Source organism: Pseudomonas sp. NPDC087626 (assembly GCF_044743405.1).
Lineage (GTDB): Bacteria > Pseudomonadota > Gammaproteobacteria > Pseudomonadales > Pseudomonadaceae > Aquipseudomonas.
Map to the genome: position 1 here is coordinate 55,962 of NZ_JBIUWJ010000020.1, position 48,176 is coordinate 104,137.

The following is a 48,176-nucleotide window of genomic DNA, read 5'->3' on the forward strand; positions in this document are numbered from 1 at the left end:
CCGCAAGTGGAAGCCGGCACCAGCCAGGTCAGCATGTCGGCCGACGGCTCTATTGAAGTATTGATGCCGTAACGCTTGTGGGAGCTGGTCGGGCGGCGTTGATGCAGTTTACGTGAGACCGCATCAACGCCGCTCGCAGGCAAGCCTTGGTCATACAGATCTACCCTGCGCCAATCCCCCCTCGTCATCGCGAAAAACCCGTCTAGGCTGTACGTATGGCTGGGTAACATCGCGCCTCGGAAAGGTGCGCCAACTGTGCTATCAGCACACATTTGGTGCGCCTATCGCACCGAAATACCCCCGCGCAAACGATCAAATGCGTCAAAGTTTATAGGAATGCGACATTAAGGTACGTTCGTACCACTGTTTAAGACTTGTAGCCGCTCTGGATCTTGCATTGGGTATAGGCCCTGCATAAGTATCCGCAGGTCGACTCACGAGGTCGTCCTCTAATTCCAAAAATGACAACAATCATGAGGCCACCATGCTCAAACACGCGGTCATTCCGTTTTTAGTCGGCGCCAGCTTGCTTGCTAGCGCACCCTTCGCCTCCGCGGCGACTAACCTGGTGTTTTGCTCCGAAGGGAGCCCGGCCGGTTTTGATCCTGGCCAGTACACCACCGGAACCGACTTCGACGCCTCGGCAGAGACCATGTTCAACCGCCTGAGCCAGTTCGAACGTGGCGGCACCGCTGTTGTTCCAGGCCTGGCCACCAGCTGGGACGTGTCCCCGGATGGCCTGACCTACACCTTCCACCTGCGCGAAGGGGTCAAGTTCCACACCACGCCGTACTTCAAGCCGACCCGTGAATTCAACGCCGACGACGTGCTGTTTACCTTCAACCGCATGATCGACAAAGACATGCCGTTCCGCAAAGCCTACCCCACCGAGTTCCCGTACTTCACGGACATGGGGATGGACACCAACATCAAGAACATCGAAAAAATCGACGACAAGACCGTCAAGTTCACCTTGGGCACGGTCGACGCCGCGTTCATCCAGAACCTGGCCATGAGCTTTGCCTCGATCCAGTCTGCCGAGTACGCCGACAAACTGTTGAAGGAAGGCAAGCCGGGCGACATCAACCAGAAGCCGATCGGCACTGGCCCGTTCGTGTTCAAGAGCTACCAGAAAGACTCCAACATCCGTTACACCGGCAACAAGGACTACTGGAAGCCTGAAGACGTCAAGATCGACAACCTGATCTTCGCCATCACCACCGACCCGTCGGTGCGTATCCAGAAGCTGAAGAAAAACGAATGCCAGGTCACCCTGTTCCCACGTCCGGCCGACCTCAAGGCCCTGGGTGAAGACAAGGACCTGAAACTGCCGCATCAGGCGGGTTTCAACCTCGGCTACATTGCCTACAACGTGATGCCGGTCCTCAAGGGCCGTACCGACGCCAACCCACTGGCCAAGCTGGAAGTGCGCCAGGCGCTGGACATGGCGGTGAACAAGCAGCAGATCATCGACTCGGTCTACCAGGGCGCTGGCCAACTGGCCGTCAACGCCATGCCGCCAACCCAGTGGTCCTATGACGACACCATCAAGGACGCCAAGTACGACCCTGAAAAGGCCAAGGAACTGCTGAAAAAGGCTGACATCAAGCCGGGTACCGAAATCACCCTGTGGGCCATGCCAGTCCAGCGTCCGTACAACCCGAACGCCAAGCTGATGGCAGAAATGCTGCAGTCGGACTGGGCGAAAATCGGCCTCAAGGTCAACATCGTCAGCTACGAATGGGGCGAGTACATCAAGCGTTCCAAAGGTGGCGAGAACCAGGCCATGATCATTGGCTGGAGCGGTGACAATGGTGACCCGGACAACTGGCTGAACGTACTGTTTGGCTGCGACTCCCTGAGCGGCAACAACTTCTCGAAATGGTGCGACAAGCCGTACGACACCATCATCAAGGAAGCCAAGGCCACCACCGACGTTGCCAAACGCACCGAGCTGTACAAGCAGGCGCAACACCTCCTCAAAGATGCAGTCCCGATGACACCTATCGCGCACTCGACAGTGTATCAACCCATGCGCAACACCGTGCAGGACTTCAAGATCAGCCCGTTTGGCTTGAACTCCTTCTACGGCGTCAGCGTCAGCAAATAAGGTATTGCCGCGGCGACGTCGCTGACGTCGCCGCGGCGCTATCTGCCAAGACAGCGGAATTGACCTACATCCCAAATCACTGCGGCCTACTGCCACGGGTTTAGGACGTATCGCCTTTTCTTACCTGTATTTAAGGCCTTTCGCATTTACCGCCCGACACTCGACTCACTAACGTCGAGGGTCCGACCGTACTGCGCCTGGAATGGCAATCGCTGAAACCCGTGGTTCTGTGCCCGCACGTCCCCGGACGGGACGAGGGCTCATGGTTTATTTCCAATAAGAGAGGGAGTGTCATGCGCCATACCTTGGTTTTATCCGCCCTACTGGGCAGCGGCCTGTTGGCCGCCACCTCCATCAGCCAGGCCGCCAGCAACAGCCTGGTTTTCTGCTCCGAAGGCAGCCCGGCGGGCTTCGACACTGCGCAATACACCACCGCCACCGACAACGATGCCGCCGAGCCACTGTACAACCGGCTGGCCGAGTTCGAGAAAGGCGCCACCAGCGTCGTTCCGGGCCTGGCGACCAGCTGGGATATTTCCGCAGACGGCCTGACCTACACCTTCCACCTGCGCGAAGGGGTGAAATTCCACACCACCAAGTACTTCACCCCGAGCCGGGATTTCAACGCCGACGACGTGCTGTTCACCTTCAACCGCATGCTTCACACCGACCACCCTTTCCGTAAGGCCTACCCCACCGAGTTCCCGTACTTCAACGGGATGAGCCTGAACAAGAACATCGCCAAGGTCGAAAAAACCGCGCCCCTGACCGTGGTCATGACCCTGAACTCAGTCGACGCTGCGTTCATCCAGAACCTCGCCATGAGTTTCGCCTCGATTCTCTCGGCCGAGTACGCCGACCAGTTGCTGGCCTCGGGCAAACCCAGCGACATCAACCAGAAGCCGGTCGGCACCGGGCCTTTCGTGTTCCAGCGTTACCAGAAGGACTCGCAGATTCGCTATTCGGGCAACAAACAGTACTGGGACCCGAGCCGAGTCAAACTCGACCAACTGATTTTTGCGATCAACACCGATGCCTCGGTACGGGTGCAGAAACTCAAGGCGGGCGAGTGCCAGGTCACGCTGCATCCGCGCCCGGCCGATGTCGAGGCGCTGAAAAAAGACCCGAAGCTGCAACTGATCGAAAAACCCGGGTTCAACCTCGGCTACATCGCCTACAACGTCCAGCACAAACCCTTCGACCAGCTCGAAGTGCGCCAGGCGCTGGACATGGCGGTGAACAAGCAAGGCATCCTCAACGCCGTGTACCAGGGCGCCGGGCAACTGGCGGTGAACGCCATGCCACCGACCCAGTGGTCCTACGACGACAGCATCAAGGATGCCGCCTATAACCCGGAAAAAGCCAGGGCACTGCTCAAGGCTGCCGGCGTCAAGGAAGGCACCGAAATCACCCTGTGGGCCATGCCGGTGCAGCGCCCGTACAACCCGAACGCCAAGCTGATGGCAGAAATGCTGCAGTCGGACTGGGCGAAAATCGGCCTGAAAGTGAAAATCGTCAGCTACGAATGGGGCGAGTACATCAAGCGCACCAAGAACGGCGAACACGACGTCAGCCTGATCGGCTGGACCGGGGACAATGGCGACCCGGACAACTGGCTCGGCACCCTGTACAGCTGCGACGCGATTGGCGGCAACAACTACTCCATGTGGTGCGACCCGCAATACGACAAGCTGATCAAACAGGCCAAGATCGTTACCGACCGCGAACAGCGCACGGTGCTCTACAAACAGGCCCAGCAGTTGCTCAAGCAGCAAGTGCCGATCACTCCTGTCGCCCACTCCACGGTCAACCAGCCATTGAGCGCCAAAGTCGAAGGATTCAAGGTCAGCCCCTTCGGTCGTAACGTGTTCTCGGGTGTCGGTATCGAGCAATAACTGATTAGCAGAACCTTGGGGGCGATTTTCGCCCTCACAGCAGACTGTTGCCTGAATTCGGCGATTTCGCCCCATGCAAACGTTTGCGATGCCTTGTATGAGTTCCACCCTCAATAGCCGGCTCAGTACAGGAGACCGGCAATAACAAGAGAAAAAAAGGAGCTTCACTGATGAAACTGAGCAACTCCGCCCTGTTGGCCCTGGCCATCAGCAGCATCACCGCAACCGCGTATGCCGAACCCCAGAGCCAGGCGTTCAACCCGGTGACGGTCAATACCAGCAATGCTCAATCCGAGGCCACCGGATTCATCGAAGGCCAGACGATTAGCGGCAGTACCCGTAACTGGTACTCCAACGAACAACTCAAGCGTGGCGGCAAGTTCGCCTACAAGAAAAATGGTGTATCGACCCCCACCGATCGCCGGATCAACTGGGTCCAGGGCACCATCCTCAAGTACAACTCCGGCTTCACCCAGGGCACCGTCGGTTTCAGCACCGAGCTGGCGGCCTACAACGCAGTCGCGCTGGAACGTGATCGGGAAAACCTGGCCTCCAACAACGGCGGCGCTCCCGGCACTCGTCCTGGCGCCGGCAACAACCGGACCCTGACCAAAGAAGGCGGCGACGCCCAGGGGCAATGGAGCAAACTGGGCCTGGCCAACGTCAAGGCCCGCATCTCCAACACCACTCTGACTGCCGGGCGCATGAACTTCAGCAGCCCGCAAGTCGACGTCATCAGCAACCGTGCCCTGCCTTCGAGCTTCCAGGGCGTGGCCTTGCACAGTGAAGAGCTGAGCAACCTGGCCTTCGACGTGGCCACCTTCGATCGCAACTCGCCGCGTACCGAAGAAAGCCTGAGCAAATTCCGCTCCGAGTACGGCGCCATCGATGCCGAAGCCGATCACGTCAACACCGCAGGCATCAGCTACTCGCCGTTCGCCAGCCTGACCACCAGCCTCTGGGCCACCCAGGCCGAAGACATCTGGAACCAGTACTACTTCGGCGCCACCCACGTACTGGGCGACAGTTCGGTGCTGAGCCTGACTACCGGCCTGAACTACTACAAGACCCAGGAAGAAGGCAAAGCCAAGCTGGGCGACATCGACAACGACACCTACTCCCTGTCGTTCGGCCTGACCCACCAGGCTCACACCCTGACCTTCTCCTACCAGGAAGTGAACGGTAACGAGTACTTCGACTACCTGCACGAAACCAACGGCATCTACCTGGCCAACTCCCTGCTGTCGGACTTCAACGGCCCGAACGAGAAATCCTTCCAGGTTTCCTATGGCCTGAACATGGCCGAGTACGGCGTACCGGGTCTCAAGTTCAACATCTACCAGGCACGCGGTTGGGGCATCGACGGCACCCACTACACCGGCACCGGCTATGACGGCATCCAGTCGCAAGACGGCGAACACCACTATGAATATGGGATTGGCAGCACTTACGCCATTCAAAGCGGTCCGCTGAAAGCCACCACCGTTCGCGCCACCTACACCGCACACCGGGCGAGCGAAAACCAGGCTGACGGCAGCATCAACGAATTCCGCCTGGTTACCACCATTCCGTTCAACGTCCTCTAAGGCGTGACAACCGCGGGGCCGATTCGACGAATCGGCCCCAACGACTAATCTGGCTCATGGAATACGGAGGGTTTATATGAAGATGCTTCCCTTGCGTGCGGTGGTCGCAGCCACCGTGCTGATGACAGCCATCGGTGCTTCGGCCAAACCCTTGGTGGTCTGCACCGAAGCCAGCCCGGAAGGTTTCGACCCGGTGCTCTACACCACCGCCGTAACGGCCGACGCAGCGGCGGAAACCCTGTTCAATCGGCTGGTGGATTTCAAGCCCGGTACCGCGCAGATCCAGCCGGCCCTGGCCGAAAGCTGGGAGATCAGCCCGGACGGCCTGCAATATACTTTCCACCTGCGCCCCGGCGTCGCGTTCCACACGACCGACTATTTCAAACCGACGCGCACACTCAATGCCGACGACGTGGTCTGGAGCTTCCAGCGTCAACTGGACCCCAACCACCCTTGGCACAAGCAATCTGCCGTCGGCTTTCCATACTTTGAAAGCATGGATTTCCAGAACCTGCTCAAGGCTGTCGAAAGAGTCGACGAGATGACTGTCAGGTTCACCCTGAACCGCCCTGAAGCTCCGTTCCTGCTGGACCTGGGCATGGCGTTCACCTCTATTCACTCGGCCGAGTACGCGGCGTTATTGCAAAAGGCCGACAAAATGGCCGACCTCAACAGCAAGCCGATCGGCACCGGTCCGTTCATCTTCCAGCGCTACGCCAAGGATGCCCAGGTCCGCTACAAGGCCAACCCGCAGTACTTCCGTGGCAAGCCGCCGGCTGATCCGTTGATTTTTGCCATCACCCCGGACAACAACACCCGCCTGCAAAAACTCAAGGCCAATGAGTGCCAGGTAGCGCTCTACCCTAAACCCGACGATGTCCCGAGCATCCAGGCCGACCCGGCCCTGAAAATCGCCACCATCGCGGCGATGTCCACCGGCTATACCGCGATCAACACCAGTCACAAATACCTGAGCGATGTGCGGGTGCGCCGTGCCATCGAGTTGGCCCTGGACAAACAGACCTATGTCGACACCCTGTACGGCAAGGGCAACGCGATTGCCGCGGTCAACCCCTACCCACCCGCGCTGCTGGGCTATAACACCACGCTGAAGAACCCGCCCCTGGACCTCGACCAGGCGCGTGCGCTGCTCAAGGAAGCCGGTGTTCCGCCAGGCACAGTGTTCACCCTGTACACCCGCAACGCCGGTGGCCCGACCAACCCGAACCCGCAACTGGGCGCCCAGTTGATCCAGGCAGACCTGGCCAAGGTCGGTATCACCATCGACATCCGTGTCATGGAGTGGGCGGAGATGCTCAAGCGTGCGAAGAAAGGCGAACACGACATGGTGTCTGCCGGCTGGAGCGGCGACAACGGTGACCCGGATAACTTCCTCGGTCCGCTGCTGAGTTGCGAAGCCGCCAAAAACGGCGAAAACTACAGCCGCTGGTGCAACCCGCAATTCCAGGCGCTGATCACCCAGGCTCGGGCCACGATCGATACTGCCGAACGCGCCGCTCTCTATGAAAAAGCCCTGGTTATCCTGCACGACGAAGTGGTGTGGGTCGATCAGGCTCATCCCAAGATGTTTACCGCCCTGCGCAAGAACGTCGACGGTTACTACATGAACCCGCTGACCACCAATAACTTCGCCACCACCCAGGTGAAGTAGAAAAAACGCCGGCCACAGCCCGATCCTGGGCTGACCGGTACGCCTAACCGGCTGATGAGGTACACCAGAAGATGTTTAGTTTTATTGCCCGCCGACTGGGGTTGTTGATCCCCACCTTTTTCGGCATCACCCTGCTGACTTTCGCGTTGATTCGCATGATTCCTGGCGACCCTGTGGAAGTCATGATGGGCGAACGCCGGGTCGACCCCGAAATGCACGCTCAGGCAATGGAACGCCTTGGCCTGAACAAGCCGCTGTATGCCCAGTACCTGGACTACATCGGCAAACTGGCCCAGGGCGACCTCGGTGAATCGCTGCGCACCCGTGAAAGTGTCTGGAGCGAGTTCACTTCGCTGTTCCCCGCGACCCTCGAACTGTCCATGGCTGCCCTGCTGTTCGCCGGGATCCTCGGTTTGCTGGCCGGGGTGATCGCGGCCCTCAAGCGCGGATCGCTGTTCGACCATGGGGTGATGGGCATCTCCCTGGCCGGGTATTCGATGCCGATCTTCTGGTGGGGCCTGATCCTGATCATGTTCTTCTCGGTGTCCCTGGGCTGGACCCCGGTTTCCGGGCGGATCGACCTGCTCTACGACATCGAGCCGGTCACCGGTTTCATGCTGATCGACACCCTGCTGGCCGATGACACGGGCGCATTCCTCGACGCCCTGCACCACCTGATCCTGCCGGCCATCGTGCTCGGCACCATTCCGCTGGCGGTGATTGCGCGGATGACCCGCTCCTCGATGCTCGAAGTGCTGCGCGAAGACTACATCCGCACCGCACGGGCCAAAGGCCTGTCGCCGTCGCGCGTGGTGTTCGTGCACGGCCTGCGCAACGCGCTGATCCCGGTACTGACCGTGGTCGGCCTGCAGGTCGGCACGCTGCTGGCCGGTGCGGTCCTGACCGAGACCATCTTCTCCTGGCCCGGCATCGGCAAATGGCTGATCGAAGCCATCGGCGCCCGGGACTACCCCGTCGTACAAAACGGCATCCTGCTGATCGCCTGCCTGGTGATCCTGGTCAACTTCGTGGTGGACATCCTCTACGGCTTTGCCAACCCACGCATCCGTCATCAGCGCTGAGATCATTACCCATGAGTACTCCAACACCCTCGGTAGCAGTCGATCAAAGCCTGCTGTATCCGTCCCCGTACAAAGAATTCTGGCAAGCGTTCTCCAAAAACAAAGGCGCCGTTGCCGGCCTGATGTTCATGTTGCTGGTGATCTTCTGCGCGATCTTCGCGCCCTGGGTTGCCCCGCATAACCCCAGCGAGCAGTACCGCGACTTCCTGCTGACCCCGCCGGCCTGGCTCGAAGGCGGGCAACTGCAGTTCCTGCTCGGCACCGATGAACTGGGGCGCGACCTGCTGTCGCGCTTGATCCAGGGTTCGCGCCTGTCGCTGATGATCGGCTTGTCGTCGGTGGTGATGTCGTTGATCCCGGGGATCCTGCTGGGCCTGTTCGCCGGCTTCTTCCCGCGGCTTCTAGGCCCGACCATCATGCGCCTGATGGACATCATGCTGGCCCTGCCCTCCTTGCTGCTGGCCGTGGCGATTGTCGCCATCCTCGGCCCTGGCCTGATCAACACCGTGATCGCCATCGCCATCGTGTCCCTGCCGTCCTACGTGCGCCTGACCCGCGCCGCGGTGATGGGCGAGCTGAACCGTGACTACGTGACGGCCGCACGCCTGGCCGGTGCCGGCCTGCCCCGCCTGATGTTCATCACCGTGCTGCCCAACTGCATGGCTCCGCTGATCGTCCAGGCAACCCTGAGTTTTTCCTCGGCGATTCTCGATGCCGCCGCCCTGGGCTTCCTCGGCCTCGGCGTGCAACCGCCAACCCCTGAGTGGGGCACCATGCTGGCCTCGGCCCGCGACTACATCGAACGCGCCTGGTGGGTGGTAAGCCTGCCTGGCTTGACCATTTTGCTCAGCGTGCTGGCAATCAACTTGATGGGCGACGGCCTGCGCGATGCGCTGGACCCGAAACTCAAGAACGCCGCCTGAGGAGATTCCCATGTCACTGTTAGAAATCAACAATCTCAACGTGCGTTTCGGCGACAAGACCGCCGTTCCGGTGGTCGACGGCCTCGACATTAGCGTGGACAAGGGCGAAGTCCTGGCCATCGTTGGCGAGTCGGGGTCGGGTAAATCGGTGACCATGATGGCGCTGATGGGCCTGATCGAGCACCCCGGTATCGTCACCGCCGACGCCCTGAACTTCGACGGCAAGAACATGCTCAAGCTGAGCAACCGGCAGCGGCGGCAGATCGTCGGCAAAGACCTGGCCATGGTCTTCCAGGACCCGATGACCGCGCTGAACCCGAGCTACACCGTCGGTTTCCAGATTGAAGAAGTGCTGCGCCTGCACCTGAAAATGTCCGGCCGCGCGGCGCGCAAGCGTGCCATCGAACTGCTGGAAAAAGTCGAGATTCCCGGTGCCGCCAGCCGCATGGACGCCTACCCGCACCAGCTCTCCGGCGGCATGAGCCAACGCGTGGCGATCGCCATGGCAATTGCCGGCGAACCCAAGCTGCTGATCGCCGACGAACCGACCACCGCCCTCGACGTGACCATTCAGGCGCAGATCATGGACCTGCTGCTGGCCCTGCAGAAAGAGCAGAACATGGGCCTGGTGCTGATCACCCACGACCTCGCCGTGGTAGCCGAAACCGCCCAGCGCGTGTGCGTGATGTACGCCGGCCAAGCGGTGGAAGTCGGCCAGGTGCCGCAGCTGTTCGACATTCCCGCGCACCCGTACAGCGAAGCCCTGCTCAAGGCGATTCCGGAACACAGCCTGGGTGAATCGCGCCTGGCCACGCTGCCGGGTATCGTTCCCGGCCGTTACGACCGCCCGCAGGGTTGCCTGCTGTCGCCACGCTGCCCCTACGTGCAGGACAACTGCCGCGCCCAACGCCCGGCCCTCGATCCGAAAAGCAACAGCCTCGCTCGCTGCTTCTATCCTTTGAATCAGGAGGTGGCGTAATGGCCGTCGTTCTCACCGCCCGTGACCTGACCCGTCACTACGAAGTCTCCCGCGGCCTGTTCAAGGGCCACGCCACCGTGCGTGCGCTCAACGGCGTATCGTTCGAACTGGAAGCCGGCAAGACCCTGGCCGTGGTCGGCGAATCCGGTTGTGGCAAGTCGACCCTGGCCCGCGCCCTGACGCTGATCGAAGAGCCGTCTTCCGGCTCGTTGAAAATCGCCGGCCAGGAAGTCACCGGGGCCAACAAGGCCGAGCGCAAGCAGTTGCGCAAAGACGTGCAGATGGTGTTCCAGAGCCCGTACGCGTCGCTCAACCCGCGGCAGAAAATCGGTGACCAATTGGCCGAGCCGCTGCTGATCAACACCAACCTCTCGGCCAGCGAGCGGCGCGACAAAGTCCAGGCGATGATGAAGCAGGTCGGCCTGCGTCCCGAGCACTACCAGCGTTATCCGCACATGTTTTCCGGTGGTCAGCGCCAGCGGATCGCCCTCGCCCGGGCAATGATGCTGCAACCGAAAGTGCTGGTGGCGGACGAACCGACCTCGGCGCTGGACGTATCGATCCAGGCCCAGGTGCTGAACCTGTTCATGGACCTGCAGCAGGAATTCAACACCGCCTATGTGTTCATCTCCCACAACCTGGCGGTGGTCCGCCATGTGGCCGACCACGTGATGGTGATGTACCTCGGCCGTCCGGTGGAAATGGGCCCCAAAGAGGACATCTACACCCGCCCGCTGCACCCCTACACCCAGGCCCTGCTGTCGGCCACACCGACCATCCACCCGGACCCGGACAAACCGAAAATCAAGATCGTCGGCGAGTTGCCCAACCCGCTGAACCCACCGTCCGGCTGCGCCTTCCACAAGCGCTGCCCGTACGCCACCGAGCGTTGTAGCAGTGAAGAGCCGGCCTTGCGTTTGCTCGACAGCCGCCAGGTAGCGTGTCATTACGCCGAGCAATTTCTCGAGGGGGCGGCCTGACAAACTACTGCACAGGTACCTGCGGGGGCCTACTCGCGATGGCGCAGTGTCAGTCACAATCAATGTCGACTGATCCACCGCCATCGCGAGCTCGCTCCTACAGAGTAATTTCAACCCAACCAGAAAAAACAGGCCGGCCGGTAGGCCGCCTCGCCCGCCTTTACCACTCAGGCCGACTGTCAGGTCGCCGTGCTCTGGCTTTTGATCTTGATCCACCCGCCCCTTCGGCAGGCTGAGCGAAGGTGTCCATCAGGGGGGAGGCGCGTAGCGCCGTGCGGCGAAGCCGCATGCATCGAGAGGAGGTGCAGCGAAGCAAACCGTAGGCGATGCCCCCTGATGGGCACCGCAGCGAAGGTACCCCGAGCCTTAGCGAGGGGCCGAACGCTGGGGCAAGACTTTTTGGGTACTTTGGGCTGGGCCGGCACTCCGGCGTTTGACAAAAGTGCCTCGCCGTAAGGGCGAAACCCTAAGCCGCCATCACCGCAGCAACGGATATACCCCCAAATCGCAGCCTTCAGCAGCTCCCACAAAAGATTGGAGCAATGACGAGCTACGTCTGGCTATCACCCTCATCCGCATCATCGCTATCCGGCTCGTCGGTGGTCGAGTCATCGTCGCCCGCGCTACCTCCCTGGCCCTTGTCCCCCGGCTCGGATTCGGACTTGGCCAGCATCAATCCGCCGTCTCCGACCTGATCGCTCGACACCTGCTCACCATGGCGAGTGCACTCAGCCCACGCCGAAGACATACCCACCGACAGCAACAGCAACACCTTAAGCAACAGCACACTGCGTTGAAAAATGCTCATAGCCGATTCCATCCTTTCAGGGAGAGCCTGGCGGCGACGAACCCAATCGCCATGGCGTTGGCTGCAATCTAGTTGTGATCGGTCGGGTTCTCCAGATAGGACGCTGACTAAAGCCTGGAAATGCCACATCCTTCCAGATTGGTTGTGAATAACAGTTAGAGCCAATCCAGCTAAGCTCGCGCAGCAACAAAAAACCCCGCGGCTTTCGCAACGGGGTTTTGGGTGTGACGGTTCAGCGCTTAGTGGTGTTCACGGGTCGCGCGGAATTTCACGTCTGGCCAGCGCTCTTCCATCAGCGCCAGATTGACCCGGGTCGGGGCCAGGTAGGTCAGGTGACCACCGCCGTCGACCGCGAGGTTTTCCACGGCCTTGACGCTGAACTCTTCAAGCTTCTTCTTATCGCTGCAATCGATCCAGCGCGCGGACCACACGGTGATCGGCTCGTAGGCGCACTCGACCTTGTATTCCTCTTTCAGGCGGCTGGCGACCACATCGAACTGCAGGACACCCACGGCGCCAAGGATGATGTCGTTGCTGCGCTCCGGGAAGAACACCTGGGTGGCGCCCTCTTCGGCCAGTTGCTGCAGGCCCTGGCGCAGTTGCTTGGATTTCAGCGGGTCCTTCAGGCGTACGCGGCGGAACAGTTCCGGGGCGAAGTGCGGGATACCGGTGAACCCCAGGGCTTCGCCTTCGGTGAAGGTGTCGCCGATCTGGATGGTGCCGTGGTTGTGCAGGCCGATGATGTCGCCGGCAAACGCTTCTTCCAGTTGCTCGCGCTCGGAGGAGAAGAAGGTCAGCGCATCGCCGATCCGCACGTCCTTGCCGGTGCGCACGTGGCGCATCTTCATGCCTTTTTCGTACTTGCCGGAGCAGATGCGCATGAAGGCAATTCGGTCGCGGTGCTTGGGGTCCATGTTCGCCTGGATCTTGAACACGAAGCCGGTGAATTTCTCTTCCACCGGTTCCACGGTCCGCTCGTTGGCAACCCGGGCCAGCGGTTTTGGCGCCCAGTTGACCACGGCGTCGAGCACGTGATCGACACCGAAGTTGCCCAGCGCAGTACCGAAAAACACCGGCGTCAGCTGGCCGTCCAGGAACTCCTGCTGGTTGAACTCGTGGCAGGCGCCCTGCACCAGTTCGAGCTGTTCGACGAAGCGGTCGTACTCGTCACCCAGGTGATCGCGAGCCTCATCGGAGTCGAGCTTCTCGATGATCTTGACTTCGGTCCGCTCGTGGCCGTGGCCCGCGGTGTAGACGATGATGTAGTCGTCGGCGAGGTGATACACGCCTTTGAAGTCGCGGTAGCAACCGATCGGCCAGGTGATCGGCGCAGCCTTGATTTTCAGGACCGCCTCGATTTCGTCGAGCAGTTCGATCGGGTCGCGGATGTCACGGTCGAGTTTGTTGATGAAGCTGACGATCGGCGTGTCACGCAGCCGGCAGACGTCCATCAGGGCGATGGTCCGTGGTTCTACACCCTTACCGCCGTCGAGGACCATCAAGGCCGAGTCGACTGCCGTCAGGGTACGGTAGGTATCTTCGGAGAAGTCTTCGTGGCCCGGGGTGTCGAGCAGGTTGATCATGTGATCGCGATACGGAAACTGCATGACCGACGTGGTAATCGAAATACCCCGCTGCTTTTCCATTTCCATCCAGTCGGAGGTGGCATGGCGGTCGGATTTGCGAGATTTCACCGTGCCGGCAACCGCAATCGCCTTGCCCATCAGCAAGAGCTTCTCGGTGATGGTGGTCTTACCCGCATCGGGGTGGGAAATAATGGCGAAAGTGCGGCGTTTCGCGACTTCGGCGGCCTGTTTGGTCATGGGAAATCGCCTGGCAGGTGATTCAAAAAAGGGCGGCGATTATAGCCCAAGTTGAACCCAGAACCGAACCGTTGAGCACATTAAGGGTGGCCAAATGCTGCCTAAGATGGGAACCTTTTAAAGCGTAGAGACGTCCACTCCCCTGTTACGACCTTTCGTCAGGGGCTGAAATATCTGCAAGTCAGCCTGACGAGGCTGTGCTCATGGCTCGACCTCATGCCGTTTTGCCGGCATTGGCGAGCTGCTTTTCGCGAACACCTTCCCGGCAGCCAGGCATGGCGTTGCCACACGGGAAGTGTGCGCCGACTGAAATAAAGGAGTCCGCCTGTGGCTATTCGCTATGGCAAAGGGCTGATAGGGGGAGCGGTTGTCGTCGCCCTCCTGGCCCTGCTGATCCACTGGATCGGCATCAACACGATCGAACTGTACCGCGACGATTTGTTGTTTTACCTGCAAGCTCACCTGATCCTCGTCCTCGCTTCCATGCTGGCCGCCCTTGTCGTGGGCATCCCTGCCGGCATCCTGCTCAGCCGCCCGACCCTGGTCGGACGCGCCGAACGCTTCATGCAAATCTTCAACATCGGCAACACCGTCCCACCCCTGGCCGTACTGGCCATCGCCCTGGGGATCCTCGGGATCGGCAGCGGCCCTGCCATCTTCGCCCTCTTCCTCGCCTCCCTCCTGCCCATCGTGCGCAATACCTACGAGGGCCTGAAAAACGTCCAGGGTTCACTCAAGGAAGCCGCCGTCGGCATCGGCATGACCCCGCGCCAAGTGCTCTGGCGGGTCGAACTGCCGAACGCCGTGCCGATCATCATCGGTGGCGTGCGAGTAGCACTGGCGATCAACGTCGGTACCGCGCCCCTGGCGTTCCTGATCGGCGCCAACAGTCTGGGCAGCCTGATTTTCCCCGGCATTGCCCTGAACAACCAGCCGCAACTGATCCTCGGCGCGGCGTGTACCGCCCTGCTGGCATTGCTGTTGGACGGTCTGGTGACACTGAGCAGCCGCCTCTGGCTGGAACGCGGGTTACCCCAGTCCTAACCCGGCTGAGCGAAGGAATCACGATGAAATTACCAAGCTTGTTACTGGGCTGCGTCCTGCTGTGCGCAGGATTTGCCCAGGCCGCCGAAAAACCCCTGATCCGCATCGGCGCACGGGTCTTCACCGAGCAGACCCTGCTCGCCGAAATCACCGCCCAATACCTGCGCGCCAAGGGCTACAACGCCCAGGTCACCGGCGGCCTGGGCAGCAACCTGGCCCGCAGCGCCCAGGAAACCGGGCAACTGGACATGGTCTGGGAATACACCGGGGTCTCCCTGGTGTCCTACAACCACGTCACGGAAAAGCTCGACAGCCAGCAGTCCCTGGCCCGGGTCACTGAACTGGATGCGAAGAAGGGCCTGACCTGGCTCTCGCCGTCGAAATTCAGCAACACCTACGCCCTGGCACTGCCCGAGAAAATCGCTGCGCAGTTCCCCGAGGTCAACAGCATCAGCGAGCTGAACACGGCGCTGCGCAATCAGGCCGAGGACAACCCGCTGGTGGCCCTGGACACCGAGTTCGCCAACCGTTCCGACGGCCTGGCAGGCATGGTCGAGCGCTATGACATGGACCTGACCCGGCGCAACATCCGCCAGATGGACGCGGGCCTGGTCTACACCGCACTGCGCAATGGCCAGGTGTTTGCCGGCCTGGTGTACACCACCGACGGGCGCCTGAGTGCGTTCAAACTCAAGTTGCTCAAAGACGACAAGCATTACTTCCCCGACTACACCGCCGCCCCCGTGGTGCGCCAGGTGTACCTCGACGCCCATCCGCAACTGGCTGGCCAACTCAAGCCGCTGGCCGATCTGTTCGATGACGAGACCATGCGCCAGCTCAATGCCCGGGTCGACGTCAATCATGAAAGCCCGTCGGCCGTGGCCGCAGACTTCCTGCGCCAGCACCCACAGCTTTCGAACAACTGAACCGGAGGAAAAGCCATGGATTTCCTGAACGCCTTTTCCCACCTGGACTGGCCACTTGTCCTGCACCTGACCTGGCAACACATCACCCTGGTCGGGATTGCCGTGACCCTGGCGATTGTCGTCGGCGTGCCTCTGGGCATTGTGATGACTCGCTTTCCGGCACTGGCCGGCCCGCTACAGGCCAGCGCCACCGTGCTGCTGACCGTGCCCTCGATTGCCCTGTTCGGCCTGCTGCTGCCGTTCTATTCGAAGTTCGGCCAGGGCCTGGGACCGATGCCGGCGATTACCGCGGTGTTCCTGTACTCCCTGCTGCCGATCATGCGTAACACCTACCTGGCGCTGACCGGCGTCGAACCGGGTATTCGCGAAGCAGCCCGGGGCATCGGCATGACATTCGGCCAGCGCCTGCGCATGGTCGAACTGCCGATCGCGGTGCCGGTGATTCTCGCCGGTGTGCGCACCGCCGTGGTGATGAACATCGGGGTGATGACCATCGCCGCGACCATCGGCGCCGGCGGCCTGGGCGTACTCATTCTCGCCTCCATCAGCCGCAGCGACATGTCGATGCTGATTGTCGGCGCGGTCCTGGTCAGTGTGCTGGCCATCTTCGCCGACCTGCTCTTGCAATGGCTGCAACGCTCGCTGACTCCAAAAGGACTCCTGAAATGATCGAACTTCAAAACCTCAGCAAAACCTTCCGCAGCAACGGCAAAGACGTCAAAGCCGTGGACTCGGTAAGCCTGACCGTCAATGAAGGCGAAATCTGCGTGTTCCTCGGGCCATCGGGCTGCGGCAAAAGCACCACGCTGAAGATGATCAACCGCCTGATCAAACCGACCTCGGGCAAGATCCTGATCAACGGCGAAGACACCACCGACCTCGACGCAGTGACCCTGCGCCGCAACATCGGCTATGTGATCCAGCAGATCGGTCTGTTCCCCAACATGACCATCGAGGAGAACATCACCGTGGTCCCGCGCCTGCTCGGCTGGGACAAACAGAAGTGCCACGACCGCGCCCGCGAGTTGATGAGCATGATCAAGCTCGAACCCAAGCAGTACCTGCACCGCTATCCGCGTGAACTGTCCGGTGGCCAGCAGCAGCGCATCGGCGTGATCCGCGCGCTGGCCGCCGATGCCCCGTTGCTGCTGATGGACGAACCCTTCGGCGCAGTCGACCCGATCAACCGCGAGATGATCCAGAACGAATTCTTCGAGATGCAGCGGGCGCTGAACAAGACGGTGATCATGGTCAGCCATGACATCGACGAAGCGATCAAGCTGGGGGACAAGATCGCCATCTTCCGCGCCGGCAAGCTGTTGCAGATCGACCACCCGGACACCTTGCTCGCCCACCCGGCGGACGACTTTGTCAGCAACTTCGTGGGCCAGGACAGCACCCTCAAGCGCCTGCTGCTGGTCAAGGCCGAAGACGCCGCGGACAACGCCCCGTCCGTGAGCCCGGAGACCCCGGTGGCCGATGCGCTGGAGTTGATGGACGAACACGACCGCCGCTATGTGGTCGTCACCTGTGCCGAAAACAAGGCCCTGGGCTACGTACGTCGCCGCGACCTGCACCGCCAGGGCGGCTCATGTGGCCAGTATCTGCGCGAGTTCAACGCCACAGCAGCCTACGATGAGCACCTGCGCATCCTGCTGTCGCGCATGTACGAGTTCAACCGCTCGTGGCTGCCGGTGCTGGATGCGGAACGGGTGTTCCTCGGCGAAGTGACCCAGGAATCGATTGCCGAGTACCTGAGCTCCGGCAAGTCCCGTGGCGGCAAGACCAGCATTGTGTCGCCGGCCGAGACTGCGTTGGCCTGACAAAAAATAACTGTAGGAGCGAGCTTGCTCGCGATGCACTCGATGGCACCACAGGGTACCAGGCTCCACGCGTTATCGTTGACGTCCATCGCGAGCAAGCTCGCTCCTACAAGTATTCAAATCTCCCTCTTGGAGGAACATCACACTGTCATGCAGGTCGGTTACATCAGTAGCTGTCCGGGACCGCACGACGGAAGCGTGCAAAAACGCGACATTTTTTGTTGATCTCAAGCCCCTCACGCCCTAAAGTTCGCGCCGAACGTCCATGCTGGAAACGATCCATCCGGCTCAAGTACTGACGACGAGACAGCAAGGCCAAGGGACGCAGGTGATCCCATGGCCTTTTTGCTTTCGGCGACATGCCTTGGGAAGTAGGCGAACCAAAGTGGGGATACGGAGGACGTTCATTTGCACCCATTGTTAATTTCAGTTTGCCAGTAGGAGTTCCCAGCATGTCGATCAACGTCGAAGACTATTTCGCGCGCGCCACTTTTGACAAAATGAAGGCGTTCGCCGACAAACAAGAAACCCCGTTCGTGGTGATCGACACCGCGATGATCAGCCAGGCCTACGATGACCTGCGCGCCGGTTTCGAATTCGCCAAAGTCTATTACGCGGTCAAGGCCAACCCGGCCGTCGAGATCATCGACCTGCTCAAGTCCAAAGGTTCGAGCTTTGACATCGCGTCGATCTACGAGCTGGACAAGGTGATGGACCGTGGCGTCAGCGCCGACCGCATCAGCTACGGCAACACCATCAAGAAATCCAAGGACATCCGCTACTTCTACGAGAAGGGCGTGCGCCTGTTCTCCACCGACTCCGAAGCCGACCTGCGCAACATCGCCAAGGCTGCACCGGGTTCAAAAGTCTATGTGCGGATTCTCACCGAAGGCTCGACCACGGCTGACTGGCCTTTGTCGCGCAAGTTCGGCTGCCAGACCGACATGGCCATGGACCTGCTGATCCTGGCTCGTGACCTGGGCCTGGTGCCGTACGGTATTTCGTTCCACGTCGGTTCGCAGCAACGCGACATCAGCGTCTGGGACGCTGCGATCGCCAAGGTCAAAGTGATCTTCGAGCGCCTGAAGGAAGAGGACGGTATCGAGCTCAAGCTGATCAATATGGGCGGTGGCTTCCCGGCCAACTACATCACCCGCACCAACAGCCTGGAAACCTATGCCGAGGAAATCATCCGCTTCCTCAAGGAAGACTTCGGTGATGACTTGCCGGAAATCATCCTGGAGCCGGGCCGTTCGTTGATCGCCAACGCCGGCATCCTGGTCAGTGAAGTTGTACTGGTCGCGCGTAAATCCCGTACCGCAGTAGAGCGCTGGGTGTACACGGACGTGGGCAAGTTCTCCGGTCTGATCGAAACCATGGACGAAGCCATCAAGTTCCCGATCTGGACCGAGAAGAAAGGTGAGATGGAAGAAGTGGTGATCGCTGGCCCAACCTGCGACAGCGCCGACATCATGTACGAAAACTACAAGTACGGCCTGCCGCTGAACCTGGCCATCGGTGACCGCCTGTACTGGTTGTCCACCGGCGCCTACACCACCAGCTACAGCGCCGTCGAGTTCAATGGCTTCCCACCGTTGAAGTCGTTCTACGTGTAAGTATCTGCAGTAATGAAAAAGGTCCATGTCAATGGACCTTTTTTTATTTCCTCAACCACAATTCAATGTGATTCAACATGCTCAGGAGTTCTTCAGCATTCTCCTGAGCAGCAGCCAGCTTCACATTCAGTCTTCCCACGGTCGTCATGTCATCTTTTTGCGTGAGCTCGACTCGTGCACTGTCAAAACGCAGGCTGAGCTCCTCAAAAAAACCTCCCATCCAGACACCCAATAACTCCATCCGCCTGAAGAGAGCCATTACGTCGGCCTCATACTCCCTTGCCTTGATCAGAGGATCAGCGCTGGAATACTCGATATCCCAGAGAGGGGTCGTGTCATCTTCCCTGAACAGCTCTGGGGCCACGCTCGGTTGTGCATGACATTCACAGGTGCGATAACCCATTGCCCTGGTGAATATCGATTTCAGCCCAAAGGAATGCTCGCATACGTCTTGAACGATCTTCTCGACTGGAATCATGTCCCCCTTACCCGCAAAAAACAGGTTACCCAAACCGTAAACCAAGCCCTGGATGGTCCGAGGAACAGAGGCGTTCCAGATCGGCGAGCGAACCAGGCTGAAGTTGCCAAGAACCACCCCGTCGATCGGCTCGCGTCGAGACGTCCGAGCAGTGAACGCTAAAACCTCTTCCCTGAATGTCACCAGTGCCCCTATATAAGCAGCGGCGCAATCCCTCAGGTCTGCAACGCGCTTCCACAGCCCTTGCAGATTTCGCTCATCCCAAGTGACATGATTCAGACGCGAGTCGTAGGGTAAACCTGTCCGCTGATGACCGCTTTTTGCTCGCCGAACAAAGAGCAGATTGACTTTGTCATGTGTCGAAACGACCGTAGAGAGGAAAAAGGTATAACGATCCAGTGTGCGACGCTGACCACTGACAAACGTGTAGACAGCCATATGCATACCCCCTTGAAGCGGAGGATGTCTGACCCACCCTCCGGCTGTGTATTTACAGCGTCAGTGACTTCAAATAGTTGATGTCCTGTTTAATCTCGGCAATCGCAAACTCGACCCGAGCCTCGACAGGTTCCGCCTCATTCTCGGTAAACTTGCGGGACAGGCTCTCAAAGTAAACGAGCAAAGCGGAGAATTCAGCCACATAGCCCGAGCGTTCCTCATCGACTTTATCCAGTGCTTGCAACAACTCGATTTGTCCATCAGCACGCTCAACATCACTGCTACATTTTCTCGCTTGATCCTTCAGCTCGGCCAATCTCGCTTTGAGCCTGTTCAGCTCCGCAACCATATTCAGATAGGAGACGGTCGTCCCGATATTCTCGATTAAGTTTTTCAACGTATCGATGGCAAACATGACAACTTTAACTTGCGGGGGAGTCATTCCCAGCTCCATCACCTTATCCTTCGACAACTCCATTTGCTCGCCAAGTTTTTCGATGCCTGCCTTGGCGATCAAGTCAATACCATCAGACACCGACTTAATCTTTGGCTCCAACTCATCCCGCTGCTTTTCCAGGACAGCCTGACGTTCTTCGGCATACTTGCGCTCAACGTGCACCTCCTTCGCCAACTGCGCCGAATCATCCCGACTGTAGGGCCCCAGCAGCTTTTTATTGAGGCTCTTCAGTTTGTCGAATTGCCCAGTGAGCTGGTCAGATAATTTCTTCAACTCCTTTTGCATATCTGTACGAACTTCGTCGGCATCGGCGGGCGATTCAACTTCCTCCTGCAACCCCCCCAACTTCTTTTGTGATTGTTGCAGATGAATAATCGTCGTATCACTGATCACCCGCAAGTTGGCCGTAGCCTGGCTTGCAGCGAGTGTCAGCCCTTGGATTTTTTCAACGCTGCCCTGTTGATAACTCCAGCGTTCGAACAGCATCTGCGCGGTAATATTGGCATCCTGGATTTGAGCGTTAGCGGCACGCAACTTAACAACATTGAATATTGAAATATCCGACTCAGCAAACGACCTGAACATTCTCATACCCTCTATACCCAGCAACTGGCCGGACTCATACTCTTTATCCGCCTCTGCAAATACACCAAGCAGTTGATCCGCACTGTTTTTTATTTGACTCCAAGGCTCGACGATACTCAGCACTTGATTTTTAAATTGCCTCAGCGACAACGCATTATCGAGTAGATCTGCATCCTCTTTCGAAGCCTCGATATAGAGCGCCAGCGAATTCCACACCAACATAAGATTTTGCGTCGCAACTTCAGCCTCAATGGTCACGTCCCTGAGTTCCTGAAGATCAGTGCGTATTCGGTTCAATGAACTCAGCGTCTTGTTTTTACTGAGCATTTGCAGATTGTCGTACTGCTGAGCTTCTTTCAGGGCATTTCGTTGCTTGCGAATTTCTTCGGCTTTGACGCCAGTGTAAATACCGAGAACCAGCCCCGCGATATTGAGACTCGCCGCCGCCATGATTGCGTCCTTGACCATCGTGTCGTACTGCTTGCTGACCTGCTCAATCTCCTCCGAGCGCTCATCAATTTTCTGTTGAAGTTCCTTGATATCGCTTTGATAAGTATTCTCCGACACGGCTTTCAATCGCAGTTTGATATGCGGCAACACCTCTTCGCGCATCACGGATCCAAACTTGTCGATTTCATACCTCACCGACGTCGCCTTGGCATGGGCACTCTGTACTTTGCTTAGCATTTCATCAAGATAGCTTCTTAACTCATGTAGATCGCCCGCAGACAAATCGAGGGTAGGAAGCCCTGGATTCAGGAATTTCTGCTGGAGATACTTCTCCGGGGTATCGATACCGTGCTCTTCCAGGTAGCTCGATATTTTTTGCTCCTCGTAGATCTCGACGATTCCATTGCCAATCCGCAGAATGCTGCCAGCAAAGATCTTCAGATCAGTGCCCGTCATCATTATTTTTTCCCGCAGTGGCGACCAACTCCTGGCATGATCATAGGTTTTCCTGAACGTCACCTGGAAGTCACCGGCGGTCAGCCCCCGACTGCCAGTATCCCCTTGGCCATAGTCCAGATACACAATGACATCGTCAATTTCCACGGGAAGCGACAAGCCAAGGACTTCATACTTTCGCAAACTGACTATTTGCTCTTTAGTCAGCTGAAAGCCCGGCTCTCGATTGTATTCTTCGCCATCACCAACTGAAGCATCCACAAATAGCTTTGGCGCCAAGACTGCCGCATCAAGTATTTTATCATCCATCACTGAACTCCATTTCAGTGCCCCTACGGGCAGAATCAAATATCCTATTGTTGGCACCACTAATCTGTCATAAATCCAATAAAGATTTACCCGGGGTGCCCACCAACATTAGTACCCAACCAAGCAAACTTCCACAGAGCAAATGTTAAAAATAAACTCAACAACTGTTAGTTCAGCACACAAAACACAACACCCTAAGCAACACTTGTTGTTCGCGCACAGAAACGCCACCCTCAAACTTAGTTTGGTGGCGCCGTCTTATACAATAAAAATCTTATCCCCAGAGTTCAGGCGCTAAACTTGAACACTTACAACTCGATTAGTTGAGATAAGCGCACTTGATAGGCGTGCGCCATCTCGCGGATTTTTGGATGATCTGCGCCGAGCAGCGATGCACTGCTGACCCGCAGGAAGTTCACATTGCCACCGACCAAGGCTTTCCTGAGCCACACGAGCGCTTCATCGACGTGACCGTCCTGCGCCAGCAATGTTGCATGGCTGAATTGCCCGCGAAAATCGCCACCTTCGGCTGACCGTCGATACCAGGCGCGCGCCGCTGACGGATCGGCCGTGCAGGCCAGGCCTTCTTCCAGATAGCGCCCCAGCAGGTTCATTGATTTGGCGTGACCGGCGTCAGCAGCGCGCCGATACAGGTTCAACGCCTGGACCTGATCCTCAGCCACTCCGCGCCCGGTTGCCAGCAGATTGGCGAAGTTGTACAGCGCCCAGTCCAGGCCCGCATCGGCGGCGATTGCATAGTGCCGTGCGGCAACCGATGCATCCGCCACACAACCCCAGCCATGCTCATGGCAACGGCCGAGCATGTTGCGCGCCATCAGGTGTCCGCCCCGGGCTGCGATTTCGAACCAGCGCACGGCCAGTGCCTGGTCCTTGGCAATGCCTCGCCCTTCCAGCAGGATCTGCCCCAGCAGCGCCTGGCCGTCGATGCTCCCGGCCTTGGCCGCCAGTACAATCGCCTGGGCCGCGCGGGCCGGGCTTTCGCCGAGCATGGCGCGCAGTTGCTCGCCGTTCAGGACTTCTTCACGGCGCAATCGAAAGTTCACGGCTCAGACCTCGACCCAGCGACGCAGCAGGTTGTGGTAGGTACCCGTCAGGCGGATCAACGACGGGTGATCGGGCATGTCCTGGGTCAGTTGCTGGATCGCTTCATCCATCTCGAACAGCAAGGCGCGCTGGCTGTCCTCGCGCACCAGGCTTTGGGTCCAGAAGAACGACGCGTACCGCGTGCCGCGCGTGACCGCATTGACCTTGTGCAGGCTGGTGCCCGGGTACAACACCAGGTCGCCCGCCGGTAACTTCACGCGTTGGGTGCCGAAGGTGTCCTGGATTTCCAGCTCGCCACCGTCGTATTCGTCCGGGTCACTGAAGAACAGGGTCGACGACAGGTCGGTGCGCACGCGTTCGACACTACCCTTGGGTTGGCGCACGGCGTTGTCGATATGAAAGTCGAAACTGCCACCGGCGGTGTAGCAATTGAGCAAGGGCGGGAAAACCTTGTGCGGCAACGCAGCGGACATGAAGCGCGGGTGCTTCCACAGTCGGTCGAGCATCGCCGCGCCGATTTCCTGGGCCAGCGGGTGGCCTTCGGGCAGTTGCAGGTTGTGCTTGGCCTTGGCCGATTGGAACCCGGCAGTGATCTTGCCATCGGCCCAATCAGCCTGCTGCAGCGCCTCGCGGATGCGCTGCACCTCTTCACGGGAGAACAAGCCGGGAATATGCAGCAGCATGGGGGCGACACCTGAAAGTCAAAGGATCGCAATGGTATTGATTCTTATTGACTATGTAAAACCGGCGTGACGAACGAGAACGTAAAAACCGTAAGGATAAATTGTAAAGAATGTAAATTAAATGCAAATGGCAATATTTCGCAATTGATACAAATACGTGTTTACCCTATATTCCGCGGCCTCAAATCCTTGGGGAGGGGAATTCACCATGTCACGCCAGCCACAACAATCACCGGTCAGCTCACCACGTTTGCTCGCTTCTGCAATTGGCGTGGCGATTACCGCCAGCTCCGCCGGCCACATGGTTTTCGCCGCAGAAAAGACTGACGCGAAAACCTCCGGCAATGCGATCGCACTGGACGCTACCAGCGTGACCGGTGAAGCCTCGGATGCGACCTCCTACCAGGTTGAAAAGGCTTCTTCGCCCAAGTACACCGCGCCGCTGATTGACACCCCACGCTCCGTGACCGTGATTCCGCAACAGGTCCTCAAGGACACTGGCGCCCTGAACATGCAGGATGCGCTGCGCACCGTGCCAGGCATCACCTTCGGTGCCGGTGAAGGGGGCAACCCGCAAGGCGACCGCCCATTCATCCGTGGTTTCGATGCCCAAGGCGACACCTACCTGGACGGCGTGCGCGACACTGGCTCGCAAAGCCGTGAAATCTTCGCCGTGGAGTCGATCGAAGTCAGCAAGGGCCCGAACTCCGCCATCGGCGGTCGCGGCGCCGCTGGCGGCACCATCAACCTGGTGAGCAAAAAAGCCCACCTGGGCGATTCGCTCGACGGTGGTTTCACCTGGGGCTCCGACCAGACCCAACGCTACACCCTGGACGGTAACTACCAGTTCAACGATAACGCCGCTGGCCGCCTGAACCTGATGAGCCACGAAAGCAACGTGGCCGGTCGCGACAGTGTCGACTACGACCGTTGGGGCGTCGCACCATCCCTGGCGTTCGGCCTGGGTACCGACACCCGCGTCAACCTTGACTACTACCACCTGGAAAGCAACGACACTCCGGATTCGGGCATCCCCTACAGCATGCCGGCGTCAGGTCTTTCGGCCGACCGTAACAAGGGCAACCCGGATAAGCCGACCACCGGTGGCGGCAGCGACAGCAACTTCTACGGCCTGACCGACCGCGACTTCCGCAAGACCCGTACCGATACCGCGACCTTCGCCATCGAGCACGATCTGAACGACGCGCTGACCGTCAAGAACACCCTGCGCCACGGCAGCAGCATGCAGGACTACATCCTGACCCAGCCGGACGACAGCAAGGGTAACGTCAACAACGGCACCGTGTGGCGCCGCGCCAACACCCGTGTCAGCAACACCGACACCACCACCAACCAGACCGACCTGTTCGGCGACGTGTACATCGCCGGCTTCAAGAACAGCTTCTCCACCGGCATCGAGTTCAGCCGTGAAGAAAGCGAGAAGTCTTCGTACAACGTCAACACCAACACCGGGCTGAGCACCAGCAAGTGCAACCCGTCGCTGATCGGTGCTTCCAGCGGCTACAACTGCACCTCGCTGTCCAACCCGACACCGAGCGACCCATGGAACGGCGCGATCTCGCGTAACTACGCCGGCACCGATACCAAAGCCGACACCCGCGCCATCTACGTGTTCGACACCCTCGAGCTGTCGCAGCAATGGCTGGTGAACATGGGCCTGCGTTACGACCATTTCGATACCAAGTACCGCACCTACGATGGTGCCGGTGCGACTGTCGTGAACAAAGGCATCGAAGCCAAGGGCGAGGACACCAGCGAGTTCATCACCGGTCAGTTCGGTGTGGTCTACAAGCCGGCGGAAAACGGCAGCATCTACGCTTCCTACGCCACTTCCGCGACGCCACCGGGCAACTACGTCGGTGAAGGCATGGAAGGCAACTCGCTGGCAGGTACCCCTGACCGTGCGGGCAACCAGCTCAAGAGCGACATGGAGCCGGAAACCACCAAGAACTACGAAATTGGTACCAAGTGGGACCTGCTGAACGATCGCCTGTCGTTGACCGCAGATATCTTCCGCACCGAGAAAGACAACGCCCGCGTCCAGGTCGATAGCACCACCTACGAAAACGCCGGCAAAACCCGGGTCCAGGGTCTCGAACTGTCGGCCAGCGGCAAGCTCACCGACAAATGGCAAGTCTTCGCCGGCTATGCCTACATGGACAGCGAGCAAGTCGACGGCGGCCCGCTCAGCGTGACCGATGGCAACGAGTTGCCGAACACCCCGAAAAACAGCGCCAGCGTCTGGACCACTTACCAGGTCACGCCGAAGCTGACGGTCGGTGGCGGTGCGTTCTACGTCGATGACGTATTCGGCAGCGTGGCCAACACCACCATGGTCGACTCCTACGTGCGTTACGACGCGATGGCTGCCTACAAGCTGAGCAAAAACGTCGACCTGCAACTCAACGTGCAGAACCTCACCGACGAGACCTACTACGACAAGGCGTTCTCGACCCACTTCGCCAACCAGGCGGCGGGCCGGACGGCATTGTTGAGCACCAACTTCCACTTCTAAAGGAAGCGTGCAGCCCAAGGCCCCGTTCATCTCGATGAGCGGGGCTTTTGTGCGTAAAGAACCAGGCTTACCGATAACACACGGCATAATGCGCGCCGTGAAATACATATTTGAACGAACAAGGCGGTCGACGTGTTGAAGAAAACCCTGTTCCAGCTGCACTGGTTCTTCGGTATCAGCGCGGGGCTGGTCCTGGCGCTGATAGGCTTTACCGGGGCCACCGTGTCGTTTCAGGACGAGATCCTGCGCGCACTCAACCCCCAGGTGCTGCAGGTGGAAAAACTTCCTGCCGGGGTGTTGCCACCCGCCGACCTGGTGGCCAGGGTCGAAGCCAGCGAGGGCAAAAAAGTCTCGATGCTCTGGGTCGACATCGACAACGGTTATGCCGCGCGCCTGTTCTTCACCCCGCCGCCGGGCGAACGACGCGGGCAGATGCGCTACGTCAATCCCTACACCGGCGAGCTCATGGGCGAGGTGGTTGGCCAGGACTTTTTTGGCCTGATGCTGCAACTGCACCGCTTTCTCGCCATGGGTGATCTCGGTCGACAAATCACCGGTGCCTGTACCCTGATCCTGGTGTTTTTCTGCCTTTCCGGGCTGTACTTGCGCTGGCCACGCCAGTGGCGCAGCTGGCGCGTCTGGCTGACCCTGGACTGGCGTAAAAAAGGCCGGGCCTTCAACTGGGACCTGCACTCGGTGGCCGGCACCTGGTGCCTGCTGGCGTACCTGCTGGCCGCGCTGACCGGGCTGACCTGGTCCTACGAGTGGTATAGCAAGGGCGTGACCAAACTACTCTCCGACGGACCGCAAATGGAGCGTGTACGCCAGCCGCGCGGTGGGCCGCCCCCGACCGGTCCGGCGCTGGTGGTCGACTACAACGCAGTCTGGAGCAGCATCTACAGCGTCGCAGGCCCGGACCTGAGCGCGTACAACGTGCGCCTGCCGCCAGTGGCCGGCCAGCAGGCCACGGTCTACTACCTGTTGAAGACCTCGCCCCATGACCGCGCGCTGAACCAGATCAGCCTCGACCCGGCCACCGGGATCATCAAGCGCCATGACCGCTACAGCGACAAGAGCCTCAATGCGCAATTGCTGACCAGCATCTACGCGCTGCACGTTGGCAGTTACTTCGGGCTCGCCGGGCGCATCGTGCTGATGGTCACATCCCTGCTGATGCCGCTGTTTTTCATCACCGGCTGGTTGCTGTACCTCGATCGACGACGCAAGAAACGCCAGGTCCAGCAAGCTCGCAAAGACCTCGCGCCAGCCACCGGCGATGCCCCGGCCTGGCTGATCGGGTTTGCCAGCCAGAGCGGTTTTGCCGAGCAACTGGCCTGGCAGACCGCCAGCCAACTGCAGGCCGCCGGCTTGCCGGTCAAGGTCCAGCCGTTGGCCGACCTGAGCGAACAGGACCTGCGCGACTCAAGCAACGCGCTGTTTGTGGTCAGTACCTTTGGCGACGGGGAAGCACCGGACAGTGCCCGTGGTTTCGAGCGCAAGGTGCTGGGCCGGGCGGCGAGCCTGTCCAGCCTCAACTATGCGGTGCTGGGGCTGGGCGACCGGCAATACCAGCACTTCTGTGGCTTCGCCCGACGCTTGCATGGCTGGCTGGCCGAGCACGGCGGCACCACCCTGTTTGCCCCGGTGGAAGTCGACAGTGCCGACCCCTACGCCTTGAGTCATTGGCAGCAGCAACTCGGCCAACTGACCGGCCACGCCCCGGTCACCACCTGGCAAGCCCCAAGCTACAACCATTGGACCTTGAGCAAACGTGAGCTGTTGAACCCGGACAGCAGCGGTGGCGAAGTGTATTTGCTTGGCCTGACCGCCCCCGACACCAGCAGTTGGCTGGCCGGCGACCTGGTGGAAGTGCTGCCACGCAACTGCCCGTGGGCGGTCGAGCACTTCCTTGAGGGGCTGGGTATCCCGGGCGAGACGGCGGTACAGCTCGATGGTTTGCTCGAGACCCTCGAGCAGGCCTTGGCCAGCCGCCAGTTACCGGACAATCGCACACACTTGGTCGGCTTGCATGCCCAGGCCCTGGTGGACGCCTTGGTACCCCTAGCGATGCGTGAGTACTCGATTGCCTCGATTGCCGCCGACGGCGTGCTCGAGTTGATCGTGCGCCAGGAGCGTCGCCCCGACGGCAGCCTGGGCATCGGCTCTGGCTGGCTGACCGAACACGCGACCGTCGGTTCGGCGATCAGCCTGCGGGTGCGGCGCAACAGCGGCTTCCATCTGCCGGCCGCCCCGGCACCAATGATCCTGCTCGGCAACGGCACTGGCCTGGCCGGCCTGCGCAGCCTGCTCAAGGCCCGCATCGCCGACGGCCAGACCCGTAACTGGTTGCTGTTTGGCGAACGTAATCGCGCGCATGACTACCTATGCCGCGACGAGCTGGAAAGTTGCTTGATCGAGGGCGACCTGGAACGCCTGGACCTGGCCTTCTCACGGGACCAGGCCGAGAAAATCTACGTTCAGGATCGCCTGCGCGAACACGCCAGCGTGCTCAAGCAATGGCTGGCCGATGGCGCCGTGATCTACATCTGCGGCAGTCTGCAAGGGATGGCTTCAGGGGTGGACCAGGTGCTCAACGAGGTGTTGGGCGCCGAGGTGGTGTTGCAGTTGATCGAGCAAGGGCGTTATCGCCGCGACGTTTACTGACCTTGGCCGGACGCAGCCAAAGGCGCGTCCGGCGCCCTAAAAATTCATTCTTCATCCGCACCAAAAGCGGTGTGATTCCTCTCGAACTCCGACCACTCTCCAAGGCGCTCAGCCCTTACTCGAAGACCAACAAGCACCTCGGCGAGCAATTCACACGCCAGCAACAGCGTAGAGAACCTCGACACGGCTGTGATCGTAGAGAGTCGCTTTATCATCGTGCGAAAAAAATACTGAATCCGATACAGGAAGTCCCCAAGGTTTAACAACGCCGAGGACGTAGAAGCATAGATTCGTGCCAACCGGTCCAGCTCGGCTTTCCTATTCAAGTCATCCTCAATGACGCTTTCCCACAACTCGGCAAGGAAAGTCGCCCGCTCCCCACAGAGGAACCAGGTTTCACATATGCTCTGTGGCGCTTGCGTGGAAGGAAGAGAAAGTTCAGACGCTCTCGTCTTCAAGATCGGGGCAAACAGCTTGTGGATATCCTGCCGAAGCGAACTCACTTCAGCTGAGAATTCCTCCACAAATGACAGCGCATTGGCATACTCTCTCGACAACTGATCTGTGACACCGACAACTTGGTACTTACGGCAAATGCTTTTGTCAGTGTCGGTAAAATCGAACGAATCGCACAACATCGAGTTCAACAGTAAGCGCCGGTCCTTCGGAGCGTGAAGCAAGGCTCGACGACAGGCCCCGTGAAATACTTCGCCCCTGTTGACACACCCTAGAATGTCTTCACTTAAAGCACCCGCCTGACGCATCAAATAACGACACCGATCGAGATTCGTTTTCGCTGCCTCACTGAGATCGTTGGCGTACAGCGCCAACACCGGCGCGAACTCCGGTCGATGGGTTACGACATCCCCACACCCTACCTGCAATAAAAACTTATAGTACTTTCGAACAACGATGTAATCTTCGGCACCCAATAAAAGCACATCCATGGCTGATACCCCAGTAAATGAACGCAAGAAAAAATCGCGTGCCATTAACCCTTGCACGCGACTTTTCGGGGTGTTTAGTTAACTGCAGTTACAGATAGGTTACCGGATCGAGAAACCTGACAAAGGTGCTCGCCTCTTGCATGAATCCAGCAACCTGATCCTGTAGGCCACTGGCCTTATAGTCCTCCAGGCTCATCAGGAATCGGCTGACTGCGGCAGCCGCAACCGCATACTCCTCGACATACAGTTTTCGCTGATCATCCATCGCATGAAAGGCTTTGATCAACTCCATTTTATCGTTGATATTTCGCCCCCTTCGACTTTCAACGGCTATTTCTTGATAAATCTCCTCGACAGTCACCCGCAGCGTGTGACTTTCCTTAATCATCGATACAAACGAAATACTTTTGACCACTCCTTCCAAATCCTGTTTCAGCTTCTCGACCGCGGCCATCACCAATTGCACCTGAGGCGGAGTTGCCCCTAACTCCTTTACTTTATCCAGAGTGAGCTCCACAGACTTAAAGGCCTCTGAAAGCCCAATTTTATTGAGCTCATCCACCGCATCTGAAATAGTTTTCAACTTCTTTTCAGGCTCAACCAACTTGCCGTTCAGACGCACAAGTACAGCTGCATGATCAACTAAATCCGTCTGGAGCGCGGCCATGAAGCCTGCGGTCATACCTTGATCAAATGGCACGCTGATCGCGGCCCTGCGCTCAATCACTTTGATTGACATGCGAGAGGCCGCTTCATGCGCTTGCGCCAATAACTCAACCTGCTCGCTGTGGATATCTTCAACCTCATCGGATCCATCGGCCAATTCTTGATTGAGCGCGGTCAACTGGGCGATTCGGGATTTAAGATCAAGTTTTGTCGTCAAGGCTGACTCTGCCAGATCACGTAAGCTGCCGCTGACCTCGCCCTGCACGCCCTTAAACACTTCATTCACTGTGGGTAAATAGTTGCTCTTGAAGAAATACATCCTGGCTTTGACAGCCTCATCGCGCAACTGCCCACTGCAATTACGCAGGACATCAATCTTCAACTCTGGATAGGTTTGAGTTTGCACCAGCGTTTTCATGCTCTTCGCTCCTTGAATACCATATCCAGCCTTAAACTCTTCGTCGGCCTCCTTGAACAGTGCCACCAGTGCATCAGCGTTCTGATGAATTTCGGCCCACGGTGCCGCCACCAATCTGAACTGAGTCATGAACTGCCTCAGTTTGACAGCGTCCTCCATTTTCGAGATCTCCTTGGCGGACTGACTCGTATAGTTATGAATCACGTTCCAGACATGAATCAGATTTTTTGTCGCCACGTCGGCCTCGACCGCAACGACAGTCAGATTCTGCATATCTGATCTGACCCGTTGAAGTGAACCCAGAGTTTTATTCATGCCGGAAAGCTGCTTGATTGCGTCATCCTGCTCTTCGCCCAGGTTATTGCGCTCGGCACGGGTATTTTCAGCTTCAACACCGTAATAAATCGCAACACCCAACCCAATGAGAGAAAAGCTCGAGGCTGCCGTCAACGATTGACTGACCAACGCCTTGTATTGAGCGTTCAACTCATCGATACGGCTCGCACGCCGATCAATCCCCTTGTTCAGCTCTTCAATATCAGAAGCGTAGGTATTATTTGAGATGAAGGCTGTTAACAATTTTATGCGAGGCGTTACTTCTTCACGTAGTTCTACTGCAAAATTATCCAGATCATTTTTTATGCTGACGACATCGTCCAGATACTCCAGGATTTGGTGGGCAATCGAGTCCAGCACATCACCTAAATCAGATACGATCTCGTTATCCAGTAGCAACCCAGGGAACTCGTTCCCTGCCTTGAGCTCCCACTCCCGCAATTGCTCATAGGTCGAAATATTTTGGGTTTCCAACCTGTTGACGGCCCGCACATCACTGTAGATTTCCTCTACCGACTGACTGTAAACGGCCATGTTTAAACCAAACAGTCTCAAGTGAGTACCGGTCAGCATGATGCGTGCACGCAATGGTTGCCATCTGATGGCATGGTTGAATACTTTATTGAATGTTGCTAAAAAATCCGCTGCCCGAAATCCGTCCCCTCCGTCGTGCAGATCGCCGAAACTCAAATAACGGTCAACATCGCCACTGGTTTGCGGGAGTGCCAACCCAGCTGCTTCATACTTTCTAAGATCAATGATCTGTTTTTTGGTGAGCAACAATCCTGCCGGGCGAATAATCTCACTCGACGAGCCGCTCGACAAGGACAGCATGCCCTTTGGAACCGCCGCGGCAAAACTGGCAATTTCTTCCGTGGTTTTATTTTTTAACGAGGCTTCCCACAACTGCACGTCCATAACAACTCCTTTTGATATGAAAAACCAATCACTGGCTTAATTATGTCCATCAAGTGAAGTAACGACTCCACTTAGCAGACACCATATTCAAAAGATTAGACAGCCAACACGACACTACGCAAGCCAGAAAAAAAGCGCTTTGTATGCACATATTCCAGAAGCGCTAGCACAAACAAGATCTTAATATTCACACCAACTTAAACCGACATAAGTGGAATACAGTAGGCTGGGCAACAACCTGGCTAGCTCAGGTCGAGTCGAGCCTACTGCTTGTCCTTATACGCTGGCCGGCTCCAGCACCAGTTCGGTCGCCTCTGGACGCTTGAGCAGCGCATACACCACTGCCGTCAACAGGCTACCCGCGACAATTGCCAGCAAGTACAACAGGGCATGGTTGATCGCGTTGGGGATCAGCATCACGAACAGCCCGCCGTGGGGCGCCATCAGTTTGCAGCCGAAGTACATCGACAGCGCACCGGTCAGGGCGCCCCCGGCGATGCTCGCCGGGATCACCCGCAGCGGGTCCTTGGCGGCGAACGGGATCGCCCCTTCGGAAATGAAACACAGCCCCAGCACCAAAGCCGCTTTACCCGCCTCGCGCTCAGCCTGGGCGAACTTGCGCCGGGCGATGAAGGTGGCGATACCCAAGCCGATTGGCGGCACCATGCCGGCGGCCATGGTGGCGGCCATCGGTGCATAACTCTGCGAGGCCAACAGCCCCACCGAGAACGCATAGGCCGCTTTGTTGATCGGCCCACCGAGGTCAACACACATCATCCCACCCAGTAGTACCCCCAGCAGGATCGCATTGGTGGTACCCATGCTATCGAGGAAGTGGGTGAGTCCGGTGAGCATCCCGGCCACCGGCTTGCCCACCACGTAGATCATCACCAACCCGGTGAACAGGCTCGCCAGCAGTGGAATGATCAGGATCGGTTTCAGCGCTTCCAGGCTTTGCGGCAAACGAGCATAACGATTGATCGCCTGCGCGGCGTACCCGGCGATAAAGCCGGCAATGATCCCGCCGATGAAACCGGCGCCCAGAGTGCTCGCCAGTAAGCCGCCGATCATCCCCGGCGCCAGGCCCGGACGGTCGGCAATCGAATAGGCGATGTAACCCGCCAGCAAAGGCACCATCAACTTGAACGCGGTTTCGCCGCCGATCTGCATCAAGGCCGCCGCCAGGCTGCCCTGCTCCTTGAACGCCTCGATGCCGAACACGAAGGACAAGGCGATCATCAGGCCACCCGCCACCACCATCGGCAGCATGAACGAGACGCCAGTCAGCAGGTGTTTGTAGACGCCAGTCTTCTGCGTCTTGACCGGGCTACCCGCCACGGCCGCTGCACTTTCCAGCTTGCCTTCGGCCAGCGCCTTGTTCAGGGTCGCCTCGGCTTGCTTGAGGGCGATGCTGGTGCCACAACGGTAGATTTTCTTACCGGCAAAACGCTCGGTTGGCACTTCAATATCTGCCGCCAGCAGCACCACGTCGGCCTCACTGATCGCCTGGGCGCTCAACGGATTGCGCGCTCCCACCGAGCCCTGGGTTTCCACTTGCAATTCGTAGCCCAGGCGCTTGGCCGCTTGCTGCAAGGCCTCGGCCGCCATGAACGTGTGGGCCACGCCCGTCGGGCAGGCCGTGACGGCCACCAGGCGCGGCGCTGACTGACTGGCGCTGACCGGCTCGGCCATGGCCAGCGGCGCGCTGTATACCTGCGCTTCCTCGGCGCCCCGGCGCAGCACCCCATCGACATCCTGCAGGGCCTGGGACGGCGTGCTCTGGAACAGGCGCTTGCCGACGAACCGCGACAGGTCTACCGCACCGGTGCTGACCAGCAACACCCATTCGGCATCATCGATGACGGCAGCCGACAGCTGACGTTCGGGGTGCGCCCCATCGTGCACTTCGACACTGGTGCTCCAGCCCTGGCGCTGCGCCGCAGCGTCCAGCAGCCGGGCGCACAGCACACTGGTGACCATGCCATTGGGGCAGGCAGTAACAATGGCTAACTTCATGACCAACCCTCTTATTGTTCTGTCAGGGGGCGAACACGCACCGCCTGTTCAAGCTGCGCCAACTGCGCCGTGTCGTGGATGCCAAAACCGATCTGGGTCACCGCCTGCGCGGCAATCGCGGTGGCGGTGCGCAGTGTCTGCTCCGGGGTGTCGGCACTGAGCAGGCCGTGCAACATGCCCGCCAGCAAGGAATCGCCGGCCCCCACCGTGCTGGCCACGCTGACCCTGGGCGGTGTGGCATGCAGCGCCGAGCCGACACTGAACCAGTTGACCCCATCGGCGCCGTGGGAAATCACCACGTGCTCGATACCTTGCGCGTGCAAGCGGCTCGCCGCCTCGGCCTGGGCCGCCAGCGACAGCTCCGCGCAATCGAGCACCTCAGCCAGCTCTTCGCTGTTGGGCTTGATCAACCATGGTCCGGCTGCCAGCCCTGCGCGCAGCGCTTCGCCGCTGGTGTCCAGGGCGACTTTCAAGCCCTTGGCCTTGAGCCGGCGCAACAGTGCCTGCAACCACTGGGCGCTGACACCACGAGGCAGGCTGCCGGCAACCACCACCGCAGCATGCCCGGGGGCAATCTGCTCCAGCCGATCAAGCAACGCTTGCTGCGCCACCGCACTGATCACCGGGCCTGGACCATTGAGGTCGGTGATGCGTCCGTCGTCTTCGGCCACCTTGATATTGCTGCGGGTTTCCCCTGGAACGCGGACAAAGGCATCGACAAAACCGCGACGGGCGAACAACGCCTCGAACGCCTGCAGATTGTCCTCGCCGAGAAAGCCGCTGACGGTCACTTGATGCCCCAGGTCGGCCAACACCTGCGCCACGTTCACGCCTTTACCGGCAGCGTGAGTGTGCATGGCGGTGCTGCGATTGACCTGACCGGGCGCCAGTAGCGGCAACTGCACCGTGAGGTCCAGGGCCGGATTGAGGGTCAGGGTTAAGATGCGGGCCATTACAGCGTCTCCACTAATTCGCGCACTTGCTGTGCGCTGCCCACGGCCAATGCCTGTTGGGCCAATTGTTGTACCTGCGCCAGGCTCAATTCACGCACCCGCGCCTTGACCTCGGCGATGCTGCGCGCGCCGACGCTCAATTCGTCCACCCCCAGGCCGACCAGCACCGGTACCGCCAGGGGATCCGCCGCCAGCTCGCCGCACACCCCCACCCATTTGCCATGGGCATGGGCGGCACGCACGGTGATGTCGATCAGTTGCAGGACCGCCGGGTGCAGGCCATCAGCCTGGGCCGACAAGGTCGGGTGACCGCGGTCGATGGCCAGGGTGTATTGGGTCAGGTCGTTGGTGCCGATGCTGAAGAAGTCGACTTCGCGGGCCAGGACCGGCGCCAGCAACGCAGCCGACGGCACCTCGATCATGATCCCCAGTTGCAGGTCGGCCACCGGGATTTCCAGGCGCAGGCGCTCGGTCATGTCCCGCGCCTGCCGCCACTCGTCGACGCTGCCGACCATGGGGAACATGATCCGCAGCGGGCGGTTGTCGGCGGCGCGCAACAAGGCGCGCAACTGCCCCTCCATGATTTGCGGACGCTGCAGAGTCAGGCGAATGCCGCGCACGCCGAGGAAGGGGTTTTCTTCCTTGGCGATCGGCCAGTAAGGCAGCGGCTTGTCACCGCCGACATCGAGGGTGCGCACCACCAGCGGACGTGCGCCCAAACCATCGAGCACCCGCCGGTATTCTGCTTCCTGGGTGGCTTCATCAGGGGCTTGCGGGTGGGCCATGAAAATCAGTTCGGTGCGCAGCAAGCCGATACCTTCGGCGCCCTGCTCCACCGCACTGGCCACTCCGGCGCTTTCGCCAATGTTGGCGAACACTTCCACGGCATGCCCGTCGCGGGTCAGTGCCGGTTGATGGCGTTGTTCGGCGGCAGCCTTGAGGCGTTGCTCGCGGGTATCGCGCTCCTGGCTGGCGCGCTGCAAGGTTGCGGCATCGGCGTCGACATGCAATCGCCCACGCTGGCCATCGAGCAGCAACGGTGTGCCCGGGGCCAGCAGCAACACCGCCGCGCCGGCACCGACCAGCGCCGGGATTCCCAGTGCACGGGCGACAATGGCGCTGTGGGCGGTGGCGCCACCACGGGCGGTGAGAATGCCGGCCACGCGGGCCGGGTCCAGGCGGGCCACATCCGAGGGACCGACTTCATCCATTACCAGGATGTAGGGTTGCTCTGGCTCGCTTGGGGTCGGGATGCCACACAGTTGCGCCAGCACCCGGCGCCCGATGTCGCGCAAGTCCGCGGCCCGCTCGGCGAGCAAGGCATCCTGCAACGACTCCTGCTGCCGGGCCGCAGCCTCGATCACGGCCATCCAGGCCGCTTCGGCGCTTTCGCCCTGCTTCAGACGCGTATCGACTTCGTCCGTCAGCTCCGGGTCGTCGAGCATTTCCTGATGGGTAATGAAAATCTCGCGAATGGCCTTGGCCTTGCTGCGCTGGATCAGGCCTTCGATGTCGCGGCGCACCTCGGCCAGGGCGGCGTGCAGACGCTCGCGCTCTGTCGCCGTGGACTCGCCGCGCAACGGGTATTCGATGGTTTGCTGGACCTGGATATGGGCAGGACCGATGGCGATTCCGGGGGCGGCGGCGATCGCCTGGATCAGGCTGCCGGAAGCCGGTGCGACCAGCACCGTGGTGATATCGGCGATGACTTGCGGCTGTGCGCTGATGGCGGGCAAAGGTTCAACCTCTTCACCCAGGCCCTCTTCGATCGCCGCCAACAAGGCCGGCAGCGCGTCGCTGGCAATGCTCGGCTCGGCGATCAGCTCCAGCACCTGGCCACGACGGGCACCCAGGCTCAGCAACTTGCTCAGGCTTTTCACCGAGACGGCACTGTCCTGGCCATCGACGATGCGCACGCGAATCTCACCCTCAAAACTCTTCGCCAACTGCGCCAGGATCTTCGCCGGGCGGGCATGCAGGCCGTGGGCGTTGGCCAGGGCGATCCGGGCGCTCGGCCAATCGGCCGGCAGCTCGCCGCCCAGCACTTCCAGCACCGCGCGCCGGCTGGTAGCGCGGCCCAACTCGTGGCCACGACCTTCAATCAGTAACGCGCACAAGCGTTCCAGCAAGGCCTGGTGGGCCTCGCCGAGGCTGGCCAGGCAAAACAGCCCGCTCAGCGGTTGGCCCAGGTAACGAATCGGCTTGTCCGGGGTGACAAACGCCAGACCCGGACGCTTGACCGTTTGCTCGCTGTGCAACCACCACAACCCATCGCCCAGCGGCAACGCCTCGACCTGTTGCAAGACTGCCGAGAAGCCGTTGCTCACGCAGTCGGCCTGGCGCAACAAGCGCGCGCCGCGCCATACCAGTTCTTCAAAGTCGTCAGCGGACACGCCCAGGCCGATCATCTGCGCATCCAGCGCCAGTTCCTGCGGTGCCCCCTGCAGCAGTTTGAGCAACGCTTCGGCGCTACTGGCGCGGCGCAGGGCCTGGCCCAGGTCGGTTTCGCCGAGGGCGCGGGTGAGCAATTGCAGCAGGCGCAGGTGCTCATCGGACTTGGCCGCAATACCGATCGCCAGGTACACGATCTGCCCATCGCCCCAGTCCACGCCTTCAGGGAACTGCAACAGGCGCACGCCGGTGGTGTGCACCAGCTCGCGGGTATCCGGGGTGCCGTGGGGGATAGCAATACCTTGACCGAGAAAGGTCGAGCCCTGGGCTTCTCGCGCCTGCAACCCGCTGAGGTAACCCTCGGCCACCAGGCCATCGGCGACCAGTTTGTCGGCCAGCAGGTGCAATGCAGCGGCTTTATCCACAGCGCTCTGGGCCATGGATATCTGCTCTATGGTGAGCTCGAGCATCGGTTCTCCTTTTTGGTGCCTTGGGGCACCAGGTATTGTTTTGAATGAATCAGCTTAGGCTTTTATCCGTGCACTTTTTCAGGGCATTGTTTGGCAGTTACGCGGCAGACCGGACAAAAGAGTCAATAGTGCAGAAAATACGCCTGCTGAAACGTTTAATCTAGATTAGATGGCACGTTACTCGATAATCTCTCAGGCTTGAAGTCCAACCGGTCGGTTGCGTGCGACATTGGTCGGCTGCCTTATTCAGGTAGGATTGGCGAAAATGTCGGGGCACGCTCGAAAAAACAAGGAACTCCCGAGTTGAAACTCAGTGATATCGCCCAGCTCGCCGGTGTGTCCGTGACCACCGCCAGCTACGTCATCAATGGCAAGGCCGAACAGCAGCGCATCAGCAGTGCCACCGTCGAGCGCGTGCGCGCGGTGGTCGAACAGCACGGCTTCACCCCCAATCCGCAAGCGGCCGGGTTGCGCAGTCGGCATACCCGCACCCTGGGTTTCATTCTGCCGGACCTGGAAAACCCCAGTTATGCACGCATCGCCAAGCTCCTGGAGCAAGGCGCGCGGGCCCGTGGCTACCAGCTGCTGATTGCCAGCTCCGACGACGCCCCGGACAGCGAGCGCCAGTTGCTCCAGCTGTTTCGCGCACGCCGCTGTGATGCGTTGTTTGTCGCCAGTTGCCTGCCGGCCAGCGACGACAGCTATCGCCAGTTGCAGGCCAAGGGTTTACCGATCATTGCCATCGACCGGGTGATGGAGCCAGAGCATTTCTGCTCGGTGATCAGCGATGATCGCGAAGCCAGTCTGCAGCTCACCCGCAGTCTGCTGACACCGGCGCCCCGGCAGATCGTACTGATCGGCGCACGGCCCGAACTGAGCATCAGCCAGGAGCGTGCCGCCGGGTTCAAACAGGCGCTGGTCGACTTCCAGGGCCAGGTGCTGATCGAGCACAGCGAGTCGTTCAGCCGTGATGGCGGCCGGCAGTTGATGGAGGAGTTGCTGCAACGCCTCGGGCATTTGCCGGATGCACTGGTGACCACCTCCTACGTCCTGCTGCAAGGCGTGTTTGATGCCCTGCATGACTTCCCGCTGAAAAACCGCCCACTGCGCCTGGGCACCTTTGGTGACACCCAGTTGCTGGACTTCCTGCCCCTGCCGGTCAACGCCATGGCGCAGCAGCATCAACTGATTGCCGAAAAGGCCCTGCAACTGGCCCTCGCGGCTATCGAGGAAGCCCACTACCAACCCGGCGTCCAGGCCATCGCGCGGACTTTCAAGCAGCGCATTCATCAGGACTGAGCCGTGGAGCTGATCGACAGCCACACCCATCTGGACTTTGCCGACTTCGACGCCGACCGCCAGGCGCTGCTCACGCAAAGCCGTGCGCTGGGGGTCAGGCGCATGGTGGTGCTGGGGGTGTACCAGGCTAATTGGCAGCGCGTCTGGGACCTGGTGCAAAGTGACCCGGACCTGCACGCCGCATTCGGCCTGCACCCGGTCTATCTCGATCAGCATCGTCCCACTGACCTCAACGAACTGGCGGACTGGCTGACCCGCCTCGCCGGTCATCGGCAACTGTGCGCAGTGGGCGAGATTGGCCTGGATTTTTTTCTCCCAAGCCTGGATCGCCAGCGCCAGCAAGTGCTGCTTGAAGCACAACTGCAACTGGCCAAGGATTTTGCGCTACCGGCGCTACTGCACGTGCGCCGTAGTCACGCGGCGGTGATCGCCACCTTGAAGCGCTTCAAGTTGCCCCGCGGCGGGATCATCCATGCCTTTGCCGGCAGCCGGGAAGAGGCCCGCGAATACCTGAAGCTCGGCTTCAAGCTCGGCCTGGGCGGGGCCGCCACCTGGCCACAAGCCCTGCGCATGCACAAGGTGATCGCCGGGTTGCCGCTGGATTCGGTGGTACTGGAAACCGATTCGCCGGACATGGCGCCCGCCATGTACCCCGGCCAACGCAACAGCCCGGCTCACCTGCCGGCGATTTGCGCGGCGCTGGCCGCAATCATGGCCATCAGCCCCGAACAACTGGCCGCGGCCAGCACCGCCAATGCCTGCCAACTCTTCAACTGGTAACCGGCTAAGCGTGTGCCCTGGCGGCCTGCAGCACCAACTTCAGGTGTTGCCGTTGCCGCGCATAACGCATCGCCACGCAGTAGATGAACAGCGCCAGTAGCGACACATTCAGTTGCTCGATTCCCGTCAACAGCCCCAGCCATTCCATCACCAGGGCCACCAACAAGGCGCTGGCGATCATCACCCGCAGACTCGCGCGCAGCATGGTCAGTGAATCCAGGGCCTTGAGGCGCTTGAGCTCGGCAGGACCGCTGAGCTGCAGGCTTTTCTGGCAGTGATGACAGGTAAACGTCTCGTTGATCGCCATGGCATTCAGTTGCCAAGGCTTGAGCATCAGGGTGACCTGGCAATGAACACATTGCCCGGTGATTCCCTGGGAGGTGGCCGTCATGAGTTTGATCCTCGAGGCAGTGGCACATTCGCGGGTGCCAGTAAGCGCGCGAGCCTCTGCTTATTGAAGACTAAAACCGTAGGCGCGCATTGGTTTCGGACCGAAGCCACAGGCGGAAGGAACTTGTACTACAGAACATTCGAAGTCAGGCCGCCCCAGTCGACCTGACTCTGAGCATCACACGCGAAAGGCACTGATCAGATGTTTCAACTGCACCACCTGGGCCGACAGCGCGCGGCTGGCGTCCTCGGTCTGGTGCGCTCCTTCGGCGGTGCGCTCGCCGGCGCGGTTGATCTCGACGATGTTGCGGTCGATATCGTGGGCCACCGCCGTCTGCTGCTCGACCGCCGCGGCAATCTGCTGGTTCTGATCGACAATCATACCCACCGCCCCAAGGATGTTGGCCAGGGCCTTCTGCACCTTGTCCGACTGCCCCACCGTGCCACTGGCCATCTGGTGACTGATCCCCATGGCCTTGACCGCCGCGCCCACGCCACTGTGCAACCTGGCGATCATCTGCTCGATTTCTTCGGTCGATTGCTGGGTACGCTTGGCCAGGGTGCGCACCTCATCGGCCACCACCGCGAACCCACGCCCCTGCTCCCCGGCACGAGCGGCCTCGATGGCCGCATTGAGGGCCAGCAGGTTGGTCTGCTCGGCGATGCTCTTGATCACTTCCAGCACCCGACTGATGGACTGGCTGTCACTCGCCAACTGGTTGATCACCAGCACCGACGCGTCGATCTCATGGGCCAGCTGCGCAATGCTGCCCTGCTGGGACTCCACCAGCCCACGGCCACTGATGGTTTCGTCGTTGACACTTTGCGCGCTGTTCACCGCTGTCGCGGCACTGCGGGCGACTTCCTGGGCGGTGGCTGACATCTGGTTCATCGCCGTGGCCACCTGCTCGATCTGCGAGCGCTGCCCGGCCACTGCCTGATTGCTGCGGGCCGAGACTGTCTCCACTTGGCCGGCCTGACGCTCGACTTCGTTGACGGTTTGCCCCACCAGCTGGATCAGGTCGTGAATTTTTGCCACGGTGGCGTTGAACACCTTGCCCAGCTCCCCCAACTCGTCGCGGCTGTGCGCGGTGAAGGTGACCGTCATGTCGCCTGCGGCGACTTTGTCCATCACCGCCCCGAGGCGCTTGAGGGTGGTGCGCGTGGAAACGTAGAAACCGCCGTAGAGGTAGAAAATCAGCACGAACACCACCGACAGGGCCACGGCCTGCAGGATCATGTGCGTGCGGTTCTGCTCCAGGCGTTGCTGCAACTGCACGCCGAGAAAGCTCAGGGTCGCGTCGTTGAGTTGATAGGTCTGTTGCATCAGGGCGCTGACCTGGTCGTAGAATCCCTGCCAGGGCGCATCGAGGGTATCGGCCATCACCACTTGCTCTTCGAACAGCTCGCTGGCTTGCTTGAGCGTGGCCTGGCTGGCAGTGGCTGCCGGCTCCAGCACCTCACGCGCGGCATTGCTGGCGCCCAGCGCATCCTGCAGCTTGAGGGCGTACTCGGCCTGGAGTTTTTCCATCTGCACCAGCAACTCATCGAAGCGGGTGGAGGATGCCGAATTGAGGAACCCCTGCCCCAGGGAAAATGCGCCCATGGCCCGGCCGTCGCCGAGGATCTGGGTAATGCGTGGGGTGACGCTGGTCAGCAGTTCGCTCAGTTGGCGGATATCGCTCTGGTTATCGCGGCTCAAGCCCGCCTGGCTGCTGATGATCTGACCAAAGATCTGCGCGTTGCCCAGCAGCTTGGCGATCATCGCGCTTTTGCTCTGCAGGGACTTTTCCGTCTGCTGGGCCTTGAACGCGGCAAGCATTTCATCGCGCTTGGCCTCGAACACGCTGACGTGCTCCGGGTCGTCGCTCATGGCGCTCAGGCCCTGCAGGCGGGCCAGGACCTGTTGCTCCAGGGCGCTGATTTTCGTTTCGATATCGCCAGCCTTGCCGGACTGCCCCAGGGTCGAGTTGATCTGCACCAGGTTGTTCAGGGTCTCCAGGTCGCGCCGCAGAGCCAGGCCACTGCCCAGCAGGTCGAGACTCTGCAATTCAATGCGGGTGCCCTGGAATTCGCGATAGGAGTCGCGCACCAGGTAGAAGTTGGTCACCAGCATCGGCAGCAGGAACAGCACACTGATCAGGCTGAACTTCATGCCGAAGCTCAGGCGATTCATCAGTGCCACGGCGGGATAGAGCAAACTCTTCACAAGAAGTCCCCCTTTTCATTTCTTATTTTTATCGGCAGGCACGCAAAGAAAGCAGATAGCCACTACGGCGCGCTGCTTCTGTATAGCTTAAATCGGCAGGAGTTTTTGTAACTTAAGGTTAACGAGCCGCAGACTGGGTTGGCGACCGCTTCAAGGGTCGGACGCAGCCTGCGGGATCGAATTAGAGCAGGACGGTCCAGAGGGCGAACCCGGCGTACCAGACCACGGCTGCGCGCAGCAGCAATTCCCACAATTGGTCCAGGCTGTTGATGCCCTCGGGGCCCGCTACGGGTGCCGGAATTTCACCCGCGACCTTGCCGGTTTTCTCGATCAACTGCGCGGCGCTGATGTTCCAATTGAGCAATTCATGCAGCATCACCCGGCTGACCGCGACAAAGTTGCCCACCAGGGCAAAACTCGCTGCCAGCAGGCGCACCGGCAACCAGTCGAAGGCATGGCGCAACTGCGCCGCACGCTCGGCCAGCGCCGGCTGCTTGCTGTGCTCGGCCGCCAGGGCCAGCAAGCGATAACTCAAGGCCGCGACCGGACCGAGCAGGAAATACCAGAAAATCACCGCAAAAAAGCTCTGGTAGGCCTGCCACAACAAGCGGGCTTGCACCAGTTGCAGCAACTGCTCACCGCTGTCGGCACAAATCCCCAGGTCACGCTGGGCGACATGGGCGGCTGCTTGCAGGTCTTCGCGGCGCCAGGCATCGCGAAACGGCCCCAGCTCACCCAGAATGTCGCCCCGGCCCAGGCTGTAGATCACCACCAGCAAATGCACCGGCAAGGCCAACAGGCCATAGGCGACCGGCTCCAGCACCAGCAACAGCAAGCCAAGCAAGGCCACCGGCAACAACACCAGCAGGGCCAGCACCAGCCAGGGTTGGCGGCTCAGCCGGGGATGGCTTTCAAGCTTGGCCAACTCGCGCAGCCAACCGCTGTCGCGTTGTACCCGGTGGCGCAGTGCCGAAAACTTCTCGATCCATACGGCCAGCAGTAACACCACAAAACTCATTGTCCTTCCCCTTGTGCCAGGGCGGCGCGGTAACGCGTCCAGTCGAACGCCGGCCCCGGATCAGTCTTGCGTCCAGGCGCGATGTCGCTGTGGCCCTGGATACGTTCAGTGGAGATCGCCGCAAACGCGCCCTGCAACTGCAGGGTCAAGGCTGTCAGCGCCTGGTACTGGGCGTCGGTGAACGGCAGATCATCGGTGCCCTCCAGCTCGATGCCCAGGGAAAAATCATTACAACCTTCGCGCCCCTCGAACAGCGAAACACCCGCGTGCCAGGCCCGCTCAAGACAAGAGACAAACTGGGTGACGCTGCCGTCACGTTCGATCAGGAAATGCGCAGACACGCGCAGGTGAGCGATCCCTGCAAAATAGGGATGTTCGGTGACATCCAGGCGGTTCTGGAAAAACTCCTGCACCTTGCCCGTGGCGAACTGCGCCGGCGGCAGGCTGATGTTGTGGATCACCAGCAGGGAAATTTCGCCCGAGGGGCGCGCATTGAAGTTGGGTGACGGGCAATGACGCACACCTTCAAACCAACCACTCGCGGGGTCCAGCTGCATACAGGTTCCTTCAACAACGGCTTTGACAGGCTCCAGTATGCCGCGATCACCCCACGGGTGCGATCACTTGCCGCGATTGAGGCGCTGTCTGCGGCGTAATGCCCCGGCCAGGCATTTGTGATCTTGGGTTCACTCCCGGCATGGCCCTATAATCGTGACACTTTGTTTGTGGAGCCCGTTATGCCGAATCTACGCCTCGCCGACCTGACTGCCGAAATCGAAGCCAATGTGCGCCGTGCGCTGCTGGAAGACATCGGTAGCGGCGACATCACTGCACAACTGATCCCGGCCGAGCGCCTGGCCAAAGCCACCATCATTACCCGTGACGCGGCCGTCATCAGTGGCACCGCATGGGTCGATGCCGTGTTTCGGCAACTGGATCCGCGCGTCGCGGTGCACTGGCAAGTGCGCGACGGTGAGCGGGTGAACCCCAATCAACCGTTGTTTCATCTCGAAGGCCCGGCCCGTTCGCTACTGACCGGTGAACGCAGTGCGCTGAACTTCCTGCAGTTGCTGTCGGGGGTCGCCACCCGCGCCCAGTACCTGGCCGACTTTGTCGCCCAGACCCAGGTCAAGCTGCTGGACACCCGCAAGACGCTGCCTGGGCTACGCCTGGCGCAAAAGTATGCGGTGACCTGTGGTGGTTGCCATAACCACCGTATCGGGCTGTACGACGCGTTCCTGATCAAGGAAAACCATATCGCTGCCAGTGGCGGCATCGCCCAGGCCATTGCCGCCGCACACAAGATCGCCCCGGGCAAACCGGTGGAGGTGGAAGTGGAAAGCCTGGCGGAGCTCAAGGAAGCGCTGGCGGCCGGTGCCGACATCATCATGCTTGATGAGCTGAGCCTGGATGATATGCGCGAAGCGGTACGCCTGAACGGCGGCAAGGCGAAACTGGAAGCCAGCGGCGGGATCAACGAAAGTACGCTGCTGCCCATCGCCGCGACCGGCGTTGACTACATTTCGATTGGTGCGCTGACCAAGGATGTGAAGGCGATCGACCTGTCGATGCGCTTGAGCCTCTGAGGAGCAGCTGCAAGCTGCAAGCTGCAAGCTGCAAGCTGCAAGCGGATCTGCTTTGACTTGCAGCTTGCCGCTTGCCGCTTGCCGCTTGCTTTCAAACCACCAGATTGTTCATCTCGCAGTACTCCTGCCACTCGACACCCAGCACTTCGGCAGCCTCCTTGTGCAGCACCAGGCGTGCAGCCTCGAACTCTTCAGGGGTTGAGGTGTACTTGAGCGTCAATTCCCACGGCTGCAAGCCCTGGGATTCTGCCTCGTCTTCGAAGGCCCACTGGATCTGGTCTTTCTGATCGTCGGCACTCAAGTCCTTGATCTCTTCAGCCAACTGCGGCGACTCCCGCAGATAGGACTGCAGTGCTTGTTCGTGCCTGGCTTCTTGGGTCAATGCGTTAACGGTCATGGCGTTCTCTTTGATCTGGGGAATGGAAGATGGATCTGGATCATCAAGGATCTCTCTGACGCAAATAAACCGCGTGTTGCCTGGTGTATCTGGCCTTCAGAACCATTCGGGATCATTGGAAAACAGGTACTGCCTGGTGCCCGAGACAGGAATCGAACCTGCGACCTTCGCGTTACGAGTGCGCTGCTCTACCGACTGAGCTACACGGGCGGTGGGCTAAACCTAGCACTGACTTTGGGGTCAGGCAACTTCCCCAGTGGTGTCAATTTCTTGCAGGCAAAAAAATGCCCCGCAGCTTTCACTGCGGGGCATTTCTCGGAACGTTGAAGCGGTCAGGCGCAGGGCGTGATTAAACGCCCGAAGCCTTGGCTGCTGCTACGTCTTTGATGGACAGCTTGATACGGCCGCGGTTGTCCACGTCCAGTACCAGTACTTCCACTTCCTGGCCTTCTTTGAGGATATCGGTCACTTTCTCTACGCGAGCGTCGCTCAACATCGAGATGTGAACCAGACCGTCCTTGCCCGGCAGGATGTTGACGAATGCGCCGAAGTCGACGATGCGCTCAACCTTACCGACGTAGATCTTGCCGATCTCGGCTTCTGCGGTGATGCCCAGGACGCGCTGACGAGCAGCTTCAGCAGCTTCCTTGGTTTCGCCGAAGATCTTGATCGAACCGTCGTCTTCGATGTCGATCGAAGCCTTGGTTTCTTCACAGATCGCACGGATGGTCGCGCCGCCTTTACCGATGACATCACGGATTTTGTCGGTGTCGATTTTCATCGCGATCATGGTCGGAGCATTTTCCGACAGCTCAGTGCGGGACTGACCAATGATCTGGTTCCGCGGACCGAGGATGTTCAGGCGCGCTTCCAGGGCTTGGCCCAGAGCGATTTCCATGATTTCTTCGGTGATGCCCTTGATCTTGATGTCCATCTGCAGCGCGGTAACACCTTTGGCGGTACCGGCTACCTTGAAGTCCATGTCGCCGAGGTGGTCTTCGTCACCCAGGATGTCGGTCAGGACGGCGAACTTCTCGCCTTCTTTAACCAGACCCATGGCGATACCGGCAACCGGTGCCTTCATCGGCACACCAGCGTCCATCAGGGCCAGGGAAGCGCCGCAAACGGAAGCCATGGAGCTCGAACCGTTGGATTCGGTGATTTCCGATACCACGCGGATGGTGTACGGGAACACATCGGCAGCAGGCAGCATGGCGGCGATCGAACGACGAGCCAGACGGCCGTGACCGATTTCGCGACGACCAGCGCCACCCATGCGACCACACTCACCTACCGAGAACGGAGGGAAGTTGTAGTGCAGCATGAACGGGTCTTTTTTCTCGCCTTCCAGGGTGTCCAGCAGTTGTGCGTCACGGGCAGTGCCCAGAGTCGCGACTACCAGGGCCTGGGTTTCGCCACGGGTGAACAGAGCCGAACCGTGAGTCTTGGGCAGAACACCGACTTCGATGTTCAGAGGACGTACGGTCTTGGTGTCGCGACCATCGATACGTGGCTTGCCGTTGACGATGTTTTCGCGAACGGTGCGGTATTCGATTTCGCCGAAAGCCGCTTTCACTTCGCTGGAAGAAGGCTGGCCTTCTTCACCGGACAGCTTGGCAACGACCTGATCCTTCAACTCGCCCAGGCGAGCGTAACGGTCGGCCTTGACGGTGATGGCGTAAGCCTGGGAGATAGCGTCGCCGAACTCGGCACGGATAGCGCCCAGCAGTGCGGTGGCTTCAGGCTGTGGAGCCCAGGTCCAGGTTGGCTTGGCAGCTTCGGCAGCCAGTTCTTTAACAGCGTTGATCACCACCTGGAACTCGTCGTGAGCAAACAGTACCGCGCCCAGCATCTGGTCTTCGGTCAGCTCTTTGGCTTCCGATTCAACCATCAACACGGCTTCCGAAGAACCGGCAACGACCATGTCCAGGCTCGAAGCTGTCTGTTGTTCGTAAGTCGGGTTCAGCAGGTAGCCGGTGCTTTCGAGGAACGCA

Annotated in this window: 36 protein-coding genes and 1 tRNA gene (1 of these 37 only partly in view); 19 read left to right on the forward strand and 18 right to left on the reverse strand. The window is 59.7% G+C overall.

The annotated features are described in order from the left end of the window. From ACIOVD_RS17655 to ACIOVD_RS17695, 9 genes are all read left to right on the forward strand, one after another. Positions 1-72 carry the final stretch of an SIMPL domain-containing protein gene (locus ACIOVD_RS17655; protein ID WP_401129318.1) on the forward strand. The gene continues 645 nt to the left of window position 1, outside the view, so only the last 72 of its 717 coding nucleotides appear in the window; its start codon lies beyond the left edge, outside the window; its stop codon occupies positions 70-72. 412 nt (positions 73-484) lie between these two features. Further along, the gene (locus ACIOVD_RS17660; RefSeq protein WP_095169317.1) at positions 485-2,110 is read left to right on the forward strand and encodes an ABC transporter substrate-binding protein; all 1,626 of its coding nucleotides are present in this window, start codon (positions 485-487) and stop codon (positions 2,108-2,110) included. Between the two features lie 293 nt (positions 2,111-2,403). Then, positions 2,404-4,005, forward strand: a complete 1,602-nt coding sequence (locus ACIOVD_RS17665; protein ID WP_401129320.1) for an ABC transporter substrate-binding protein — start codon at positions 2,404-2,406, stop codon at positions 4,003-4,005. A gap of 170 nt (positions 4,006-4,175) precedes the next feature. After that, on the forward strand, positions 4,176-5,591 hold the full coding sequence (locus tag ACIOVD_RS17670; RefSeq protein ID WP_401129322.1) for an OprD family porin: 1,416 nt from the start codon (positions 4,176-4,178) through the stop codon (positions 5,589-5,591). A gap of 76 nt (positions 5,592-5,667) precedes the next feature. After that, entirely contained in the window at positions 5,668-7,263 is a 1,596-nt protein-coding gene (locus ACIOVD_RS17675; protein WP_401129324.1) for an ABC transporter substrate-binding protein, read from the forward strand. A gap of 71 nt (positions 7,264-7,334) precedes the next feature. Next, the gene (locus ACIOVD_RS17680; protein ID WP_159993744.1) at positions 7,335-8,345 is read left to right on the forward strand and encodes an ABC transporter permease subunit; all 1,011 of its coding nucleotides are present in this window, start codon (positions 7,335-7,337) and stop codon (positions 8,343-8,345) included. A gap of 11 nt (positions 8,346-8,356) precedes the next feature. Then, on the forward strand, positions 8,357-9,268 hold the full coding sequence (locus ACIOVD_RS17685) for an ABC transporter permease subunit (RefSeq protein ID WP_159993742.1): 912 nt from the start codon (positions 8,357-8,359) through the stop codon (positions 9,266-9,268). Between the two features lie 10 nt (positions 9,269-9,278). Continuing rightward, positions 9,279-10,247 carry an ABC transporter ATP-binding protein gene (locus tag ACIOVD_RS17690; protein WP_159993740.1) on the forward strand — a complete coding sequence of 323 codons (969 nt, stop codon included), beginning with the start codon at positions 9,279-9,281 and terminating at the stop codon, positions 10,245-10,247. Next, complete coding sequence (locus tag ACIOVD_RS17695; RefSeq protein ID WP_401129327.1) at positions 10,247-11,227, forward strand: peptide ABC transporter ATP-binding protein; 981 nt, start codon at positions 10,247-10,249, stop codon at positions 11,225-11,227. Before ACIOVD_RS17690 ends, ACIOVD_RS17695 begins: the two co-directional genes overlap by 1 nt. 550 nt (positions 11,228-11,777) lie before the next feature. On the opposite strand, the gene ACIOVD_RS17700 is transcribed toward ACIOVD_RS17695, so the two are convergent. Both ACIOVD_RS17700 and ACIOVD_RS17705 read right to left on the reverse strand, forming a co-directional pair. Further along, the gene (locus tag ACIOVD_RS17700) at positions 11,778-12,035 is read right to left on the reverse strand and encodes a hypothetical protein (protein WP_401129329.1); all 258 of its coding nucleotides are present in this window, start codon (positions 12,033-12,035) and stop codon (positions 11,778-11,780) included. A gap of 239 nt (positions 12,036-12,274) precedes the next feature. Then, on the reverse strand, positions 12,275-13,858 hold the full coding sequence (locus ACIOVD_RS17705) for a peptide chain release factor 3 (RefSeq protein WP_095169434.1): 1,584 nt from the start codon (positions 13,856-13,858) through the stop codon (positions 12,275-12,277). A gap of 327 nt (positions 13,859-14,185) precedes the next feature. Between ACIOVD_RS17705 and ACIOVD_RS17710 the strand changes: the two genes are divergently transcribed. The 5 genes from ACIOVD_RS17710 (at position 14,186) to ACIOVD_RS17730 (ending at position 19,267) form a co-directional block, all read left to right on the forward strand. Beyond that, positions 14,186-14,902 (forward strand): ABC transporter permease, encoded by a 717-nt coding sequence (locus ACIOVD_RS17710; protein ID WP_095169435.1) that lies wholly within the window; start codon positions 14,186-14,188, stop codon positions 14,900-14,902. Between the two features lie 23 nt (positions 14,903-14,925). After that, entirely contained in the window at positions 14,926-15,828 is a 903-nt protein-coding gene (locus ACIOVD_RS17715; RefSeq protein WP_320333642.1) for a glycine betaine ABC transporter substrate-binding protein, read from the forward strand. Between the two features lie 15 nt (positions 15,829-15,843). Further along, complete coding sequence (locus tag ACIOVD_RS17720) at positions 15,844-16,497, forward strand: ABC transporter permease (RefSeq protein ID WP_095169437.1); 654 nt, start codon at positions 15,844-15,846, stop codon at positions 16,495-16,497. Next, on the forward strand, positions 16,494-17,651 hold the full coding sequence (locus ACIOVD_RS17725; protein WP_095169438.1) for a betaine/proline/choline family ABC transporter ATP-binding protein: 1,158 nt from the start codon (positions 16,494-16,496) through the stop codon (positions 17,649-17,651). The genes ACIOVD_RS17720 and ACIOVD_RS17725 overlap by 4 nt, the downstream gene beginning before the upstream one ends. Before the next feature lie 452 nt (positions 17,652-18,103). After that, positions 18,104-19,267, forward strand: coding sequence for a type III PLP-dependent enzyme (locus tag ACIOVD_RS17730; protein WP_095169439.1), 1,164 nt, complete (start codon positions 18,104-18,106; stop codon positions 19,265-19,267). 43 nt (positions 19,268-19,310) lie between these two features. Here ACIOVD_RS17730 and ACIOVD_RS17735 read toward each other — a convergent pair whose 3' ends face one another. The 4 genes from ACIOVD_RS17735 to ACIOVD_RS17750 form a co-directional block, all read right to left on the reverse strand. After that, positions 19,311-20,183, reverse strand: a complete 873-nt coding sequence (locus ACIOVD_RS17735) for a hypothetical protein (protein WP_401129332.1) — start codon at positions 20,181-20,183, stop codon at positions 19,311-19,313. A 52-nt stretch (positions 20,184-20,235) separates the two neighbouring features. Continuing rightward, a complete protein-coding gene (locus ACIOVD_RS17740) occupies positions 20,236-22,440 on the reverse strand; it encodes an alpha-xenorhabdolysin family binary toxin subunit A (protein ID WP_401129334.1) in 2,205 nt (734 codons plus the stop codon). A gap of 308 nt (positions 22,441-22,748) precedes the next feature. Next, positions 22,749-23,504, reverse strand: a complete 756-nt coding sequence (locus tag ACIOVD_RS17745) for a tetratricopeptide repeat protein (protein WP_401129336.1) — start codon at positions 23,502-23,504, stop codon at positions 22,749-22,751. 3 nt (positions 23,505-23,507) lie between these two features. Beyond that, complete coding sequence (locus ACIOVD_RS17750; protein WP_095169443.1) at positions 23,508-24,188, reverse strand: Fe2+-dependent dioxygenase; 681 nt, start codon at positions 24,186-24,188, stop codon at positions 23,508-23,510. A gap of 208 nt (positions 24,189-24,396) precedes the next feature. On the opposite strand from ACIOVD_RS17750, the gene ACIOVD_RS17755 reads away from it, so the two are divergent. Together ACIOVD_RS17755 and ACIOVD_RS17760 are read left to right on the forward strand one after the other, a co-directional pair. Next, positions 24,397-26,724 carry a TonB-dependent siderophore receptor gene (locus ACIOVD_RS17755; RefSeq protein ID WP_095169444.1) on the forward strand — a complete coding sequence of 776 codons (2,328 nt, stop codon included), beginning with the start codon at positions 24,397-24,399 and terminating at the stop codon, positions 26,722-26,724. A gap of 132 nt (positions 26,725-26,856) precedes the next feature. Next, positions 26,857-29,388, forward strand: a complete 2,532-nt coding sequence (locus tag ACIOVD_RS17760; protein WP_401129339.1) for a PepSY domain-containing protein — start codon at positions 26,857-26,859, stop codon at positions 29,386-29,388. Between the two features lie 44 nt (positions 29,389-29,432). On the opposite strand, the gene ACIOVD_RS17765 is transcribed toward ACIOVD_RS17760, so the two are convergent. The 5 genes from ACIOVD_RS17765 to ptsP form a co-directional block, all read right to left on the reverse strand. Continuing rightward, positions 29,433-30,335: a hypothetical protein gene (locus ACIOVD_RS17765; protein WP_095169446.1), complete on the reverse strand. Its 903-nt coding sequence runs from the start codon at positions 30,333-30,335 to the stop codon at positions 29,433-29,435. Between the two features lie 88 nt (positions 30,336-30,423). Beyond that, positions 30,424-32,673 (reverse strand): alpha-xenorhabdolysin family binary toxin subunit A, encoded by a 2,250-nt coding sequence (locus ACIOVD_RS17770; RefSeq protein ID WP_401129341.1) that lies wholly within the window; start codon positions 32,671-32,673, stop codon positions 30,424-30,426. A 276-nt stretch (positions 32,674-32,949) separates the two neighbouring features. Further along, complete coding sequence (locus tag ACIOVD_RS17775) at positions 32,950-34,689, reverse strand: PTS fructose-like transporter subunit IIB (RefSeq protein ID WP_401129343.1); 1,740 nt, start codon at positions 34,687-34,689, stop codon at positions 32,950-32,952. 11 nt (positions 34,690-34,700) lie between these two features. Next, positions 34,701-35,642, reverse strand: a complete 942-nt coding sequence (pfkB, locus tag ACIOVD_RS17780; protein WP_401129345.1) for a 1-phosphofructokinase — start codon at positions 35,640-35,642, stop codon at positions 34,701-34,703. After that, a complete protein-coding gene (gene ptsP, locus ACIOVD_RS17785) occupies positions 35,642-38,503 on the reverse strand; it encodes a phosphoenolpyruvate--protein phosphotransferase (protein ID WP_401129347.1) in 2,862 nt (953 codons plus the stop codon). The genes pfkB and ptsP overlap by 1 nt, the downstream gene beginning before the upstream one ends. Positions 38,504-38,806: 303 nt before the next feature. Between ptsP and cra the strand changes: the two genes are divergently transcribed. After that, positions 38,807-39,802, forward strand: a complete 996-nt coding sequence (gene cra, locus ACIOVD_RS17790; RefSeq protein ID WP_320333632.1) for a catabolite repressor/activator — start codon at positions 38,807-38,809, stop codon at positions 39,800-39,802. Positions 39,803-39,805: 3 nt separating this feature from the next. Then, a complete protein-coding gene (locus tag ACIOVD_RS17795) occupies positions 39,806-40,582 on the forward strand; it encodes a TatD family hydrolase (RefSeq protein WP_401129349.1) in 777 nt (258 codons plus the stop codon). A 4-nt stretch (positions 40,583-40,586) separates the two neighbouring features. On the opposite strand, the gene ACIOVD_RS17800 is transcribed toward ACIOVD_RS17795, so the two are convergent. The 4 genes from ACIOVD_RS17800 to ampD form a co-directional block, all read right to left on the reverse strand. After that, positions 40,587-40,973 carry a hypothetical protein gene (locus tag ACIOVD_RS17800; protein WP_401129351.1) on the reverse strand — a complete coding sequence of 129 codons (387 nt, stop codon included), beginning with the start codon at positions 40,971-40,973 and terminating at the stop codon, positions 40,587-40,589. Positions 40,974-41,150: 177 nt separating this feature from the next. Further along, positions 41,151-43,181, reverse strand: coding sequence for a methyl-accepting chemotaxis protein (locus ACIOVD_RS17805; protein ID WP_401129353.1), 2,031 nt, complete (start codon positions 43,179-43,181; stop codon positions 41,151-41,153). A gap of 181 nt (positions 43,182-43,362) precedes the next feature. Then, on the reverse strand, positions 43,363-44,199 hold the full coding sequence (ampE, locus tag ACIOVD_RS17810) for a regulatory signaling modulator protein AmpE (RefSeq protein ID WP_095169455.1): 837 nt from the start codon (positions 44,197-44,199) through the stop codon (positions 43,363-43,365). Then, entirely contained in the window at positions 44,196-44,756 is a 561-nt protein-coding gene (gene ampD / locus ACIOVD_RS17815) for a 1,6-anhydro-N-acetylmuramyl-L-alanine amidase AmpD (protein ID WP_401129355.1), read from the reverse strand. Before ampD ends, ampE begins: the two co-directional genes overlap by 4 nt. Before the next feature lie 180 nt (positions 44,757-44,936). Between ampD and nadC the strand changes: the two genes are divergently transcribed. After that, on the forward strand, positions 44,937-45,785 hold the full coding sequence (gene nadC, locus ACIOVD_RS17820) for a carboxylating nicotinate-nucleotide diphosphorylase (RefSeq protein WP_095169457.1): 849 nt from the start codon (positions 44,937-44,939) through the stop codon (positions 45,783-45,785). Between the two features lie 91 nt (positions 45,786-45,876). Here the strand turns inward: nadC and ACIOVD_RS17825 are convergent, their stop codons facing one another. From ACIOVD_RS17825 to pnp, 3 genes are all read right to left on the reverse strand, one after another. Continuing rightward, complete coding sequence (locus tag ACIOVD_RS17825; protein ID WP_320333629.1) at positions 45,877-46,182, reverse strand: DUF6388 family protein; 306 nt, start codon at positions 46,180-46,182, stop codon at positions 45,877-45,879. A 134-nt stretch (positions 46,183-46,316) separates the two neighbouring features. Continuing rightward, positions 46,317-46,392: transfer RNA gene (locus tag ACIOVD_RS17830), tRNA-Thr, on the reverse strand. A gap of 139 nt (positions 46,393-46,531) precedes the next feature. After that, the coding region (gene pnp, locus ACIOVD_RS17835; RefSeq protein WP_401129358.1) for a polyribonucleotide nucleotidyltransferase at positions 46,532-48,176 on the reverse strand (1,645 nt) is incomplete at its 5' end.

What these genes read in the sequence shown, in the direction of transcription:
- ACIOVD_RS17825 (WP_320333629.1), bottom strand. Translation starts at nt 46,182, where the DNA reads ATGACCGTTAACGCATTGACCCAAGAAGCCAGGCACGAACAAGCACTG.
- ACIOVD_RS17700 (WP_401129329.1), bottom strand. Translation starts at nt 12,035, where the DNA reads ATGAGCATTTTTCAACGCAGTGTGCTGTTGCTTAAGGTGTTGCTGTTG.
- ACIOVD_RS17715 (WP_320333642.1), top strand. Translation starts at nt 14,926, where the DNA reads ATGAAATTACCAAGCTTGTTACTGGGCTGCGTCCTGCTGTGCGCAGGA.
- ACIOVD_RS17690 (WP_159993740.1), top strand. Translation starts at nt 9,279, where the DNA reads ATGTCACTGTTAGAAATCAACAATCTCAACGTGCGTTTCGGCGACAAG.
- nadC (WP_095169457.1), top strand. Translation starts at nt 44,937, where the DNA reads ATGCCGAATCTACGCCTCGCCGACCTGACTGCCGAAATCGAAGCCAAT.
- ACIOVD_RS17725 (WP_095169438.1), top strand. Translation starts at nt 16,494, where the DNA reads ATGATCGAACTTCAAAACCTCAGCAAAACCTTCCGCAGCAACGGCAAA.
- ACIOVD_RS17665 (WP_401129320.1), top strand. Translation starts at nt 2,404, where the DNA reads ATGCGCCATACCTTGGTTTTATCCGCCCTACTGGGCAGCGGCCTGTTG.
- ACIOVD_RS17735 (WP_401129332.1), bottom strand. Translation starts at nt 20,183, where the DNA reads ATGGCTGTCTACACGTTTGTCAGTGGTCAGCGTCGCACACTGGATCGT.
- ACIOVD_RS17670 (WP_401129322.1), top strand. Translation starts at nt 4,176, where the DNA reads ATGAAACTGAGCAACTCCGCCCTGTTGGCCCTGGCCATCAGCAGCATC.
- pfkB (WP_401129345.1), bottom strand. Translation starts at nt 35,642, where the DNA reads ATGGCCCGCATCTTAACCCTGACCCTCAATCCGGCCCTGGACCTCACG.
- ACIOVD_RS17800 (WP_401129351.1), bottom strand. Translation starts at nt 40,973, where the DNA reads ATGACGGCCACCTCCCAGGGAATCACCGGGCAATGTGTTCATTGCCAG.
- ACIOVD_RS17740 (WP_401129334.1), bottom strand. Translation starts at nt 22,440, where the DNA reads ATGGATGATAAAATACTTGATGCGGCAGTCTTGGCGCCAAAGCTATTT.
- ACIOVD_RS17765 (WP_095169446.1), bottom strand. Translation starts at nt 30,335, where the DNA reads ATGGATGTGCTTTTATTGGGTGCCGAAGATTACATCGTTGTTCGAAAG.
- ACIOVD_RS17750 (WP_095169443.1), bottom strand. Translation starts at nt 24,188, where the DNA reads ATGCTGCTGCATATTCCCGGCTTGTTCTCCCGTGAAGAGGTGCAGCGC.
- ACIOVD_RS17660 (WP_095169317.1), top strand. Translation starts at nt 485, where the DNA reads ATGCTCAAACACGCGGTCATTCCGTTTTTAGTCGGCGCCAGCTTGCTT.
- ACIOVD_RS17685 (WP_159993742.1), top strand. Translation starts at nt 8,357, where the DNA reads ATGAGTACTCCAACACCCTCGGTAGCAGTCGATCAAAGCCTGCTGTAT.
- ACIOVD_RS17720 (WP_095169437.1), top strand. Translation starts at nt 15,844, where the DNA reads ATGGATTTCCTGAACGCCTTTTCCCACCTGGACTGGCCACTTGTCCTG.
- ACIOVD_RS17705 (WP_095169434.1), bottom strand. Translation starts at nt 13,858, where the DNA reads ATGACCAAACAGGCCGCCGAAGTCGCGAAACGCCGCACTTTCGCCATT.
- ampE (WP_095169455.1), bottom strand. Translation starts at nt 44,199, where the DNA reads ATGAGTTTTGTGGTGTTACTGCTGGCCGTATGGATCGAGAAGTTTTCG.
- ACIOVD_RS17680 (WP_159993744.1), top strand. Translation starts at nt 7,335, where the DNA reads ATGTTTAGTTTTATTGCCCGCCGACTGGGGTTGTTGATCCCCACCTTT.
- ACIOVD_RS17675 (WP_401129324.1), top strand. Translation starts at nt 5,668, where the DNA reads ATGAAGATGCTTCCCTTGCGTGCGGTGGTCGCAGCCACCGTGCTGATG.
- ptsP (WP_401129347.1), bottom strand. Translation starts at nt 38,503, where the DNA reads ATGCTCGAGCTCACCATAGAGCAGATATCCATGGCCCAGAGCGCTGTG.
- ampD (WP_401129355.1), bottom strand. Translation starts at nt 44,756, where the DNA reads ATGCAGCTGGACCCCGCGAGTGGTTGGTTTGAAGGTGTGCGTCATTGC.
- ACIOVD_RS17730 (WP_095169439.1), top strand. Translation starts at nt 18,104, where the DNA reads ATGTCGATCAACGTCGAAGACTATTTCGCGCGCGCCACTTTTGACAAA.
- ACIOVD_RS17775 (WP_401129343.1), bottom strand. Translation starts at nt 34,689, where the DNA reads ATGAAGTTAGCCATTGTTACTGCCTGCCCCAATGGCATGGTCACCAGT.
- ACIOVD_RS17770 (WP_401129341.1), bottom strand. Translation starts at nt 32,673, where the DNA reads ATGGACGTGCAGTTGTGGGAAGCCTCGTTAAAAAATAAAACCACGGAA.
- ACIOVD_RS17695 (WP_401129327.1), top strand. Translation starts at nt 10,247, where the DNA reads ATGGCCGTCGTTCTCACCGCCCGTGACCTGACCCGTCACTACGAAGTC.
- ACIOVD_RS17755 (WP_095169444.1), top strand. Translation starts at nt 24,397, where the DNA reads ATGTCACGCCAGCCACAACAATCACCGGTCAGCTCACCACGTTTGCTC.